Origin of the sequence: Thermus sp. NEB1569, assembly GCF_022385295.1 — a bacterium.
GTDB classification, from domain to species: Bacteria; Deinococcota; Deinococci; order Deinococcales; family Thermaceae; genus Thermus; species Thermus scotoductus.
The window spans coordinates 275,025-326,372 of the sequence record NZ_CP092445.1; the positions used below are offsets into that span (position 1 = coordinate 275,025).

Here is a 51,348-nt window from a genome sequence, read left to right on the forward strand (position 1 = left end):
GGGACAAGGCGGGCATCCCCGCCAAGGTGGCGGCCATAGAGTACGACCCCAACCGCTCCGCCCGTATCGCCCTTCTGCACTACGCCGACGGGGAGAAGCGCTACATCATCGCTCCCGAGGGCCTGCAGGTGGGCCAGCAGGTGGTGGCGGGGCCGGATGCTCCCATCCAGGTGGGCAACGCCCTTCCCCTCCGCTTCATCCCCGTGGGCACCGTGGTCCATGCGGTGGAGCTGGAGCCCAAGAAGGGGGCCAAGCTGGCCCGCTCCGCCGGCACCAGCACCCAGATCCAGGGCCGGGAAGGGGATTACGTGATCCTGCGCCTGCCCTCGGGGGAGCTTAGGAAGGTGCACGGGGAGTGCTACGCCACCATCGGGACCGTGGGCAACGCCGATCACAAGAACATCGTCCTGGGCAAGGCGGGGCGCACCCGCTGGCTGGGCCGCAAGCCCCATGTGCGCGGCGCCGCCATGAACCCGGTGGACCACCCCCACGGCGGTGGTGAGGGCCGGGCACCCAGGGGCCGTCCCCCGGCCTCCCCTTGGGGCTGGCAGACCAAGGGGCTTAAGACCAGGAAGCGGCGGAAGCCCTCGAGCCGCTTCATCATCGCCCGCCGCAAGAAGTGAGGTGAGCCATGCCGCGTAGCTTGAAGAAGGGCGTTTTCGTAGATGACCACCTCTTGGAGAAGGTGCTGGAGCTGAACGCCAAGGGGGAAAAGCGGCTCATCAAGACCTGGAGCCGCCGCTCCACCATCGTTCCCGAGATGGTGGGCCATACCATTGCGGTCTACAACGGCAAGCAGCATGTGCCCGTCTACATCACCGAGAACATGGTGGGGCACAAGCTGGGAGAGTTTGCCCCCACCCGCACCTACCGGGGGCACGGGAAAGAGGCTAAGGCCACCAAGAAGAAGTAGCCATGGAAGCGAAAGCCATTGCCCGTTACGTGCGCATCTCCCCCAGGAAGGTCCGCCTTGTAGTGGACCTGATCCGGGGGAAGAGCCTCGAGGAGGCCCGCGCCATCCTGCGCTACACCCCTAAGCGGGGGGCCTATTACGTGGCCAAGGTGCTGGAGTCCGCCGCCGCCAATGCGGTCAACAACAACGACATGCTGGAGGACCGGCTTTTCGTGAAGGCGGCCTTTGTGGACGAGGGGCCCGCTTTGAAAAGGGTGCTTCCCCGGGCCCGGGGCCGGGCGGACATCATCAAGAAGAGGACCAGCCACATCACGGTGATCTTGGGAGAGAAACATGGGAAATAAGATCCACCCCATTGGGTTCAGGCTCGGTATCACCCGGGACTGGGAGTCCCGCTGGTATGCGGGCAAGAAGCAGTACCGCCACCTCCTGGTGGAGGACCAGAGGATCCGCGAGGTCCTCACCAAGGAGCTCTACCCGGCTGGTTTGGCCCGCATCGACATCGAACGGGCCGCGGACAACGTGGCCGTGACCGTGCACGTGGCCAAGCCGGGTGTGGTCATCGGCCGGGGCGGGGAGAAGATCAAGGTCCTGAGGGACACCCTTTCCCAGCTCACCGGCAAGAACGTGGCCCTGAACGTTCAAGAGATCCACAACCCCAACCTCTCCGCTCCTTTGGTGGCCCAGCGGGTGGCGGAGCAGATCGAGCGCCGCTTTGCCGTGCGGCGGGCCATCAAGCAGGCGGTGCAGCGGGTCATGGAGGCGGGGGCCAAGGGAGCCAAGGTGATCGTCTCCGGCCGCATCGGCGGCGCCGAGCAGGCCCGCACGGAGTGGGCCGCCGAGGGCCGGGTGCCCCTTCACACCCTTCGTGCTAACATAGACTACGGCTTCGCTTTGGCCCGCACCACCTACGGGGTGCTGGGGGTCAAGGCCTACGTGTTCCTGGGCGAGGTGATCGGCGGACAGAAGCCCAAGGCCCGCCCCGAGGGGCCGAGGGCGGAGGAAAAGCCCCGCCGCCGCCGCCCAGCGGTGCGCGTGAAGAAGGAGGAGTAGGCCATGTTGATGCCCAGGCGCATGAAGTACCGCAAGCAGCACCGGGGTCGCATGAAGGGGGCGGCCAAGGGGGGTGATTACGTGGCCTTCGGGGACTTCGGCCTGGTGGCCATGGAGCCCGCCTGGATCACCTCCCAGCAGATTGAGGCGGCCCGTGTGGCCATGGTGCGCCACTTCCGCCGCGGGGGCAAGATCTTCATCCGCATCTTCCCCGACAAGCCCTACACCAAGAAGCCCCTCGAGGTGCGGATGGGTAAGGGTAAGGGCAACGTGGAAGGGTATGTGGCGGTGGTGAAGCCGGGCCGGGTGATGTTCGAGGTGGCGGGCGTCACCGAGGAGCAGGCCCTCGAGGCCTTGCGCATCGCCGGCCACAAGCTTCCCATCAAGACCAAGATCGTGAGGAGGGACGCCTACGATGAAGCCCAGTGAGATCCGCAAGCTCTCTCCCAGTGAGATCGAGAAGCTGGTTCGGGAGAAGAAGCGGGAGCTGATGGAGCTTCGCTTCCAGGCCTCCATCGGCCAGCTCTCCCAGAACCACAGGATCCGGGAGACCCGGCGCCTCATCGCCCGGCTCCTCACGATCCTGAACGAGAGGAGGAGGGCCAATGCCTAAGAAGGTGCTGACCGGGGTGGTGGTGAGCGACAAGATGCAGAAGACCGTTTCGGTACTGGTGGAGCGCCAGTTTCCCCACCCCCTCTACGGCAAGGTGATCAAGCGCTCCAAAAAGTACCTGGCCCACGACCCCGAGGGGAAGTACAAGGTGGGGGACGTGGTGGAGATCATCGAGTCCCGCCCCATCTCCAAGCGCAAACGCTTTAGGGTCTTGCGCCTGGTGGAGGGGGGCAGGCTGGACCTGGTGGAGAAGTACCTGGTGCGTAGGCAGAACTACGCCAGCCTTTCCAAGCGGGGAGGTAAGGCATGATCCAGCCCCAGACCTACCTGGAGGTGGCCGACAACACCGGGGCCCGCAAGATCATGTGCATCCGCGTGCTTAAGGGCTCCAACGCCAAGTACGCCACCGTGGGGGACATCATCGTGGCCAGCGTCAAGGAGGCCATCCCCCGGGGGGCGGTGAAGGAAGGCGACGTGGTGAAGGCGGTGGTGGTGCGCACCCAAAAGGAGGTCAAGCGCCCCGATGGCTCCGCCATCCGCTTTGACGACAACGCCGCCGTCATCATCAACAACCAGCTAGAGCCCCGGGGCACCCGCGTCTTCGGCCCCGTGGCACGGGAGCTCCGGGAAAAGGGCTTCATGAAGATCGTCTCCCTGGCTCCGGAGGTGCTCTGATGCAGGCCAAGCTACATGTGAAGAAGGGGGACATGGTTCTGGTGGCCTCCGGCAAGTACAAGGGCCAGGTGGGCAAGGTGAAGGCCGTGCTGCCCAAGAAGGGGGCGGTCATCGTGGAGGGGGTGAACATCGTTAAGAAGGCGGTGCGGGTGAGCCCCCAGCACCCCCAGGGTGGCTTTGTGGAGCAGGAAGCTCCCCTGCATGCCTCCAAGGTGCGCCCCATCTGCCCCGCGTGCGGCAAGCCCACCCGGGTGCGGAAGAAGCTCCTGGAAAACGGCCGCAAGATCCGGGTGTGCGCCAAGTGCGGCGGGGCTTTGGACGTGGAGGGATAAGATGCCGCTAGAGGTTGCGCTGAAGAAGAAGTACTACGAGGAGGTACGGCCCGAGCTCATCCGCCGCTTCGGCTACCAGAACATCTGGGAGGTTCCCCGGCTGGAGAAGGTGGTGATCAACCAGGGGCTGGGGGAGGCCAAGGAGGATGCCCGCATCCTGGAGAAGGCTTCCCAGGAGCTTGCCCTCATCACTGGCCAGAAGCCGGCCATAACCCGGGCCAAGAAGTCCATCTCCAACTTCAAGCTCCGCAAGGGGATGCCCATCGGCCTCAGGGTTACCCTGCGCGGCGATCGGATGTGGATCTTCCTGGAGAAGCTCCTTTCCGTGGCCCTTCCCCGCATCCGCGACTTCCGGGGGGTGAACCCAGGTAGCTTTGACGGCCGCGGCAACTACAACCTGGGATTGAGGGAGCAGCTCATCTTCCCGGAGATCACCTACGATATGGTGGACGCCCTTCGGGGAATGGACATCGCGGTGGTGACCACCGCCCGGACCGATGAGGAGGCCAGGGCCCTTTTGGAGCTTCTGGGCTTCCCCTTCCGCAAGTGAGGCGAGCATGGCGAGAAAAGCGTTGATCGAAAAGGCCAAGCGTACCCCCAAGTTCAAGGTGCGGGCCTACACCCGTTGCGTGCGCTGTGGGAGGGCCAGGAGCGTGTACCGCTACTTCGGGCTCTGCCGGATTTGCCTTAGGGAGCTGGCCCACAAGGGGCAGCTTCCCGGGGTGAAGAAGGCCAGCTGGTAGGCCGTGGCCGGTCGGGGGGGTTCCCTCGAGACCGCATGGTCCAGGAGTGAGGTAAAAGGAGAGAGGAAATGTTGACGGACCCCATTGCCGACATGCTGACCCGGATTCGGAACGCCACCCGGGTCTACAAGGAGAGCACCGAGGTACCCGCCTCCCGCTTCAAGGAGGAGATCCTCAAGATCCTGGCGCGGGAGGGCTTCATCAAGGGGTACGAGCGGGTGGAGGTGGACGGCAAGCCTGTTTTGCGCATCCACCTCAAGTATGGGCCCAGGCGCCAGGGACCTGATCCCCGGCCCGAACAGGTCATCAACCACATCCGTCGCATCAGCCGTCCTGGGCGACGGGTGTACGTGGGGGTCAAGGAGATTCCCCGGGTGCGCCGCGGCCTGGGGATTGCCATCCTGTCCACGCCCAAGGGCGTCCTTACCGACCGGGAGGCCCGGCGTCTGGGCGTGGGCGGGGAGCTTATCTGCGAGGTGTGGTGATGTCTAGGATTGGCCGGCTTCCCATTCCCTTGCCCAAGGGGGTCACTGTGGAGGTGACCCCGGGGCTCGTCAAGGTGAAAGGCCCCAAGGGCGAACTTTCCGTGCCCATCTCCCCGGAGATGCGGGTGGTGGTGGACGGAGGGGTGGTGCGGGTGGAGCGGCCCTCGGACGAGAGGCGCCACAAAAGCCTCCATGGCCTCACCCGGACCCTCATCGCCAACGCCATCAAGGGGGTTTCCGAGGGGTACGTGAAGGAGCTCCTCATCAAGGGCATCGGCTACCGGGCCCGGCTTGCGGGACGGGCGGTGGAGCTCACCGTGGGCTTTAGCCACCCCGTGGTGGTGGAGCCCCCGGAGGGCATCACCTTCGAGGTGCCCGAGCCCACCAAGATCCGCGTTCTGGGCATAGACAAGCAGAAGGTGGGCCAGGTGGCCGCCAACCTGCGCGCCATCAAGAAGCCCAGCGCCTACCACGAGAAGGGCATTTACTACGCGGGCGAGCCCGTCCGCCTTAAGCCCGGCAAGGCCGGGGCCAAGAAGTAGGGGGAACCATGGCACGGCTTACCGCATACGAACGCCGCAAGTTCCGGGTGCGTAACCGCATCAAGCGCACGGGCCGGCTCCGCCTGTCCGTCTTCCGGAGCCTTAACCACATCTACGCCCAGATCATCGATGACGAGAAGGGCCATACCCTGGTGGCCGAGTCCAGCCTGGCCCTGAAGCTGAAGGGCAACAAGACCGAGGTGGCCCGGCAGGTGGGGCGGGCCCTGGCGGAGAAGGCCAAGGCGTTGGGGATCACCAAGGTGGCTTTTGACCGTGGCCCCTACAGGTACCACGGCCGGGTAAAGGCTCTGGCGGAAGGGGCCAGAGAAGGGGGCCTGGAGTTCTAGGTCGCTTAGCGAGGAGGAAGCATGCCCGAGACCGACTTTGAAGAGAAGATGATCCTGGTGCGGCGCACCGCCAAGACCTACCAGGGTGGCCGCCGCTTCCGCTTCGGGGCCTTGGTGGTGGTGGGTGACCGGCAGGGCCGGGTGGGCTTGGGCCTGGGCAAGGCCAAAGAAGTTCCGCTGGCGGTGCAGAAGGCGGGGTACTATGCCCGCCGCAACATGGTGGAGGTACCCATCCAAAACGGCACCATTCCCCACGAGATCGAGGTGGAGTACGGAGCCTCCAAGATTCTCCTGAAGCCTGCTGCCCCGGGCACGGGGGTGATTGCGGGGGCAGTGCCCCGGGCCATCCTGGAGCTGGCGGGGATCACGGATATCCTCACCAAGGAGCTGGGGAGCCGCAACCCCATCAACATCGCCTACGCCACCATGGAGGCCCTCAGGCAGCTTAAGACCAAGCAGGATGTGGAGCGCCTGCGGAAGGGTGGGGAGGAGTGATGGCCAAGCTCAAGGTTAAGTTGGTGAAGAGCCCCATCGGCTATCCCAAGGACCAAAAGGCGGCCTTGAAAGCCCTGGGGCTGACCAAGCTCCACAGGGAAAAGGTCCTCGAGGACCATCCCGCCATACTGGGCAACATCAAGAAGGTGGCCCACCTTGTGCGGGTGGAGGTGCTGGAATGAAGCTTACCGATCTAAAACCCAATCCTGGGGCCAACAAGAGGCGGAAGCGGGTGGGGCGGGGCCCTGGCTCCGGCCACGGCAAGACGGCCACCCGGGGTCATAAGGGGCAGAAGTCCCGCTCCGGTGGCCTCAAGGATCCCCGCCGCTTTGAGGGGGGGCGCTCCACCACCCTGATGCGCCTGCCCAAGCGGGGCATGCAGGGACAGGTGCCCGGGGAGATCAAGAGGCCCAAGTACCAGGGGGTGAACCTGAGGGACCTGGCCCGCTTCGACGGGGAGGTGACCCCGGAGGTGCTGGTCCAGGCTGGAATCCTGAAGAAGGGCTACCGGCTTAAGGTGCTGGGGGAAGGGGAGGCCAAGCCCCTTAGGGTGGTGGCCCACGCCTTTTCCAAGACCGCCCTGGAGAAGCTAAAGGCTGCGGGCGGCGAGGCCGTCCTCCTGGCTCCCTCGCCCGAAGGGCAAGCACCCAAGGAGGCTTAGGATGCTTAAGGCCTTCCGGAGCGCCCTGGCCATTCCCGAACTGCGCCAGCGGATCCTCTTCACCCTGCTGGTGTTGGCCGCCTACCGCCTGGGGGCCTTTATCCCCACCCCGGGGGTGGACCTGGACAAGATCCAGGAGTTCCTGCGCACCACCCAGGGAGGGGTTTTCGGCATCATCAACCTCTTTTCGGGCGGTAACTTTGAGCGCTTCTCCATCTTCGCCCTGGGAATCATGCCCTACATCACCGCCGCCATCATCATGCAGCTTTTGGTCAATGTGATTCCCACCCTGGAGAAGCTTTCCAAGGAGGGTGAGGAGGGCCGCCGCATCATCAACCAGTACACCCGGATCGGCGGCATCGCTCTGGGGGCTTTCCAGGGTTTCTTTCTGGCCACCGCCTTCCTGGGGGCGGAGGGGGGGCGTTTCCTGCTGCCTGGCTGGGCACCCGGTCCCTTCTTCTGGCTGGTGGTGGTGGTCACCCAGGTGGCGGGCATCGCCCTCCTTCTCTGGATGGCGGAGCGCATCACCGAGTACGGCATCGGCAACGGCACCAGCATGATCATCTTCGCGGGGATCGTGGTGGAATGGTTGCCCCAGCTTGTGCGCACCGCAGGCCTCATCCGCACGGGAGAGGTGAACCTGGTGGCCTTCCTCTTTTTCCTGGCCTTTATCGTCTTGGCCTTCGCCGGGATGGCGGCGGTGCAGCAGGCGGAAAGGCGCATTCCCGTCCAGTACGCCAGGAAGGTGGTGGGCAGGAGGGTCTACGGGGGGCAGGCCACCTACATCCCCATCAAGCTGAACGCTGCCGGCGTCATCCCCATTGTCTTCGCTGCCGCCATTTTGCAGATTCCCATCTTCCTTACCGCCCCCTTCCAGGACAACCAGGTGCTCCAGGCCATCGCCAACTTCTTCAACCCCACCCGCTTTCCCGGCCTCCTTATAGAGGTGGTGCTCATCGTCTTCTTTACTTACGTGTACACGGCGGTACAGTTTGACCCCAAGCGCATCGCCGAGTCCTTGCGGGAGTACGGGGGTTTCATTCCCGGCATCCGCCCCGGGGAACCCACGGTGAAGTTCCTGGAGCACATCGTCTCCCGCCTCACCCTCTGGGGCGCCTTGTTCCTGGGCCTGGTGGCCCTGCTCCCTCAGATCATCCAGAACCTTACCGGGGTGAAGAGCATCGCCTTTTCCGGCATCGGCCTTCTCATCGTGGTGGGCGTGGCCCTGGATACCTTGCGGCAGATTGAGAGCCAGCTGATGCTGAGGAACTACGAGGGGTTCCTTTCCAAGGGCCGCATCCGTGGCCGCACGCGCTAGGAGGGAGGATGGGGGAAGCGGTGATCTTCTTGGGGCCGCCGGGGGCGGGAAAGGGCACCCAGGCGGCCAGGTTGGCGGAGGAGCTGGGCTTTAAGAAGCTCTCCACCGGGGACATCCTCCGGGACCATGTGGCCCGGGGCACGCCCCTGGGGCAGCAGGTGAAGCCCATCATGGACCGGGGGGATCTGGTTCCGGATGAGCTCATCCTGGCCCTTATCCGGGAGGAGCTTTCGGAGCGGGTGATCTTCGACGGCTTTCCCCGCACCATACCTCAAGCGGAGGCCCTGGATCGCCTTCTCCAGGAAACGGGCACCCGGCTCCTCGGGGTGGTCTTGGTGGAGGTGCCTGAGGAGGAGCTGGTGCGCCGCATGTTAAGGCGGGCGGAGCTCGAGGGGCGCTCGGACGACAACGAGGAGACCATCCGGCACCGGCTCCGGGTCTACCGGGAGAAAACCGAGCCCTTGGTGCAGTATTATGAAAAAACGGGTGCCTTGAGGCGGGTGGACGGCCTGGGTACCCCCGATGAGGTCTACGCCCGCATCCGGGCAGCCCTGGGAATCTGATGGCCATCAAGCTGAAGAGTCCATGGGAGATTGAGCGCATGCGGGAGGCGGGTGCCCTCCTCACCGAGGTGGTGGAGGAGGTGGGCCGGCATGTGGAGCCCGGCATCACCACCAAGGAGCTGGACCGGATCGCCTACGAGGCCATAAAAAAGCGCAAGGCCAAGCCGGCCTTCCTGGGCCTTTACGGGTTTCCCGCCACCCTCTGCACCTCGGTGAACGAGGTGGTGGTCCACGGCATCCCCTCGGAGGAGCCCCTGAAGGAAGGGGATATCCTTTCCGTGGACGTGGGCCTCATCTACGGGGGCTTTGCCGCGGATATGGCCCGCACCTTCCCGGTGGGCAGGGTTTCCCCGGAGGCGGAAAGGCTCATCCGGGACACGGAGGCGGCCTTCTTTGAGGGGTTGAAGTATCTTAGGCCTGGTTTCCGCATTGGGGACGTGGCCCATGCGGTGCAGACCTTTCTGGAGAGCCGGGGCTACGGGGTGGTGCGGGAGTTCGTGGGGCACGGGGTGGGGCGGGAGATCCACGAGGACCCTCAGGTGCCCAACTTCGGCAAGCCGGGAACGGGCCCCAAGATCCGGCCGGGCATGACCCTGGCCCTCGAGCCCATGGTCACCCTACGCCCGGCTTCTGTGGTAATATTGGAAGATGGCTGGACGGCGAGCGCCGGACCTGGCAACCTCGCCGCCCACTACGAGAACACCGTCTTGGTGACGGAGGAGGGCCCGGAGCTTCTCACCGGGGTTTCCCTGGTGCGGGCGCGGTAGGAGGGGTATGGCGAAGGAGAAGGACACCATTCGGGCGGAAGGCGTGGTTACCGAGGCTTTGCCCAACACCACGTTTCGGGTGAAGCTGGACTCGGGACCGGAGATCCTGGCCTACATCTCGGGCAAGATGCGCATGCACTACATCCGCATCCTGCCCGGGGACCGGGTGGTGGTGGAGATTACCCCCTACGACCCCACGCGGGGCCGCATCGTGTACAGGAAGTAGGAGGCGAGATGAAGGTACGGGCATCGGTTAAGAAGATGTGCGAGAAGTGCAAGGTGGTGCGCCGGCACGGCCGGGTGTACGTGATCTGCGAGAACCCCAAGCACAAGCAGCGTCAAGGCTAAGGAGGGAACGTGGCGAGGATTGCAGGTGTGGAGATTCCTAGGAACAAGCGGGTGGACGTGGCCCTCACCTACATCTACGGGGTGGGGCCGGCCCGGGCCAAGGAGGCTCTGGAGAAGACGGGCATCAACCCGGCGACCCGGGTGAAGGACCTCACCGAGGCGGAGGTGGTGCGCCTTCGGGAGTACGTGGAGAACACCTGGAAGCTGGAGGGTGAGCTCCGGGCCGAGGTGGCCGCCAACATCAAGCGCCTCATGGATATCGGCTGCTACCGGGGCCTCCGCCACCGCCGTGGATTGCCGGTGAGGGGGCAGCGCACCCGCACCAATGCCCGTACCCGCAAGGGTCCCCGCAAGACCGTGGCGGGCAAGAAGAAGGCTCCTAGGAAGTAGTTCTAGGGCCAGTGGATACTCCTAAAGCTGAGGGAGAGTATGGCCAGAAAAGCGACCAAGAAGAAAGTCAAACGACAGGTGGCCAGTGGGAAGGCGTACATCCACGCCTCCTACAACAACACCATCGTCACCATCACCGACCCGGACGGCAACCCCATCACCTGGTCCTCGGGCGGGGTCATCGGCTACAAGGGGAGCCGCAAGGGCACCCCTTATGCTGCCCAGCTTGCGGCCATGGATGCGGCCAAGAAGGCCATGGCCTACGGCATGCAGAGCGTGGACGTGATCGTGCGCGGCACCGGGGCGGGCCGGGAGCAGGCCATCAGGGCCCTTCAGGCCTCGGGCTTGCAGGTGAAGTCCATCGTGGACGACACCCCTGTGCCCCACAACGGCTGCCGGCCTAAGAAGAAGTTCCGCAAGGCTTCGTAAGGAGTAGGAGAAGATGGGTCGTTACATTGGTCCAGTTTGCCGTCTTTGCCGCCGGGAAGGAGTCAAGCTCTACCTGAAGGGGGAGCGTTGCTACAGCCCCAAGTGCGCCATGGAGCGCCGCCCCTATCCTCCGGGGCAGCACGGGCAGAAGCGTACCCGCCGCCCTTCCGACTACGCGGTGCGCCTGAGGGAGAAGCAGAAGCTCCGCCGCATCTACGGGATCTCCGAAACCCAGTTCCGCAACCTCTTTGAGGAGGCCAGCCGCAAGAAGGGGGTTACGGGTACCGTCTTCCTGGGGCTTTTGGAGTCCCGCCTGGACAACGTGGTCTACCGGCTGGGCTTCGCGATGAGCCGCCGCCAGGCGCGGCAGATGGTGCGCCACGGCCACATCACCGTGAACGGCCGCCGGGTGGACCTTCCCGCCTACCGGGTGAAGCCTGGGGACGAGATCGCCATCGCCGAGGGTAGCCGGAACCTGGCCTTCATCCGGGAGAACCTCGAGGCCATGAAGGGGCGCAAGGTGGGCCCCTGGCTCTCCCTGGACGTGGAAGGGATGAAGGGCAAGTTCCTGCGCCTGCCCGATCGGGAGGACCTGGCCCTTCCCGTGAACGAGCAGCTGGTGGTGGAGTTCTACTCCAGGTAGCCCTAAAGGGGCCCGGCTGGACCGGGCCCATGTGTTGCCGGCAAGGAGGTCTATGTTAGAGAGCAAGCTGAAAGCCCCGGTCTTCACGGTGCGCACCCAGGGGCGGGAGTACGGGGAGTTTGTCCTGGAGCCCCTGGAGCGGGGGTTTGGTGTTACCCTGGGCAACCCCTTGAGGCGGATTCTCCTCTCCTCCATCCCCGGGACCGCGGTCACCAGCGTCTACATTGAGGATGTCCTTCACGAGTTCTCCACCATTCCTGGGGTCAAGGAGGACGTGGTGGAGATCATCCTGAACCTCAAGGAGCTGGTGGTGCGTTTCCTGGACCCCAAGATGCAGACCACCACCCTGGTCCTGAAGGCGGAAGGGCCCAGGGTGGTCAAGGCGAGGGATTTCGTGGTGCCCCCCGATGCGGAGATCCTGAACCCGGACCTCACCATCGCCACCTTGGACAAAGGGGGCAAGCTTTACATGGAGGTGCGGGTGGATCGGGGTGTGGGGTACGTGCCCGCCGAGCGCCACGGCATCAAGGACCGCATCAACTCCATCCCCGTGGACGCCATCTTCTCCCCCGTGCGCCGGGTGGCCTTCCAGGTGGAGGATACCCGGCTTGGCCAGCGCACCGACCTGGACAAGCTCACCTTAAGGATCTGGACGGATGGCTCCGTCACCCCCTTGGAGGCCTTGAACCAGGCGGTGGAGATCCTCAAGGAGCACCTTTCCTATTTCGCCAACCCCCAGGCCACCGCCCTCCCTGCCCCGGAACCCGCTTCTGTGGAGCGTGCGGAAGGGGAGGAGGACCTGGACCTGCCCCTGGAGGAGCTTGGCCTTTCCACCCGCGTTCTCCACAGCCTCAAGGAGGAGGGGATCGAGTCGGTGCGGGCGCTTTTGGCCTTGAACCTCAAGGACCTTAAGAACATCCCCGGCATCGGGGAAAGGAGCCTCGAGGAGATCCGCGAGGCTTTGGCCAAAAAGGGATTCGCCCTAAAGGAGTGAGACCATGCGCCACCTGAAGTCTGGAAGAAAGCTGAACCGTCACTCTTCCCACCGCCTGGCTCTTTACCGCAACCAGGCCAAAAGCCTTCTCACCCACGGCCGCATCACCACCACCGTGCCCAAGGCCAAGGAGCTCACCGGCTTCGTGGACCACCTCATCCATCTGGCCAAGCGGGGGGACCTGCACGCCCGCCGCCTGGTGCTGAGGGACCTGCAGGACGTGAAGCTGGTGCGGAAGCTCTTCGACGAGATCGCCCCCAAGTACCAGAACCGGGCCGGAGGGTACACCCGGGTGCTCAAGCTGGCGGAACGCCGGCGGGGGGATGGGGCGCCCTTGGCCCTGGTGGAGCTGGTGGAGTAGGAGCGCCGAAAAAAAGGGAAGGAGGCCCCTAAGCGTCGGGCCCCGGGATGGGGTGCCGGCGCTTACGTGTTCTCTCCTCCCCGCCCCTGAAGGAGCCTTAGGAGCTGGTCTTCCAGCTCGCCGATGTAGGCGGCCAGGGTGTTCCCGTGCTTTTCCAGGGTTTCCGCCAGGCGGGCCTCGAGGGCCCGGATCTCCTCCTTCTCCGCCTCCGCCAGGCGCTTGAACTCCGCCTCCAGATAGCCTCTAAGCTCGGTGTATCGGCTCTGCTCTGCCTCCTCGGCCAGCTTCTTGTAGTGGAGAAGCTCCCGGGCGTAGCGCCGCACCTCCAAAAGGGCGGCGGTTTCCAGGCCGATGGTGAAGATGAGGTAGAGGAGGGAAACCACCCCCAGGGCCACCACCAGAACCAGGCCCAAGGGGGCTTCCACCCGGCTGAGGCCCAGGGATAGGGAGGTGGGCTTGGTGATCTCCCCCCAGTTGAGCCAGGAGAAGAGGACCAAAAGAAGGAGGACAAGGAGGGCAAAAAGGGTACGCGCGCTCATAGGTCAGCCTCCATAGGGCACTGGGGGGATTATACACTCTTCCCCATGGGCTACCTGTACCTGCTCCTGGCTGCCTTCCTTTGGGGTCTCATCGGCCCCGTAAGCCGCCTGGCCTTTGAGGAGGGGCTTACCCCCCTGGCCGTGGCCTTCTTCCGGGCAGGCATCGCCTGGGTCTTCTTCGGCCTGCACGCCCTGCTCCTGCGCCAGGTTAGGGTGGAAAGGCGGGATGCCTTGCCCCTCCTTCTTTTCGGCCTGGTGGGGGTTTCCCTCTTCTACGGTTCCTATCAGCTGGCGGTGGTCTACGGGGGAGCGGCCTTGGCCTCCGTTCTCCTGTACACGGCTCCGGCCTGGGTGGCCCTCCTTTCCCTGGTGGTCCTGAAGGAGCCCCTGGACCGCACCGGCCTTTTGGCGGTGGCCCTGACCCTGCTGGGGGTGGGGCTTATGGGCGTGGGAGGGGGAAGCGGGGTAAGGGTCCTGTCCCTCGCCCTTTTCTTTGGGCTCCTTTCCGGCTTCACCTATGCGCTTTACTACATCTTTGGCAAGCTCTACCTTCCCCGCTACGCCACCCCCACCCTCTTCCTCTACGCCCTGCCCGTGGGGGCCTTGGGGCTTCTGCCCTGGGTGGAGTTTGCTCCCTTGAGCCTAAGGGCCATGGAAGCCTTGCTCTTTTTAGGGGTATTTTCCACATACGGGGCCTATCTGGCCTACTACGCAGGGTTGAAGCGCCTTCCCGCCACCCGGGCCAGCGTGGTGGCTACCCTCGAGCCCGTGGTGGCCAACCTGTTCGCCTTCCTCCTCTTTAGGGAGGTGCTTTCCCTCTGGGCCTACCTGGGGGCAGGCTTGGTGCTTTTGGCCGTGGTCCTCACGGTGCGGCGCTAGGGGTTAGGACAACCAGGCTTGAAGGTAGGGCTGCCAGTCCTCGGGGACCTCCTTCAGGTCGGAAAGAAAAAGGGGCGCCTTGGGCGCCCGGGGAGGCTTTAGTAGGCGCATCCCCGCCTCCTCGGGGGTGCGGTCCCCCTTCTTCAGGTTGCAGGAGCGGCAGGCGGCCACCAGGTTCTCCCAGGTGCTCCTGCCTCCCCGGCTTCTGGGAAGCACGTGGTCCACGGTGAGCTCCCCTCCCTGGCGGCCGCAGTACTGGCAGGTGTAGCGGTCCCGCCTCAGGATGTTGCGGCGGTTTAGGGGGATGCGGCTTGGCCCCCGCCGCACCAGGCGCTTCAAGCGGATGACGCTGGGGACTGGGATCCGGGTGGAGGGAGTGTGCAGGTAGCGCCCGCTTTCCGAAAGCATCTCTGCTCCGCCGGAAAGCACCAGGAGGACGCTTCGCTTGATGCTGGCGAGCCCCAGGACCTCGTAGGCGGCATTCAGCACCAGCACCCTTGGGGCATCCAGGTCCAAGGGTTTAGCAGGGACCCCACCCACGTCCTTAGGATAGCAAAAGGCCTTTCGCCTGGAGCTATGCTATGCTAAGGGCAACGACGGGTTTGGAGGCCCTTATGATGAGACCTTTTCCCAAAGCCCTTTCCCTTCTCCTCGGGCTGGGTTTGGCTTTGGCGCAAACCTCCTTGGAGCGGGCAGAATCCCTTTTCAAAGCCGGGGAGTACGTCCAGGCCGCCCTGGCTTACGAAGAGGTTCTAGCGCAGGACTATGGCCGCTTTGAGGCCCATCTGGGCCTTGGGGTGAGCCTCTTCCGCCTGGGCCGCCTCGAGGAGGCCCGCTTCGCCTTTGACCAGATGGTCCGGCTCTTCCCGGACCGCTACGAGGGGCATTTCAACCTGGGCCAGGTCTACCTGCGCCTGGGAAAGCCTAAGGAGGCAGCGGAAGCCTTTGCCAAGGCGGCGGAGCTTTCCCCCACCGAGGAGGCCTTTTTGGGCTGGGCCAGCGCCCTCACCCAGGCGGGACAGGCCAAGGAGGCGGCGGAGGTTTTAAGGAAGGGGCTTACCCCAGAGCGTAGCCCCGCCTACCACTTGGCCCTGGCCCAGGCCCTTTATGCCGCCCAGGCCGGGCCCGAGGCGGTTCCGGTCCTCTATCGTCTGCTTAACCACACCCCTCAGCTGGCCGAGGCCTGGGACCTTCTGGCCCGCATCCTGGCGGAGGAAGGGCTTAAGGAAAGGGCCTTGAGGGAGCTGGACCGGGGGCTTAAGGCGGTGGAGGGGAAGGCCAGGGCCAGGCTCCTTCTGCGCAAGGCGCTTCTCTCCTCCCGTCCCGAGCCCTTGCTGAAGGAGGCTTATGCCTTGGATCCATCCCTTTGGGAAGCCGCCTACCTTCTGGGGCAGGCGCGCCTTCAGGCGGGGGATGCCAAGGGAGCCATGGGTTATCTGCTTTCCGCCTATCGGGTAAGCCCGGAGCCCCAGGTGGCCTTGAGCTTGTCGGTGGCCTCCTTGCGCCTGAAGGATTACCAAAACGCTTACCGCTATGCCGACGAGGCTGGGCCTTTGGGAACCTTCCTCAAGGCCCAGGCCGCTTATGCCTTAGGCCGGAAGGAGGAGGCCCTTAAGCTTCTTGAGGGAGTGGGTTCCCCGGAGGCCCAGGCCCTACGGGGCACGTTGCTCCTGGAGATGGGCCGCCTCGAGGAGGCCCTGGCCCTCCTCCGCCCCCTTTATGAGTCCAGCCGGAGTCCGGAGGTGGGGGTGAACCTGGCGGCGGCCCTGGTGGGCCTCGGCCGCTTTGGGGAAGGGGAGGTGGTGCTGAGGGAGGTGTTGGCCAAGGCGCCCAAGCAGGCGGCAGCCTGGTATAACCTGGGCCTGGCCCTGAGGGGCTTGGGCCGGGAGGCGGAGGCAGAGCGGGCCTTGGCCCAAGCGGCGGCCTTGGGCTCCAAGGAGGCCCAGGCGCTCCTTCGGAGGTAGGATGCGTTGGCTACGTGAGAACTGGTTGGACTTCCTCATCTTTCTCCTCATCGCCCTGGTGGCGGCGGGCATTGTCCTTTACCTAACCGGCATCAATCCCTTTGCCCGGCCAAGGGAGAGTGCCTCGCCCATGCCCGGGCCTTCGGTCACCTCCTCGCCCCCTCCTTCCCCGGACCAGCCTCCCAAGGTGGAGCCTGCCCCCCAGGTGCCCTCCCCTGAGGCCAAACCGGCCCCTGAACCCGTGGTTACCGTGCTCCCCCTACCCCAGGCTCCAGCGGAGTCCAAGCCAGCACCCCAGGAAAAACCCACAGCTTCGCCTGGAGGATCCCCTCCAAGCGCACCTGCTCCTTCGGCACCCGCGTCGGGGGGAACCTACCGGGTGGCGGTGGGGGCCTTCGCCGACCCGGGGAATGCGGCCAGGCTCCGCCAGGAGCTGGTAGAGAAGGGTTACCCAGCCCGGCTGGAGCCCGCGGGGAACCTGACCCGGGTGGTGGTGGGTCCCTATACCAGCGAGGCCGAGGCCCGCAGGGTGGCGGAGGTCCTGGCCTCCTATGGGGCCCAGGTGTACCGGGGCCAGGGGGCACCCCCGCCCGCCTCCAGCACCCTCTACCTGCAGGTGGGAGCCTTCCAAAAAGAGGAAAACGCCTTAGCCCTGGCAAGCAAGCTTAGGGAGATGGACCTGCCGGTGGTGTTGGTCAAGGATGGGGTTTACCGGGTCCGCATTGGCCCGGTGGCCGAGGAGGAAAAAGAGGAGCTAAAAGCGAAAGTGCAGGCCTTGGGCCTCGAGGCCCTGGAGGTGCGATGAAGGTACCCAGCGCCGCCATCAGCCGGTTGGTGACCTACCTGCGTATCCTGGAGGAACTGGAGGCTAAGGGCATCCACCGCACCAGCTCCGAGCAGCTGGCAGAAGAGGCCCAGGTAACGGCTTTCCAGGTGCGGAAGGACCTCTCCTACTTCGGTTCCTACGGCACCCGAGGGGTGGGTTACACGGTCCCCGTGCTTAAGCGGGAGCTCCGCCACATCCTGGGGTTGAACCGCAAATGGGGTCTTTGCATCGTGGGCATGGGCCGCCTGGGTAGCGCTTTGGCCGATTATCCGGGGTTTGGCGAGAGCTTTGAGCTTAGGGGCTTTTTTGACATAGACCCGGAGAAGATCGGCCGCAAGGTGGGAAGCGGGGTGGTGGAGCATTTGGACCTCCTCCCCGTGAGGGTTCCGGGCCGCATTGAGATCGCCCTTCTCACCGTGCCCCGGGAGGCCGCCCAAGAGGCCGCCGACCGCTTGGTGGCCGCAGGGATCAAGGGCATCCTCAACTTCGCTCCCACGGTGCTGGAGGTGCCTAAAGAGGTGGCGGTGGAGAACGTGGACTTCCTGGCGGGCCTTACCCGGCTGAGTTTCGCTATACTGAATCCCAAGTGGCGCGAGGAGATGATGGGGTGAGATTATGAAGGGACTAAACTGGGTGGCGCTTGACACGCAGACGGGCAGGATGGCTGGGTCCTAGCTTAGGATTGCCCTGGGGCCTAAGGCTATACTGGGGGGCGTGGTGGTCCTTCCCGACCTCGAGGCCTCCCTTCGTCGCTTTGAGGAGGCCCTCTCCGAGCTGGTCCAGTCCGATGTCCTCTTCGTGCGCCTCATCCACCAAGACCTGGTGACGGCGGGGGGCAAGCGCATCCGCCCCCGGTTGGTGTTGTTGGCCTCGAGGGCCCTGGGAGGTGCTCCCTTTGAGATGGAGCTGGCTTTGGCGGTGGAGCTTTTGCACTCCGCCACCCTGCTTCACGATGACCTCATTGACGACGCCGAAACCCGAAGGGGCAAGGAGGCGGCCTTTCGTAAATACGGCAATGCGGTATCGGTACTCTCCGGGGATTTTCTCCTTTCGCGGCTCCTTCATGTGATCGCCAAGACGGGAAGCCTGGAGCTGGTGGAGCGCTTTGCCCAGGTGGCCAAAACCCTAAGCGAGGGGGAGGTTTTACAGTTCCAGGTGGCGGCCCTTGAGGACTACTCCCTGGAAAACTACGAGCGCATCATCACCGCCAAGACGGCGGTGCTTATGGAACTCAGCACGGAAGGCCCCGCCCTCCTCAAGGGGGTGGATGGGGAGGTGCGGGAGGCCTTGGCCCGCTTTGGCCTCCTCTACGGCCAGGCCTTCCAGATGCGGGACGATTACCTGGACCTCATGGGCACCCCTGAGGCCTTGGGCAAGCCCGTGGGGGGGGATCTGCGGGAGGGCAAGGCCACCTTGATCACCCTGCTCCTCATGGAGCGTTACCCGGAGGTGCGGGAGCTCCTTAGGCGCAAGGGGCGAGGGGAAGGGGACCTCGAGCGCCTCCGCACCCTGGCCCGGGAAAGCGGGGTGGCCAAGGAGGTGGAGGAGCGCATCCGGGAGAGGGCAGGCTCGGCGGCGGAGGCCCTGAGGCCCTTGCCGCCATCCCCTTACAAGGAGGCCCTTAGGGCCTTGGCCCTTAAGGAAGCGGAGAGGCTCTCCTGATCCCGCCCCGGGCCGAGGCTGGTCGATTTGAGGGCCCCATGGGGTTTGGGCTTTGGAGCGGGGTATAATCCCCTCCGGTGAGGCTATGGCTATTCCCGCATACAGGTCCCCGGAGGACCCTGGCCTCTGGGAGGCCTTCCTGGAGCGATTGGAAAAGACCTTAAGGGTGGCGGCGATCCACCCCACCACGGTGGAGTACCTGGCTCACCCCAAGCGCCTGGTCACGGTTTCCCTGCCCGTGGTCATGGACGACGGGAAGGTGCGGGTTTTCCAGGGCTATCGGGTGGTGCACGATATCGCCCGGGGGCCCGCTAAGGGGGGGGTGAGGATTCATCCCAAGGTAACCCTGGGCCAGACGGCGGGCCTGGCCGCCTGGATGACCTTGAAGGCGGCCGTTTACGATCTGCCCTTTGGCGGGGCGGCGGGGGGGATTGCCGCCGACCCCAGGCTTCTTTCCCGGAGGGAGCTCGAGCGGCTGGTGCGCCGTTACACCGCCGAGCTGGTCAACCTGATCGGGCCCGACATCGACATCTTGGGCCCCGACCTGGGGACCGACCAGCAGGTGATGGCCTGGATCATGGACACCTACTCCATGACCGTGGGCTCCACGGTGCCCGGGGTGGTGACGGGCAAGCCCCATGCCCTTGGGGGGAGCGAGGGCCGGGACGATGCCGCTGGGCTTGGGGTGGCCCTGGTGCTCAAGGAGCTTGCCGGGCGCCGGGGGCTTCCCCTGGAAGGGGCCAGGGTGGCGGTGCAGGGCTTCGGCCAGGTGGGAGGCAGTTTCGCCTTGCATGCCGAAGGGATGGGCTTGAAGGTGGTGGCGGTATCCACGGCCCGGGGGGCCATGTACCAGGAAGAGGGCCTCGAGGTGGCCGAGGTCCTGCGCCACTACGAGGCCACGGGAGAGCTTCCCCGCTACGACCTTGCCCCGGAGGAGCTTTTCGCCTTGGATGTGGACTACCTGGTCCTGGCGGCCCTCGAGGGAGCCTTGAAGGGGGACACAGCCAAGGCGGTCCGGGCCCAGGTGGTGCTGGAGGCTGCCAACTTCGGCCTGACCCAGGAGGCCGAAGCCTACCTCCTGGGCAAGGGGATTTTGGTGGTGCCGGATCTCCTAACGGGGGGCGGGGGGCTTTTGGCCAGTTACCTGGAATGGGTACAGGATCTCAACATGTTCTTCTGGAGCGAGGAGGAGGTGCGGCAAAGCTTCGCTAAGAGCGTGGCCAAGGCGGTGGCTGAGGTGTGCGATAGGGCTGAGGTTCTTTCCACCGATTTGCGCACCGGGGCCATGGCCCTGGCCTTGGAACGGGTGAACGAGGCCACGCGGCTAAGAGGCGTCTACCCCTAAGAGGAGTGTCTATGAAGAGCGAACCCCTTTCCTACCTGGGCAAGGACGGCGGTCCTTGGGAGATCTTCGTGGAGCAGGTGGACCGGGTGGTCCCCTACCTGGGGCGGTATGCCCCCTTGGCGGAAAGCCTTAAAAGGCCCAAGCGGATTTTGATCGTGGACGTACCCATTCACCTGGACGACGGCACCGTGGCGTATTTTGAGGGCTACCGGGTCCACCACAACACCGCCCGGGGGCCGGCCAAGGGGGGAGTGCGCTACCACCCCGAGGTGACCCTTTCCGAGGTGATGGCCCTGGCCGCCTGGATGACCATTAAGAATGCCGCCGTGGGCCTGCCCTATGGGGGCGGCAAGGGGGGCATCCGGGTGGACCCCAAGAAGCTTTCCCCGGGGGAGCTGGAGCGCCTCACCCGCCGCTACACCTCGGAGATCGGGATCCTTTTGGGCCCGGATCGGGACATTCCTGCCCCCGATGTGAACACCGGAGAGCGGGAGATGGCCTGGATGATGGACACCTTTTCCATGAACGTGGGCCGCACGGTGCCCGGGGTGGTGACGGGAAAGCCCATTGCCCTGGGGGGTTCCTTGGGAAGGCGGGATGCCACGGGCCGCGGGGTCTTCGTCACCGCCAGGGCGGCGGCGGAGAAGATCGGCCTTCCCATAGAGGGAAGCCGGGTCATCCTCCAGGGCTTCGGCAACGTGGGGAACGCCGCTGCCCGCATCTTCCACGACCACGGGGCCCGGATCATCGCCATCCAGGACCACACGGGCACCATCTACAACGAGGCGGGGATAGATCCTTATGACCTTCTCCGGCACGTGGCGGAGTTCGGAGGGGTGCGGGGTTACCCCAAGGCCGAGCCCCTGCCCAATCCCGAGTTCTGGGCCGTGCCCGCAGAGTTTCTCATCCCTGCGGCTTTGGAAAAGCAGATCACCGAGCAGAATGCCTGGCGCATCCAGGCCAAGATCGTCGCCGAGGGAGCCAACGGCCCCACCACCCCGGCTGCCGACGATATCCTCCTGGAGAAGGGGGTTTTGGTGGTGCCCGACGTGATCGCCAACGCCGGGGGGGTGACGGTGAGCTACTTTGAGTGGGTGCAGGACTTCAACTCCTACTTCTGGACGGAGGAAGAGATCAACGCACGTTTGGAGCGGGTCCTTAGAAATGCCTTTGAGGCGGTGTGGCAGGTGAGCCAGGAGAAGAAGATTCCCTTGCGCACGGCGGCCTATGTGGTGGCCGCCACCCGGGTCCTCGAGGCCAGGGCCCTCAGGGGGCTTTACCCCTAGCCTCCGTTAGGCTATTCGTGTGGACTGGCCCCGCTATGGCCGCGTTACGCTGAAGCCCTTTAGCGCGGGGCTCACCGAGGAGGAGTGGAAGGGGCTTTACGAAACCTTCCGCGATCCTGAGGTGGCGGAGTGGAACGGCTCGAGCCCCTTGCGCTCGCCTTTCTGGCTTTTCAAGCGTTTCGTCCTGGCGGAGATGCGCCGCAAGGACCGCCTGGCCTTTGTCATTTTGGACGAGAAGGGGGAGTACCTGGGGACCCTGGAGCTTTACGATCTCACCCCGGAGGAGGCTACCTTGGGCATCCTCATCGGGCGGAAGGACCGCTGGGGGCAGGGCTACGGCACCGAGGCGGTGCGGGCGGCCTTGGCCTACGCCTTCGGCCCTTTGGGCCTTAAGCGGGTGAAGCTTCGCACCTTCGCCCATAACGTAAGGGCCAGGCGGGCTTTTGAGAAGGCGGGTTTCCGCCAGGTGGGCCTGGGCCCGGGGCCCAAGGGCAGGGAGGATGTGTACATGGAGGTGACCCGTGGTCAGCCGGAAGGCTAGCGTGCGCATCTTGAGCCCAAGGCTTAGGGAAGAGGTCTTTGCCCTTTTACCCCAAGAGGTGGAGGTATATTACCTGGAAGAGCCTTGGCCCAAGGCGGTGGACTTCTTCCTGCCTCCTTTCGGCCAGGAGGCGGTGGTGCGGCGGGTGCTGGAACAAGTGGAGGTCAAGGTGGTCCAGACCCTTTCCGCCGGGGTGGACTGGATCCTGCCCCTTGTGCCCGAGGGGGTGGTGCTTTGCGATGGCTCGGGCATCCACGACGTGCCCGTGGCGGAGTGGGTGATGATGAGCCTTTTGGCCCTCCTTAAGGACCTGCCTGCCTTTTTGCAGGCCCAGGGGGAAGGGCGCTGGGCTCCCAGGGTGCTGGCCGACCTCGAGGGCAAGAAGGTGCTTCTATTGGGCTACGGTTCCATCGGGAAAGCCGTGGAGGAGAGGCTTAGGGCCTTTGGGGTGGAGGTGCTTCCCGTGGCCAGGCACGCCCGCCCTGGGGTCTACACTCCCCAGGACCTCCCGCATCTTCTGCCCCAGGCGGATGCCGTGGTGGTTCTGCTTCCCCTTACCCCCGAAACCCGGGGGCTGGTGGACCGGGAGTTTCTTTCCTGGATGAAGCCGGGGGCCCTTCTGGTGAACGCCGGCCGGGGGCCAGTGGTGGACACAGAAGCCCTCCTCGAGGCGCTACGGGAGGGGAAGGTTCGGGCAGCCTTGGATGTCACTGACCCTGAGCCCCTACCTTCCGACCATCCTCTTTGGCAGGCTCCTGGAGTCCTCATCACCCCGCATGTGGCTGGGCTTTCCCAGGGTTTCCACCGCCGGGCGGCCCGGTTTTTGGCGGAGCAGGTGGGGCGATACCTCCGGGGGGAGCCTCTTAGGAACGTGGTGCAGGAGGGATACTAAAGCTGGGGTTGCCGGTGACGAGAATAGACACGGGGTTTTTGAGGATCATCCCATGAGGGTCATTCTCCACGGGGACCTTAGGCGGTTTGGGGAGGCTTTGGAGGTGGAGGCCAAGACGCCCAAGGAAGCCCTGGAGAAGCTGGGCATTCCCCTGGAGGAGGCCTGGCTTCTGGCGGTGGGTGGAAGGATGGTGGAGCCCCACGAGGAAGTGGAGGGCCCCCTCGAGGTCTACCCCCCCATCGCCGGGGGTGGTATACTGGAAGTCCTGCCCTAAAGGCAGGGGGCGCGAACAAGGGGGGAGCCGCCCGACGCCCACCCCGCGTAGAAAGGAGAAGGATGGAGAAGAAAGAACTCCTCTCTACGCCCGTGGTCCCCATAGACATCAAGGCCTTTGACGCTGGGCCCATCCTCGAGGCCATGGGAAAAACGGCCTTCCAGGCCCGGAACCTCCACCGGGCGGCGGAGATCTACCTCAAGATGCTGGAGGACGACGCCGGCGTCATCCTCACCCTGGCGGGGAGCCTGGTTTCCGCGGGCCAGGGCCTCATCATCCACGACCTCATCCGGAAGGGCCTGGTGGACGTTATCGTGGCCACCGGGGCCAACATTGTGGACCAGGACTTCTTTGAGGCCTTGGGCCACCGCCACTACCAGGGAGACCCCAAGGCTGACGATGAAGCCCTTAGGCAGCTTTGGATTGACCGCATCTACGACACCTACATCGACGAGGAGGAGCTCCGCCACACGGACTACACCATCGCCGAGATCGCCGATTCCCTGGAGCCTAGGCCCTACTCCAGTCGGGAGTTCATCTGGCACATGGGCCGCTACCTGGCGGAAAGGGGCCTGGGGGAGAAGAGCATCGTCCGGGCTGCTTACGAGGAGGGGGTGCCCATCTTCGTGCCTGCCTTCTCCGACTCCTCCGCAGGCTTCGGCCTGGTCTACCACCAGGTGAAAAACCCCAAGGCCCACGTGACCATTGACTCCGTGGCCGACTTCCGCGAGCTCACCCAGATCAAGCTCAAAGCCGGCACCACGGGCCTGGTGATGCTGGGGGGTGGGGTGCCCAAGAACTTCGCCCAGGACATCGTGGTGGCGGCCGAGGTGCTGGGCCACCAGGTGGAGATGCACAAGTACGCTATCCAGATCACCGTGGCCGACGAGCGGGATGGGGGGCTTTCCGGCTCCACCCTCTCCGAGGCCCAAAGCTGGGGCAAGGTGGACGCCGCCCTTTCCCAGATGGTCTTCGCCGAGGCCACCCTGGCCTTCCCCCTCCTGGCCTCCTACGTTTACCACCGGGCTCCCATGCGGGCCAAGCGGCGCTACGCCGACCTCTTCGCTAGGGAGGTTCCCGCCTAGCGGGCCGGGGTTCCCCCCGCTTGGGGTTATGCCCGGGCGGGGGGTTTCTGCTGGACCAACCCCCCCTCCCTTTGGTAGACTTCCGGCAAATGCCCGATGAGCTAAGGCTATACCTGAAGGAGCGGTTTGGCGTTTTGGGGCCGGTTTCCCCTGGGCGTTTTGAGGCCGAGTTGGCCAAGCGGGTGGGAAGCCCCGCCAAGCGGGAGCCTGTTCTCAAGGCCTGGCGGGCCTACCTTTCGGGGGGCGGCAGGGAGGCGGTGCGAAGTTTCTACCAGGAGATCCTCAAGGTGCCCAAGGGGGAGGCCCTGGTCTACGGCATGCACCTGCCCTTTTTGGAGTTCTACGCCCGGGAGGTGCCTTCCCGCTTGGAGGGGCGGGTTTTGGAGGTGGGGGCCTTCACCGGGGCCTTGGTGGGATATTTGCAAAGGAAGCGGCCCGAGCTTTCCTTCCACGCCCTGGACGGGGTGGAGAAGGCCGTGGAGCTTGGGAAAAAGCGGGTGCCCGAGGTGGTTTGGCATGCGGCCTGGGCGGAGGAGGCGGAGCTTCCTCCCTTTGACACCCTGCTTCTCCTTTCCGTGTTCCCCGAGGGCTTTGTAGACCAGGAGCTGGAAAGCCGCCTCGAGGCCCCTTCCTTCTGGAAGTGCTTCAGTTTCTTTGATCGCCTTCCCCTTCTGGCCCGGCTTTTGAGGCCCGGTGGGCTTTTGATCTACGGCCACGGACCCTTCCTGGGCAAAAGCCCGGAAGGGGTGGAGGAAGGCCTAAAGCACCTGGGGTTTGACCAGGTGGAGCGGGTGGGGGAAGGGGAGTACTTTCTGGTGCTGGCGAGAAGGCCCGAGGCACTGGAGGTTAAAGAGGAGGCCTGGTCCCTGGCGGTGGACGAGGAAGCTTCCCTGGACCTCGAGGAGGCACCCCTGCAGGTTCCCGTTCTGGTTCAGGGGGATCTTTCCGAGGTGCGGGAGCTTCTGGCCGCAGGGCGGTATGCGGAGGTGCTGGCCCATCTGCCCGAGGGAGTGGAAGGGGAGGCGGCCTGCCTGAGGGGGCGGGCCCTTTTCGCCCTTTCCCGCTATGCCGAGGCGGAGGAGGTCTTAAGGCGGGCTCTTTCCGAGGAGGCGGAGGACCTGAGGGCCATGGTGCTGGTGGAGCTCGGGGAGTACGAGCGGGCCAGGCCCCGCCTCGAGGCCCTGGCCGGGAGGGGTGGGAGGTACCGCATTTACCTGGGCCGGGTCTACCTGAGCCTGGGGCGGTATGCGGACGCCCTCAGGCAGTTTGTGGAATCGGGCCTGCCCGAGGCGGAAGGGTACGTGCGGGAGGCCCTGGAGCGGATCACCGAGCGCATGCGCCGCTTCGCCCGGGAAGGGGAGTGGGCGGAGGTAAGCCGCCGGGCGGAGTTTGTGGAGGACCTTTCCCCAACCCTCCTGACCCGGGAGATGCTCCGGCTTGGCTTAAAGGCCGCCCTGATCCAGGGGCTTTTTGCCCGGGCGGAGCGGTATGCCAGGAGGCTTGCGGATCTGGACGAGGCCGAGGGCTTCTTAGGGCTCGCCTTGGTGGCCCTAAGGGTGCGCTCCCCTCTGGAGGTGCGGCCTCTAGAGGATTTAAAGCCGGTGGAGCCCTACCTCACCGAGGCCTTGGCCCGGGCGGAGATCCCCGAGGCCTTGCTGCTTCTTGGGATGCTCCGGGAACGGGAGGGGCGCCACCTAGAGGCCCTGCGCCTTTTGGAGCGGGCGGCGGAGCGGGGAACAGGGGAGGTGGCGGGCCTGGCCTACCACCACCTGGCCCAGGTGAAGAGGGCCCTCAGGCGGCCCCTTAAAGAGATCCTGGGGGACCACAAGCGGGCCCACGCCTTGAGGGCCTACCCTGCCCCCTACCTGTTCCAGCTGGCCCAGGAGGCCCTGAAGGGGGGAGAGGAGGTCCTGGCCAGGGAGCTTCTCTCCCGGGCCCGGGATGCCGGGCTTTCCGAGGTGGCCGAGGAGGACCTCATGGGGCTCCTTGCCCTTCTGGAGAGGTTGGAGGGTCCCTGGGCTGCTTTCAGCCTTCTCTACCAGGCCCTTTCCCGCACGCCCAAGCCCCCCCTGGAGCTTCTGGCCCTGGCCTACCGGCTTTCCCGTGGTTTCCGGGAAAGCCCCGAGGCCTCGGAGGTGCGGGGGCAGTATCTGGCAGCCCTGTATGCCGAGGGGCGGGGGGAGGAGGTGGAAAGGCTCTTGCTGGAGGAACTGAAGGCTGACCCCCAGGCCCTGGAGGTGCTCTTTGACCTGGCGGAGCACCACGAGGCCCAGGGCAACTGGCGGAAGGCGGCGGAGTACTGGCAGAAGGCCTTGGAGGTAGCCCTCTACCGGGAAAAGGACCTGGACCTTTCCCGGGAGGTCCTGAGAAACCTCCTGTTCCTCAGGCCTCACGACGAGAGCCTTACCCTTTACCTGGAGGAGCTTAAGGCGGTGAGCCGGGGCCTGGAGGCCTTGGAGGAAAGCCCAAAGGCCCTGCCCGAGACCAAGGAGGAGCTCCTTCAGGAAGGCATTCCCCAGTTCCACGGGGAACACCTTTTGGTGGTGGGTGGGCACACCCAGCTTAGAAGCCGGCTTGTTCCTTTCCTCGAGGCCCGGGGCCTCAAGGTGGACTGGTTTGACGCGGATACCGCCGGGGTGGGCAAGGAGGCCCTGAGGCGTATCCTGAACCGCCTGGAGAAGGCCCATGGCCTGATGATCGTTTCCAGCTACGTGGGGCATGACTTCTCCGAGCCCGTGCGCCTCGAGGCGGAGCGCCTGGGGGTTCCGGTCTACGTGATCCCGGGGCGGGCCCGGGGGGCCACGGGGTTTTTAAGAGCCCTCAAGGCCTTCGCCCCCGAGCTCTTCAAACGAGCCCTCAAGGGGGTACAGTAGGGTTCATGGAGGCGCCGGTTCTGAAGCTGGGCTACTCCCCCTGCCCCAACGACACCTTCATCTTCTACGCCCTCACCCATGGCCTTGTGGAAAGCCCCCTTCCGGTGGAGGCGGTTTTGGAGGACGTGGAAACCCTGAACCGCTGGGCTTTGGAGGGGAGGCTACCCCTGACCAAGCTCTCCTATGCCGCCTATGGGAGGGTGCGGGACCGGTATGTGGCCCTGAGGAGCGGAGGAGCCTTGGGAAGAGGGGTGGGCCCTTTGGTGGTGGCCAAAAAGCCCTTGAGGAGCCTAAAGGGAGCCCGGGTGGCTATTCCCGGGCGGAACACCACGGCCTTTTTGCTCCTCTCCCTGTACGCGGAAGGGTTTGAGCCGGTGGAGGTGCGCTACGACCGGATCATGCCCCTGGTGGCCCAAGGGGAGGTGGAGGCAGGCCTCATCATCCACGAAAGCCGTTTCACCTACCCGGAGTACGGCCTGGTCAGGGTCCTGGACCTGGGGGAGTGGTGGGAGGGGGAAACGGGCCTGCCCCTTCCCTTGGGGGCCATCCTGGCCCGGCGGGATCTGGGGAAGGAGCTCATCCAGGCCCTGGACGAGGCGGTGCGGCGGAGCCTGGAATACGCCTTTGCCCATCCCGAGGAAACCCTTCCCTACCTGAAAGCCCATGCCCAGGAGCTTTCGGAGGAGGTGATCTGGGCCCATGTGCGCACCTATGTGAACGGGTTCAGCCAGGACGTGGGGGAGGAAGGGGAAAAGGCGGTGAAACGGCTCTTCGCTGAGGCCGAGGCCCGGGGGCTTATCCCTTCCTCCGAAGCCCCCCTCTTTTTGTAAACTCGGGGCATGTTCCAGGAGCTTTCCCTCGAGGCCCGGCGGGAGATGGCCAGGGTGTTCCAGCCCAAGAGGGTCTTGCGGGGTACCCCCCTCTACGCCCTGGGGGACCGGGCGGACGGGGTGTACCTGGTGCGGGAAGGGCTTGTCTGGCTGGAGGGACCCCGCTCGGCGGAAGGGGAGCCCGCCACCTTGGGGGTGGTGGGGCCTGGGGGGCTTTTTGGGGAGGAGGCCCTGGTGGGGGGAGGAAGGCGCACTTCGGGGGCCACCGCCCTGACCTACGCCGAGTTCCTCTTCGCCCCCCAGGAAGCCCTGGCCCCCGTGCGGGCGCGTTTTCCCGAGGTGGAGCGCTTCCTCCTGGAGGCCCTCTACGCCCGGCTGAAGGAGGCGGAGGAGCGGCTTTGGGAACTGCGCCACCTCTCCGTGAGCCAGCGCTTGGCCCGGCTTCTCCTCAGGCTAAGCCAGGCGGGGGAGGTGGCCTTTTCCCACCAGGACCTGGCCCGTATGGTGGGGGCCACCCGGGAGACCGTGACCAAGCTCCTGGGGGAGTGGGCCCTTTCGGGGGTGGTGGACCTGGGCTACCGGAGGGTGGAGGTCCGGGAACCCCAGGCCCTTGCCCGCCTGGCTGAGGCGCTTTAGGCTTTGAAGCATGGAAGCCCAGGTCCTGGCCCAGCTTTTGGGCCTACCCCAGGGGGAAGAGGTCCTCAAAGAGCGCTTGGGCCGGGAAGGACATCCCCAACTCTCTTCGGCGCTTACCGCTTACCTGAAGCGTCTGCAGGCTCCACGGGAGGTCCTGGCGGCCCTCGAGGGCCTGGGGCAGGGGGCGGTGGTCACGGGCCAGCAGGCGGGGCTTCTGGGAGGGCCGGCCCTGACCTTCTACAAGGCCCACACCGCCTTGGGCCTGGCGGAAAAGGTGGGGGCGGCTTCCCTCTTCTGGGTGGCTTCCCAGGACCACGATGTGGAAGAGGTGCGCCACCTTCACCTTCTCCTGGAGGAGGAGGTGCGTACCCTGTCCCTGCCCCTGCCGCCCCTTCCCGCAGGGCGGATTCCATTTGCCCCTTACCGAGAGGCGGTGAGGGAGTTTCTGGGCTTCTGGTCCCGGGATGCCCGGGTGGCCTACGCCCTCGAGGGGGAAACCCTGTCCGAGTTTTTCGCCCGCACCCTCTTGGCCTTTTTGGGGGAGCGGGGCCTCATTCCCTTTGACCCCATGGCCCCGGAGCTTGCCCCCCTTTTCCAAAAGGCCCTGGAAAGGGAGCTGGAGGACCCCAGCTCAAGCGCCCAGGCCATCAACCAGGAGGCGGAGCGCATCCGCGCTTTGGGGGGCAAGCCTCCTTTGAAGCGCAAGCCAGGAGCCACCAATCTTTTTTTAGAAACAGACCAGAGAAGACTGCTTTTTTACCAGGATGGTGCCTTTACCGACGGGGTGCGCCGCTACGGCAAAAAGGAGCTTCTGGAGATCCTCAGGACCGATCCCAGCCGCCTCACCCCCGCAGCGGGCTTGAGGCCGGTATTCCAGGACCTGGTTCTGCCCACGGCGGGCTTCGTGGTGGGTCCCAACGAGTTCCGGTATGTGGCCGAGCTTTCCGGGGTCTACGCCCTTTACGGCATCCCCATGCCTGCCCTCTTCCTTCGCCTGAGGGCGGTGGTTTTGGAGCCTCCCATCCGCCGCATTGTGGAGAGGTACCGCCTGGATCCCTGGGCGTTTGTGGATGGGGGGGAGGATGCCTTTCTTAAGGCTGTCAAGGAGGTGCTGGAAGGGTTCAGGGGCCTCGAGGCCGAGCTTTTGCGCCTCTTGGAGGAGGTGGAGGCCCTGGGCCAGAAGGCCCATGCCCTGGAGCCCACCTTGGAAAGGCCTTTCCGCCGCTTCCAGGCGAGGCTGAAGGGGGAGGGGGAAAGGCTTTTGAAGAAGCTCCTTCGCGCCCGCATGGGGCGGGATGCGGTCCTTCTGCATCACCTGGAGCGCCTCAAGCGGCACCTTTTGCCTCGAGGCCTGCCCCAGGAACGGGTCTACCCCTTCGCCATGTACGCCTTGCGCCACCCGGAGGCCCTCTTTAAGCTCCAGGAGGCACCCATCTCGGGAAAGGCCACCTTGGTTTTGGGCTAGGTGGTAGGATGGGGGCAGTATATGACGCATGGGTTAAAGGGTGCCCTTCTGGCATGCCTCCTTTTGCTGGTCTGGCTCCTGCCCTCCCGGGGCCAGAAGGAGGACCTCCTCCTCAGGGTGCTCCTTAAGGAGGTGCCGGAGGGCCAGGAGGTATCCCTTCTCCTGCCGGAGGGCCAGGGAACCGTGCGGGCCAGGGGGGAGGCCCAAGGGGTCTGGGTGGAGGGCAGGCTCCAGCCCTTTTGGGAGTTTCCCGGACCCTATTTCCGCCTTGATGGGCGCACCTATAGGGGTGGGGTGCGCCTTCTTGCCCAGGGGGGGAGGCTTTGGGTGGTGAACCAGGTCCTTTTGGAGGACTACCTCCTCGGCGTCCTCCCTGCCGAGATGCCCGAGGGCTTCCCCCAGGAGGCTTTAAAGGCCCAGGCGGTGGTGGCCCGCACCTTCGCCGTGAACCGCTTGAATCCCCGGGCTCCTTACGACCTCTGCGCCAGCGAGATCTGCCAGGTCTACCTGGGCTTGGCCGTGGAAACCCCCAGGCATACTGAGGCGGTGAGGGGTACCCGGGGGAAGGTCCTCAGCTACCAGGGAAGGGCCATTTCCGCTCTCTACCACGCCGACTCCGGGGGTATGACCGCAGGGAGCGAGGAGGTCTTTCAGAAGGCCCTGCCCTATTTGCGGCCGAGGCCGGACCCCTACGCCCGGGGTCCCAAAAGCCAGTGGCAGCTTTCCGTGAGCCCGGAGCGGGCGGCGGCGGCCTTGAGGGCCATGGGCCGTACGCCCCAGGCTGGCTCCCCTGGGGATTCCCCGGTGGTGCTGGAGCGAAGCGCCTCGGGAAGGGTGTGGCGCCTGCGGCTTTTGGGGGTGGAGGTGCAGGGCCCGGAGGCCCAGCGGCTGGTGCGGAACCTGGGCCTGCCTTCGGCCTTGGTGGAGTTTAGGGGCTGGCAGGCGGAGGGCCGGGGAGCAGGGCACGGGGTGGGGCTTTCCCAGTGGGGGGCCAAGGGCATGGCGGAGGCAGGGTACGGGTACCGGGAGATCCTCGGGCATTACTTCCCCGGCACCTTCCTCTCCGACCTTTTGCTGGGTGGGATTTCGGACCCCGAGGAGGCTTGGGCCACAAGATAGCCTCGGCCGACCCCGCTAAGGAGCCATGTTGATTCCCACGCCCATCGGTCCTTTGTGGCTCGAGGTGAGCCCTGGGGGAGTGCGGCGTTTGGAGCCCACCCTCTTCCCCCGGGGCCTCGAGGCCAGGGGCCCCTTGGCGGAAGCTGTGCGGGAGCGGGTGCTGGCCTACTTTGCCGGGGAAAAGCCCGATTTTTTGGACATCCCCCTGGACTACACGGGGTTTTCCCCCAAACGGGTGGCCCTTTACGAGAGGGTGCGCCTTATCCCCTACGGGCGCACGGAAAGTTATGGGAGCCTGGCGCGGGAGCTTGGCCTTTCCCCGAGGGCGGTGGGGGCGGGGATGCGGGCCTCGCCCTTTTTCCTCCTGGTGCCTGCCCACCGGGTGATCCACGCCGACGGGCGGCTTGGGGGGTTTGCCGGGCAGGAAGGGCTTAAGGCCTGGCTCCTGCGCTTTGAAGGAGCCTGGCCCTAGACCTCCACCCAGATGGCCACGGAAAAGGGGGGAAGCTCGGGCCCGCAAAGGCGTCCTCCTGCCGGGGTGCAGGTTTTCCCGGAGAGGAGGTCCACGGCCTGGGCCCCTCGAGGCAGGGCACCATGCAGGGGAAAATCCTGGCGGAAAGGCTCAGGAGAAGCGTTCACCACCACCAGGTAGGGCCCCCGGGTGAAGGCCAGGTGCCCGTCTGCGGCATAGACCCGCTGATAGGGGGCGGTGCGGAGCTCAGGGTGTTCCTGGCGCAGGCGGGCCATGCGCCGCACGGTTTGGCGGATTTCCTCCTGCCAACGGGCCTCGTCCCAGATCATCCCTCCCCGGTTTTCCGGGTCGTGGCCCCCTTCCATCCCCACCTCTTCCCCGTAGTACACCGTGGGGTTTCCAGGCAGGAGGAAAAGCAGGGAAAGGGCCAGCTTAGCCCGCTCCACGCTTCCCCTAAGGAGGGTGAGGAGGCGGGGGGTGTCGTGGGAGGTGAGGAGGTTCATCTGGGCCCGCACCACCTCCGGGCGGTAGCGGCTGAAGAGGCCTTCCAGGCGGTGGCTGAAGGCCAGGGCCTGCAGGGGTTCGATCCGCCCCAGGCCCGAGCGGGAGGATAGCTCCTGGTCCAGGACCTCTCCCCCCACGAAGCCCAGGATGGCCCGGCTCAAGGGGTAGTTCATGGTGGCGTCGAACATATCCCCCTGGAGCCAGAAGTCGGCTTCCTCCCAGATCTCCCCCACGATGTAGGCCTCAGGGTTGGCTCCCTTGACCCTCCTGCGGAAGGCCCGCCAGAACTCGGGGTCGGGGATCTCGTTGGGCACGTCCAGCCGCCAGCCGTCCGCGCCGAAGCGGATCCAGTGCTCCGCCACCTCCAGGAGGTACTCCCGCACCGCCGGGGTTTCCACCCGGAGCTTGGGAAGCTCAGGATTGCCCCACCAGGCCTCGTAGTTGGGGTGGCGGCTATAGGGGTTTAGGGGAAAACCCTTCACGTAGTACCAGTCCCGGTAGGGGCTTTGTTCTCCGTTTTCCAAAAGGTGCTGGAAGGCAAAAAAGCCCCTACCCGTGTGGTTGAAGACCCCGTCCAGGATGACCCGCATGCCGTGGGCGTGGGCGACTTCCAGGAGGTGCCTTAGGGCCATGTTCCCCCCCAGGAGGGGATCCACCTGGAAATAGTCCGTGGTGTGGTACCGGTGGTTGGCGGTGGAGGCGAAGACGGGGTTCAGGTAAAGGGCTTCCACCCCCAGGTCCTTGAGGTAGGGGATTTTCTCCGCTATGCCCCAGAGGGTTCCCCCCTTGAAGCCCCTGAGGGAGGGGGGTGCTTCCCAGGGTTCCAAAGGACCCGCCGGGGCAGGCTTTCCGAAAGGGCCAGCCCGGAAGTAGCGGTCGGGAAAGATCTGGTAGAAGAAAGCGCCCTCGTACCAGGCCACGGGGCCAAGTGTACCACGCGGGTAGTGTGTTATAGGTCACAAAAATCCTTGCCTCCTCCAGGTGGCTTTGGTATCCTCCCGGGGTGAGGGGTATGGGGGGCCGCCTTTTCGTCATGACCGGGGCCAGCGGGGTGGGGAAGGGCACGGTGCGGGCCAAGGTGCTGGAGCGCACCCGCCTCTTCTACTCCATCTCCATGACCACCCGTCCCCCGCGTCCCGGGGAACGGGATGGGGTGGACTACTACTTTGTGGACAGGGCCACCTTTGAGGCCCTGTTGCGGGAGGATGGGTTCTTGGAGCACGCCGAGTACGTGGGGCACCTGTACGGTACCCCCAAGGCTCCGGTGGAGCGGGCCTTGGCCCGGGGGGAGGATGTCCTCCTGGAGATCGAGGTCCAGGGAGCCCTGCAGGTGCGCAAGAAGGTACCGGAGGCGGTCCTCATCTTCCTCCTGCCCCCTTCCCTTTCCGAGTTGAGGCGGCGTCTGGTCTACCGGGGCAAGGATAGTCCCGAGAAGATTGAGAAGCGCCTAAAGCAGGCGGAATGGGAGATTCAAAACGCCCACCTCTTTGATTACGTGGTGGTGAACGAGGTGCTGGAGGAGGCGGTGGCCGACTTCCTGGCCATCCTTACCGCCGAGAGGCGGCGCACCCCCAGGATGGGCCCCGCCTTGGAGAGGGCCTTGAAGCGGGATAAGGACCTGGAAGCTGAGCTGGACGAGATTCTACGGAGGAGTTATGGCGGAACCCGGGATTGACAAGCTTTTTGACATGGTGGATTCCAAGTACCGGCTCACCGTGGTGGTGGCCAAGCGGGCGGAGCAGCTTCTCCGCCACCGCTTTAAGAACACCGTGTTGGAACCGGAGGAAAGGCCCAAGATGCGGACCCTCGAGGGGATCCTGGACGACCCCAACCCCGTCACCTGGGCCATGAAGGAGATGCTCACGGGAAGGCTGGTCTTCGGGGAGAACCTGGTGCCCGAGGACCGCCTGCAGAGGGAGATGGAGCGGCTTTACCCGGTGGAAGAGGAGGAGTAGGTGGCCCGGGTCCTGGTGGCGGTGACGGGGGGGGTGGCGGCCATCAAGGCCCCCCACCTCCTCCGTCTTCTCAGGGGCCAGGGCCACGAGGTACGGGTCCTGGCCACCCCCAGGGCCCTGGAGTTCATCACCCCCCTTTCCCTGGCGGTGGCCGCTGGAGGGGAGGTGGCCACGGAGGAGGCCTGGTTCAGGCCGGATGGCCGGGCCTTACATATAGAACTCGCCCGCTGGGCCGATGTGGTTTTGGTGGCTCCCGCCACCGCCGACGCCATGGCCAAGGCGGCCCTGGGCCTGGCCGACGACCTCCTTTCCGCCACGCTTCTCGCAGGGGCTAAGCGGGTGGCCTGGGCCCCGGCCATGAACGAGGCCATGTGGCTTTCCCCCAGGACCCAGGAGCATGCCCGGACCCTCGAGGGCATGGGCCATGCCCTCTTCGGCCCCGCCCACGGACCTCTGGCGGCGGTGGGGGAGGGGGAAGGATGGGGACGGATGCTGGAGCCCGAGGAGCTTTTGGAGAGGCTTCAGGCCTTCCTCACCCCCAAGGACCTTAAGGGCCTTAAGCTTCTGGTGTCTGCCGGCCCCACCCGGGAGTACCTGGACCCGGTGCGCTACCTTTCCAACCCTTCCTCGGGCCGCATGGGCTACGCCGTGGCCGAGGCTGCCCGGGACCGGGGGGCGGAGGTGGTGCTGGTTTCCGGGCCCACGGCCCTGCCCGCCCCCTGGGGGGTGGAGGTGGTGCGGGTGGAAAGCGCCTTGGAGATGCGCGAGGCCATTCTGGGGCGCTATTCCTGGGCCCAGGCGGTGGTGATGGCGGCGGCGGTGGCCGACTACCGCCCGGCGGAGGTGAGCCGGGAGAAGGAGCCCAAGGTGGCGGCGGAGAAGGTTCTCCGCCTCCTTCCCAACCCCGACATCCTCAAGGAGCTGGGGGAGAACAAGGGACCGAGGGTCCTGGTGGGCTTCGCCATGGAAACCGGGGAGGGCCTGGCGCGGGCCAAGGAGAAGCTTCTCCGCAAGAACCTGGACCTCATCGTCCTCAACTGGGTGAACCGGGAGGGAGTGGGCTTCGGCAGCCTCGAGAACGAGGTGGTCCTCCTCCTGCGGGATGGCCGGGTGCTGGAACTCCCCCGCATGCCCAAGCGGCAGGTGGCCGACCGTATACTGGACTTGGTTAAAGAGTTCTGGAAGGGTTAGAGGGGTGTCTATGCGAAGCAAAGCGGAGCGGCACCGCGCCATTCAGGAGATCGTGAGCCGGGAGGAGATCGGCACGCAGAAGGAGCTGGTGGAGCGCCTGAGGCAGCTGGGGTTTGAGGTGACCCAGGCCACGGTGAGCCGGGACATCGCCGAGCTGAGGCTGGCCCGGGTTTCCCTGGGCAAGGGGCGGCACAAGTACGCCCTGCCCTCCATGGAGCTTCCCGAGGACGTTTACGAGGAGCTGAAGCGGCAGTTTGGCCTCTTTGTCAAGGACGTGGACCGGGGGGGGAATATCCTGGTGGTGAAGACGGCGGAGGGCCACGCCTCCGGCATCGCCCTTTTGATGGACCGCCTCAAACGGGACGAGATCGTGGGCACCCTGGCGGGGGAGGATACCATCCTGGTGGTGGCCCGGACCGAGGAAGGGGCGAGGGCCCTGGAGGAGGAGTTCGGGGAACTCCTCGTGGCGGGGAAGATGCGCCTTTAGGCCTTCGTGCTGGAGCTTTTCCTCAAATCCTTCCTCACCCTCTTCGTGGTCATGGACCCGGTGGGGCTGGTGCCGGTCTTTCTGGCCCTGGCCGGGGACCGTCCTCAAAGGAAACAGGCCCAGATCGCCAGGAAGGCGGTGCTGGTGGCGGGGGGGCTTTTGGTCTCCTTTTTTTTCTTCGGGCGGGGGCTTTTGGGCTACCTGGGGATCAGCCTCGAGGCCCTGCGCATCGCCGGGGGCATCCTCCTCTTCCGCATCGCCACCGAGATGGTTTTCGCCCACCACGAGCGGGAAACGGAAGAGGAAAAGGATGAGGCCCGCCTCCGGGCGGATATCTCCGTCTTTCCCCTGGCCATTCCCTTGATCGCCGGCCCCGGGGCCTTGGCCAGCGTCCTTATCCTTGCCGCAGAGGCCCGGAAGGAACCCCTGGGCTTTGTGGTGGTCCTTTTCACGGTCTTTTTGGTCCTGGCCCTGGCCTATGTGTTCCTCCGGCTTGCGGCCCAGGTGCGCCGGGCCCTGGGCCGCACGGGGGTGAACGTGGTTACCCGGGTCTTGGGGATCCTCCTGGCGGCCTTGGCGGTGCAGTACGTGGCGGATGGGGTTAAAGCCCTTTTCTAGCCCTCTTGGCCCGGTACATGCGTTTGTCGGCCTCCTTGAGGAGGGCCTCCAGGTCCTCCCCCTCCACCAGAAGCCCTCCTGCGGCCACTTGGTAGGGCAGGTTCTCCTGAAGCCGAGCGATGAGGGCGGGGATCTCCTCCGCCTTCAGGCCCAGGTGGAGGCTCACGAACTCATCCCCGCCGATGCGGAAGGCCACGTCGCGGCGGCGGGAGAGGTTTCTTAGGGCCTGGGCCAGGCTCTTCAGGGCCTGGTCGCCCACTGCATGGCCCTCCCGGTCGTTCAAGGCCTTAAGGCCGTTGAGGTCCCAGTAGATCAGGGACAAAGGCTCCCCCAGGGTCCGGGCTTCCTGCAGGAGCAGGGGAAAGGCCTCCTCCAGGGCCCGGCGGTTGCCGAGGCCCGTGAGGGGGTCGGTGCGGGCGGCCTCCTGCAGGGCCTGGCGCTCCTTAAGGTCCTTGAGGAGGAGGGCGGCTTCCAGGGCGAAGGCCTGGGCCAGCTCCAGGGAAAGGGAGCCGAAGGCCTCGGGGTCCGAGAAGCTATCCAGGTTCATGGTCGCCAGCACCACCTCCAGGGTGTCCCCCTGGGGGAGGGGGAGGCCTTCGGCCAGGGAGTTGCGCACCACCTCCGTTTCCCGGACAAGATAGACGGGGTAGGGAGCCTCGAGGGGATTCATTCCTGGGCCTCCACCCAATCCTGTGCAAGGTGGCCGTTTCCTTCCAGAAGGAGGCGGGCGTGGGCCAGGGCGGCCTCGGTGTACTGGCCGGAGAGGAGGCGGGCGAGCTCCCGTATGCGCTTCTCCCCTTCCAGCACCTCGATGCGCACCTCTTCCCCCTCCTTCACCACCCTGAGGTGCCTCTTTGCGCGGGCGGCGATCTGGGGCAGGTGGGTGACCACCAGGACCTGCCGGGCCTGGCCCAGCTGGGCGAGCCTTTCCGCCACCTTCCAGGCGGTTTCCCCGCCCACCCCGGTGTCCACCTCGTCGAAGACCACCGTGGGGGCCTCGGCCCCGGTGAGGAGGGCTAAAGCTAGGGCGATGCGGGAGAGCTCCCCGCCGCTGGCCGCAGAAAGGGGAGCGGGGGGAAGGTGGGGGTTGGCGGAGAAGCGGAAGAGGACCTCCTCCAGGCCCTGGGGTCCGGGTTCGGGAAGAGGCTTGAGCTCCACCTGGAAGCGGGCTTTCGGGAAACCCAGGGCGGAAAGCTCCGTCTCCATTTCCTTCTCCAGCTTCCGTGCCGCCTCGAGGCGGGCTTCGGAAAGGCGCTCCCCCGCTTTATAGAGGGCCCCCGAGGCCACCCTTAAAGCCCTTTCCAGCTCCAAAAGCCGCTCTTCCCCTCCCTCCAGGGCCTTCAGCTCCTCCTCTGCCCTTTCCCGGTAGCGCAGGACCTCCTCCAGGGTGGGGCCGTACTTGCGCTTAAGCCTTTCCAGAAGGGAAAGGCGCTCCTCCAGCTGGGCCAGACGGCTGGGATCTCCTTCCAGGCTTTCCAGGTAGTCCTCCAGCTCCCGGGCCACGGCCCGGCCTCCCTCCAAAGTCGCCTCCAGGTCCTTAGCCAGGGCCTCGAGGGCCGGGTCAAAGCGGCTTCCCGCCCTTAGCTCCCGCAGGGCTGCCTGAAGAAGATCCAGGGCACCTCCTTCCGCCAGGAGGGCGTAGGCCTTTCCCGAGCGCTCCCTCAGGGCTTCCAAATGGCGAAGCCTTTGCGCCTCGGCTAAAAGCTCCTGGTCCTCGCCAGGCCTGGGGCTTGCCTCCAGGATCTCCTTGAGCTGGAAGCGCAAGAGGTCCTCCCGCTCGGTCTTGGCTCTCAGGGCTTCCTCCAGGGTGCGTTTTTCCGCAAGGAGGGCCTGATGCTTCCTGTAGGCCTCCCCGTACTCCTGGAGGAGGCCCGGGGGCAGCAGGGTATCCAGAAGCTCCCGTTGCCTTTTGGGGGAGAGGAGGGCGATGGCCGTGTGCTGGGCGTGGAGGGAAAGCCACCTTTCCGCCTCCTCTTGGAGTTCTTTGAGGCTCACCACCTCCCCATCGATCCGGGGGGTGGAGCGGCCCCCGACGCGGCGGGAAAGGATGCGCTCCTCGCCCTCACCTTGGAAGAAGGCGGTCACCAGGAGGCTATCGCCAAAAGGCCCCAAAAGCCCCTCGGACCTGGCCCCCAGGAGGAGGGCTAAAGCGTCCACCAGGAGGCTTTTCCCCGCCCCGGTTTCCCCGGTGAGGACGTTGAGCCCAGGCCCGAGCTCCAGGGTAGCCTCGCGGATGACGGCGAGGTTACGCACCTCGAGGCGCTTGAGCATCTTCTTCCATTGTGACGACTCCCCGGACTAAAGTCCAGGGCTTCTCGGGGTGTTTCCCTGCGGGAAAGCACGCAGGGTCTCCCCCGAAGGCCCCGTCCAGGCCTTTGCCAGGATGTTTTGAGCGGCGGCCACATCCCGGTGGAGAAGCGCCCCACACTGGGGACAGGTGTACGCCCGCACCCAGAGAGGCTTCTTCTCCCTATGGCCGCACACCGGGCAGTCCTGGCTGGTGTACTTGGGGTCTACCTTGATGACTCGCCTACCAGCTTCCGCCGCTTTGTAGGCGAGGATTGCGAGAAACTGGGCCCAGCCCGCATCCTGTACGCCCTTGGCTATATGGGAGCGGGAAAGGGCTTGAACGTTCAGGTCTTCGTGGACGATGGTTCCGTAGCGGTTTACGAGCCTCCTGGCGAGTTTGTGGTGGAAGTCTTTGCGCTGGTTGGCGATTTTGCGGTGCAGCTTGGCAACCCGCTTTCTGGCCTTCTCGCGACGACGGCTGCCCCGCTTCTTGCGGGCAAGGCTGCGCTGTGCGGCGGCGAGTTTGGCTTGCGCCTTGTGGAGGTACCGGGGGGCCTCGACCATCTCCCCTTCCGAGGTAACGAGGAAGTGGGGGTTGGTGCCCAGGTCTATGCCGATGGCCTCCTCGCTTGGAGGCAAAGGCTTGGGGTCCACCTCGGTGATGAAGATGATGTACCAATGCTCGCCTTCCCGCTTAACCGTCGCCGTCTTGATCTTCCCTTCCAAAGGGCGGTGGAGCTTGACCTTGACGGAACCAATCCCGTAGAGGAGTACACGCCTTCCCCCATCCTGGAGCTTGACCCCGGTTTTGTAGGCCTGGGGGAAGGTAAAGGAGTCGTAGCGCCCCTTCCCCTTGAAGCGGGGGTATCCCGCCTTACCCTTCTTGGCCTTGAGCCTCCGGAAGAAGCCCTGGAAGGCTTTGTCCACCCGATGAAGAACATCCTGGAGAACCTGGGAGTGGACCCTTGTGTACTGGGGCAGTTCCTCTCGTATCTGGGGCAGGTACCTCTTCTGTTGGTAGAGGCCGACACTTTTCCCGGCCTTCTTGTAAGCATCCCTACGCTCCTGCAAGGCGGCGTTGTACAGCTCACGGCAAAGCTCAAGGGTGCGCTCCAGGTCTTTCACCTGGGGCTTGGTGGGGTAAAGGCGGTATTTGAAGGCTTTACGCATGGCTGGCTTCTTCTACACTGTACCAAATCCGTGTCCACCTGTGGTGGACGTGGGGGAGTCCATGTATCCCCGGTTTAAAAACCGGGGGATTATAGCTCCCCCACACCCCCTCTTTTCTCTAAGGCTTCCCTAGGGCATGGGGTGGGCGAGGGCGAGCCGCCTAACCTCCTCCCGCAGGGCCTCCGAGGGCCCCTCCATGAGGGCCCGGTCGATGAGCTCCGCCACCAGGGGCATCTCCTCCGGGGTGAAGCCCCGGGTGGTGATGGCCGGGGTGCCGATGCGGATCCCAGAGGTGACCCTGGGGGGCTTGGGGTCAAAGGGGATGGCGTTCTTGTTCACGGTGATGCCCACGGCATCCAGCTTCTCCTCCGCCTCCTTGCCGGTCAGGCCCTTGGGGCGGAGGTCCAGGAGGAAGAGGTGGTTGTCGGTTCCCCCCGTGACCAGGCGGTAGCCCCTTTTGGCCAGCTCCTCGCCAAGGCGCTTGGCGTTTTCCACCACCAGCCGGCTATACTCCTTGAACTCGGGCTGCAGGGCCTCAAAGAAGGCCACCGCCTTGCCGGCGATCACGTGCTCCAGGGGCCCGCCCTGGATGCCCGGGAAGATGATCTTGTCGATCTTCTTGCCCAGGTCCGGGTCGTTGGAGAGGATGAGCCCACCCCTCGGGCCCCTTAGGGTCTTGTGGGTGGTGCTGGTGACCACGTGGGCGTGGGGGAGGGGGTTGGGGTGGAGCCCCGCCGCCACCAGGCCAGCGAAGTGGGCCATGTCCACCACCAGGTAGGCCCCCACCTCCTCGGCGATCTCCCGGAAGGCCTTAAAGTCCCAGAAGCGGGGGTAGGCGCTGGCGCCCGCCATGATCACCTTGGGCCGGTGCTCGAGGGCCAGGCGTCGCACCTCCTCCAGGTCGATGAGCTCGGTGTCGGGCCGGACCCCGTAGGAGACCACCTTGTAGAGCTTCCCGGAGAAGTTCACCTTGGAGCCGTGGGTGAGGTGGCCTCCCGCGGCCAGGTCCATGCCCATGAGGGTATCCCCCGGTTCCATGAGGGCCATGTACACCGCCATGTTGGCCTGGGAGCCGGAGTGGGGCTGGACGTTGGCCCAGGCGGCCCCGAAGAGCTCCTTGGCCCGCTCGATGGCCAGGCTTTCCACCTGGTCGATGATCTCGCATCCCCCGTAGTAGCGGGCACCCGGGTAGCCCTCCGCGTACTTGTTGGTGAGGACGCTTCCCACCGCCTCTCGCACCTGGGCGGAGACGAAGTTCTCGCTGGCGATGAGCTCCAGGCCTTCCCGCTGGCGCTTTTCCTCCAGGGCGATGAGCTGAAAAAGGGCCTCGTCCCGTAAGCTGGTCCTGACCATAGGCCGATTATAGGCCCTGCACCGGGGCGCTACCAGGTTACCTTTACCGGGAACCGGGGCCTTAGGAGGAGGCGGAAGTACCCCGGAAAGGGTCTTTCCTTTGGTAAGCTTGGGACATGAAAGGAAGTGTTTTCCCGATTTTGAAGTGGGGGCTTGCCCTGACCCTGGCTATCCTGCTTGTGGCCATTATTCTCATCAACTTCACCAGTAGCCGCGACCTGCCGGAGCTGGTCCGGGTGCAGGTGGAGCGGTATGCGGTGTGCAGCTACTGGTTCTTCGGCTGGCACCTGGCTTCCACCGGGGCTTTCGCCTTTATCTTCCTGCTGGTGGGGTTTCTCCTGGGCCTTGGGGCGGGGTTTTTCCTGAAGCGGGGGCTGGCCTCGAGGGGCTAGTACCCTCCAGGCTTGGCTAGGGTGGGGATTAGGAATAGGGCCTAGAGGATTTCCAAGGCCAGTTTTTCCCCTTCCACGGGCACCCCGGCCGGGTAGCGCCCGTTGAAGCAGGCCAGGCACACGGGCCCCCCGATGGCCCGCCTGACCCCTTCCTCCGAGAGGAAGGCCAGGGTATCCGCCCCGATGAAGGCCCGGATCTCCTCCACGCTCTTCTCGGCGGCGATGAGCTCCTTACGGGCGGCGGTGTCGATGCCGTAGTAGCAGGGGAAGCGGATGGGGGGGCTGGAAACCCGGAAGTGGACTTCCCGGGCCCCTGCTTCCTTCAGCATGGCCACGATGTGGCGGCTGGTGGTGCCTCGCACGATGGAGTCGTCGATGAGCACCACCCGCTTGCCCCGCACCGCCGAGGTGGGGGAGAGCTTCAAGCGGGTCTTCAGGTCCCTCAGCGCCTGGGTGGGCTGAATGAAGGTCCGGCCCGCATAGGGGTTCTTGTAGAGGCCGTACTCCAGGGGGAGGCCGCTTGAGCGGGCGTAGCCCACCGCCGCCCCGATGCCGGAGTCGGGCACCGGCACCACCATGTCCGCTTCGGCCGGGGCTTCCCGGAAGAGCTCCATGCCCATGCGCACCCGGGCCTCGTAGGCCTCCACCCCGTCCAGGAGGCTATCGGGCCTGGCAAAGTAGATCCACTCAAAGGCGCAAGGGGCGGGGCTTGGGGGAAGGGCCTGGAGGCTTTTAAGCTCCCCCTCCTCCACCCAGACCACCTCCCCGGGGCGCACGTCCCGGATATACCGGGCCCCCATGAGCTCGAGGGCCGGGGGCTCGGAGGCAAAGGCGTAGCCTTTAGGAAGCCTGCCGATGGCCAGGGGCCGCACCCCGTGGGGATCCCGGAGGGCCACCACGGTCCTGCGGTCCATGAGGAGGATGGAATACCCTCCTTCCAGGGCCTTCATGGCCTCGGCGGCCGCCTCGGGGAGGGAGAGGTGGCCCAAGCGGGCGAGGAGGAGGAGCATCACCTCGGTGTCCGAGGTGCTCTGGAAGGTGGCTCCTTCCCTTAGAAGCCGGTCGCGAAGGGGTTTGGCGTTGGTGAAGTTGCCGTTATGGGCGATGGCCAGAACCCCGTGGGCGGTGCGGGCGGTGAGGGGCTGGGCGTTGAAGCGCAGGTTGGAGCCCGTGGTGGAGTAGCGGGTGTGGGCCAGGCCCAGCCGCGCCTCGGGAAGCCTCAGGCGGGAAAGCCGTTCCTCGGTGAAGACCTGGTTCACCAGTCCCAGGTCCTTTTCCACCAAGAACTCTTTTCCGTCGGACACGGCCATGCCCGCCGCCTCCTGCCCCCGGTGTTGGAGGGCCAGGAGGCCCAGGTGCAAAAGCCCAGGTATATCCAGGGGCTCTTGGCTATAGATTCCCAGGACCCCGCATTCCTCCTGAGGCTTATCCATCCAAAACCTCCCTAAGGGGCTTCTGCCAGGCCGCCCTAAGCTCCTCTACCCCCCACTCTAGCACCCCCTCGGGCGTCAAGACCGTGAGGCTGTTCCCCCCGGTCTCCCCCAGCACCCGGTAGGGGAGGCCCATCTCTTCCAGGCGGAAGGTTGCCTCCTTGAGGTTTTCCTTGACCACGGTGAAGAGGATGCGGCTAGGGGCTTCCCCAAAGAGGGCCTTTAGGCCTGGGGTACGCACCTCCACCGTGGCCCCCAGGCCGTAGGGGAAGGTCATCTCCGCCAGGGCCACCAAAAGCCCTCCCTCCGCCAGGTCGTGGGCGGTTTGGGTGAGGCCCAAGCCGATGAGCTCCCGGATGGCCTCCTGCACCCGCCTCTCCCGTTCCAGGTCCAACCTGGGCGGGTGGCCCGCCTCGAGGCCCGTGAGGAGGTAGAGGACCTCGCTTCCCCCAAGCTCCCCTTTCTCCTCTCCCAAAAGGAGGATCACCTCTCCCGGGCGGCGGAAGCCCATCTCCGCCCGCCTCCTGATGTCCAAGACCCCCACCACCCCCACCATAGCCGTGGGGGGGATGCGCCGGCCCCCGCTTTCGTTGTAAAGGGATACATTTCCGGAGACCACCGGCACTCCCAGGACCTCGCTGGCCTCCCTGAGACCGGCGATGGTTTCCTGGAGCTCAAAGTAGCCTTCCGGGGTTTCCGGGCTTCCCAGGTTGAGGCCGTCGGTGTAGGCCAGGGGCTTGGCCCCCACCACGGAGACGTTCCGGCAGGCTTCGGCCAGGGCGTGCATGGCTCCAAGCCGGGGGTGGAGGCGGCTATACCTGGGGTTCTGGTCCACCTTGGTGGCGATGCCCAGGTGGGTTCCCTTTACCCAGAGCACCGCGGCATCCCCTTTGCCTGGCAGGAGGGCAGTCCGGGTTCCCACCTGGTGGTCGTAGCGCTCGTAGACCGCTTCCCGGCTTGCCAGGTTGGGGGAGGCGAGAAGCCTGGGGAGGACTTCTTTGGGGTCGGCGGCCAGGGGTGGTAAGGGTGTTTCCCGGAGTTTTCGGATCTCGGGGTCCTCCCTTCCCAGGCGCACGTAGGTGGGGGCTTCCGCCAGGGCTTCGGTGGGGACCTCGGCCACCACCTCGCCCCGGAAGAGGACGCGGAAGACCCGTTCGGGGATGGTCCTGGCCACGGGCACGCAGTCCAGGCCCCACTTCTTAAAGACCTCCTCCAGCTCCCTTTCCCTGCCCTCCCTGGGCACCAGGACCATGCGCTCCTGGCTTTCGGAGAGGAGAAGCTCTATGGGCCCCATGTCCCTTTCCCGGGTGGGGACGCGGTCTAGGTCCAGCTCCACCCCGAGGCCCGACTTATGGGCCAGCTCCGAGAGGCTACTGGTGAGCCCTGCCGCCCCCATGTCCTGGACGCCTTCCACCAGGTCCTTTTCGATGGCCTCGAGGGTGGCCTCCATGAGGAGCTTCCCCAAAAAGGGGTCCCCCACCTGGACCGCTGGCCGGTCCTCCTCCTTGTCCTCGGAAAGCTCCCGGCTGGCGAAGGCGGCACCCCCAATCCCATCCCTTCCCGTCTTGGCCCCGGCATAGTAGATGGGCCGGCCTAAGGAAGCCTGGCTACGCCTTAAGTGCTCCTCCCTAAGAAGCCCCAGGCACATGGCGTTCACCAGGGGGTTTTCCCGGTAGCCCTCGTGGAAGTAGAGGTCCCCGCCCACCGTGGGGACCCCGATGGCGTTGCCGTAGTGGGCGATGCCAGAGACCACCCCCTTGAGGAGGTAGCGGCTTCGGGCATCCTCCAGGGGACCAAAGCGCAAGGAATCCAGCAGGGCGATGGGCCGGGCCCCCATGCTCATGATGTCCCGGATGATCCCCCCCACCCCGGTGGCAGCACCCTGGAAGGGCTCCACCGCCGAGGGGTGGTTGTGGCTTTCGATCTTAAAGGCTACCGCCCAGCCCTCACCGATGCGCACCACGCCGGCGTTCTCCCCCGGGCCCTGCAGGACGGCCTCCCCCTCCTTGGGAAGCTGCTTCAGAAGGGGCCGGGAGTTCTTGTAGGCGCAGTGCTCGCTCCACATCACCTTGAAGAGGAAAAGCTCCACCCGGTTGGGCTCCCGGCCAAGCCGCTTGCTGATCTCCCGATACTCCTCTTCCGGGATGCCGATTTCTTGGGCTAGGGTTTCCATCATTGGAGAAGGGGAAGAAGCTCCCGGTGGTCCTTGATCTTGGCCGTGGGCTTGATCTCCCCGTTCACCTCCCTCAGGCCCACGTACTGCACCGCCCAGGGGTAGCCGGTGGCGAAGGCTCCCTTGATGTCCGTCTGGGGCAGGTCGCCCACGTGCAGGGCTTCCTCCGGGGCTACGCCCAGGGCCTCGAGGGCCACCCGGAAGGCCTCGGGCTTGGGCTTCACGTAGCCGGTTTCGTCGGAGAAGCTAAAGGCCTGGAAGACATCCAGCCCCTGCCGCTTCAGGTGTTCCCGGATGAGACGGCCCGGGGTGAGGCCGGTGTCGGAAACCAGGGCCAGGGGGTATTTCTTGGCCAGCTCCTTCAGCACCCCCACTCCAGGGAGGGCCTCGAGGTCCACCAGCAGGGAGCTTTCCTCCAGCTTCCTGGCAGTGAGGGCGATGAGCCCAGGGTCATGGGGAGCCCCAAGAAGGGCGAAGATGCGGGCCACCCGGTCGTATACCGACATGTGTTCCCCGGCCTTCCAGGCCTCCTCAAAGGCGATGGCCGCCTGGCGGTAGGCTTCCCGCACCTCGTGCTCCTCCGCCGGGTGCCCGGCCTCGGATAGGGCGTCCAGAAGGATCTCGTACCGGGCGGGCATGACCTTTTCCAAAAACGCCTTTCCCTCCGTGAAGAGGGTGCCCCAGAAGTCAAAGGTGATGGCCTTGGGTTTCATCCCGTTACCTCCTCTAAGAGCCCCAGGAACAAGGGGAGCCCATCTGTGCCGCCCAAAACCTCGTCCGCCGCCCGCTCGGGGTGGGGCATCATGCCGAGAACGTTGCCCCTTTCGTTGGTGATCCCGGCGATGTCGTTAAGGCTCCCGTTGGGGTTGTAATCCTTCTCCCCGCCCAAAGGGGCATAGCGGAAGACCACCAACCCTTCCCCCTCCAGCCGGGCCAGGGTTTCCCCATCGGCGTAGTAGCGGCCCTCCGCATGGGCGATGGGCAGGCGGAGGACCTGCCCCTTCTGGTAAAGCCGGGTGAAGGGAAGGTCGGTGCGCTCCACCCTTACCCCCACCTCCTTGCAGGTGAAGTGCAGGTTCAGGTTGGCGAGGAGGGCCCCGGGGAGGATCTCGGCCTCGGTGAGCACCTGGAAGCCGTTGCACACCCCAATCACGGGCCGCCCTTCACGGGCGAAGCGCCTTACCTCCTCCATCACCGGGCTTTTGGCCGCCAGGGCCCCGGCCCGCAGGTAGTCCCCGTAGCTGAAGCCCCCGGGCAGGAAGACCCCGTCAAAGCCCCTTAGGCTCCTTTCCGTGTGCCAGACGTACGCTGCCCTTATCCCCGCCTTTTCCAGGGCAAAGCGGGCATCCTCATCGCAGTTGGAGCCAGGGAAGCGGACGATGGCCCACTTCATGGGAGTTCCTTTAAGGCCTCGAGGGTGAAGACCTCCATCACCGGGTTGGCGAGGAGGTTCCCCATGGCCTTGGCCTTCTCCTCCGCCTCGAGGAGGGTTTCGGCAGGGAAGACCACCTCGAGGACCTTTCCCACCCGCACCGCCTCCACCGGGTGGCCAAGGCTTCGTAGAACGCCCTCTACCGCCCGGCCCTGGGGGTCCAGGATGCCCTCTTTGAGCTCAATGAGCAAGGTGGCCTGGTACTTGGGCATGGCTACCCCCTTAGAACCCGCCTAAGGACCTCCTGGTAGGCTTCCTCCACGCCTCCCAGATCTTTGCGGAAGCGGTCCTTGTCCATGGGCTCTCCCGTCTTTTGGTCCCAAAGGCGCATGGTGTCGGGGGAGATCTCGTCGGCCAAAAGGATCTCCCCCTGGCGCTTGCCGAATTCCAGCTTGAAGTCAATGAGGTCCAGGCCCCGTTGGGCGAAGAAATCCCTTAAGAGTTCCCCCACCTTAAGGGTGGTGGTCCTCACCTGGGAAAGCTCTTCTTCCACGGCCAGTCCCAGGGCCAATATGGCCTCGGGGCAGATCAAGGGGTCGCCCAGGGGGTCGCTCTTTAAGGAGAACTCCACCAGGGGGGTCTTTAGAGGGGTGCCCTCCTTTACCCCGTAGCGCTTGGCGAAGCTCCCCGCTGCTTTGAAGCGGAGGATAACCTCCAGGGGGAGGATCTCCACCCGTAGGACCCGCATTTCCCGGTCGGAAACCTCTTCCAGAAAGTGGGTCTTCACCCCGTGGGCCTCGAGGTAGCGGAAGAGGGTTGCCGAGACCTTGTTGTTGACCACTCCCTTGCCGGGGATGAGGCCCCGCTTCTGCGCGTTGAAGGCCGTGGCCTCGTCCTTGAAGTAGACCCTAAGGGTATCCGGCCCTTCGGGAAAAAGAACCTTCGCCTTGCCCTCGTAAAGCTTTTCCATGTGCCTCCACGTGGGGACCTCCATCCCGTCTAGTCTTCATTTTAAGCCGAGAAGGTGCCTGAGTGAGGAAGGCAAGGGGCCCCACCTTGCCGCAAGGCAGGGTGGGGGGGCATCACAGCCCAAAGCGGGCGTAGATGGCGTCCACGTGCTTTAGGAAGGGCGCAGGGTCAAAGAGGGCCTTAAGCCTTTCCCCCTTGAGGGGGTTTTCCGAGTCCTCTTCCAAAAGCTGGGCGAAGCTAAGGCCCTCCTCCCAGCTTCTTAGAGCGTTGCGTTGCACGATGGCGTAGGCCCTGTTCCGGGGAAGGCCCTCGGCGATGAGGGCGTTCAGCACCTGCTGGGAGTAGACCAGGCCCCGGGTGAGGTCCAGGTTCTTCTTTAGGTTCTCCTCAAAGACCACCAGGCCCCCCAGGATGCCCTTTAACCGCCTAAGGGCGTAGTGGCTGGCGGTGGTGGCGTCGGGGAGGATGACCCGTTCCACGGAGGAGTGGGAGATGTCCCTTTCGTGCCACAGGGCGATGTTTTCCAGGGAGGGGCCCAGGTATCCCCGAAGGAGCCTGGCCATCCCGGTGAGGTTTTCCAAACCCACGGGGTTTTTCTTGTGGGGCATGCTGGAACTTCCCGTCTGGCCTTCCCGGAAAGGCTCCTGGGCTTCTAGTACCTCTGTGCGCTGGAGGTGGCGAAGCTCCACCGCCACCCGCTCCAGGTTCCCCCCCAGGATGGCCAAGGCGGCCAGCACCTCCGCGTGCCGGTCCCGGGGCACCACTTGGGTGGAGAGGGGCTCTGGGCTCAGGCCAAGCCGCCGGGCCACGTGGGCCTCCACCTCCGGGGGGATGTGGGCGTAGTTTCCCACCGAGCCCGAGAGCATGGCCACCCCGATGGTCTTCTGGGCGCGCTCAAGCCGTTCCTTGTCCCGCTGAAAGGCGGCGTAAAAGCTCAGGAAGCGGAGGCCGAAGCTGGTGGGCTCGGCGTGGACCCCGTGGGTGCGGGCGATGGCCGGGGTGTGCTTGTAGCGGAGGGCCAGGCGCTTGAGCTCCTCCTGGACCCCGGATAGCTCCTCGAGGATCAGGTCCAAGGCCCTCACCAAAAGGGCGTTTTGCGCGGTGTCCACGATGTCCGAGCTGGTGAGGCCCAGGTGCAGGTAGCGCCCCACCTCCTCGTCCCCGGTCCACTCCACCAGGGCCCGGGTGAAGGCCACCAGGTCGTGGCGGGTGACCTCCTCCAGCTCCGCCACCCTTTGGGCGAAGCGGGCGTCCAGGGGATGCTCCTTTAGGTGCTCAAGAAGCCTTTGGGAAAGCCCTTTGGGCACCTGGCCCAGGGATTCCCAGGCCTCGAGGGCATAGGCCTCCACCAACGCCCACATGCGGTAGCGGTTTTCCTCCGACCATAGCTCGGCCATCTCCGGGGTCTGGTAACGGGGGACCATGCCTTAAGGGTACTAAAAGGGCAGGGTAAGGACGAAGCTTCCCCCATAACCCTCGGTATAAACTTAAGACCATGGTCCGGGCTGTTCTCTTTGATGTGGGCAACACCCTGATCCTGGCAAGTCCCCGGTTTTGGCTCCTGCCTTTTTTGGAGGAACGGGGCCTTAAGCCCAGGAGGGATCCCAAGGCGGCGGCCTTGGCGGCTTTTCGCTTCTATGAGGACCATCATCTAGAGGCCCGGGATCTGGAAACCGCCTTGGGGCTTTGGCGGGAGTTCCACCGGAGGCTCTTTACAGGGATGGGCCTCGAGGAGCACGCCGAGGCCTTGAGCCGGGAGCTGGTGGAGAACTGGAAGAACCCCCGCTTTTGGCCCGTAACCCCGGGGGCCAAGGAAACCCTGCAAAGGCTAAAGGAACAAGGTTATGCCCTGGCGGTGGTGTCCAACTGGGATGCCACCCTGCCGGAGATCCTCGAGGTGGTGGGCTTAAGGCCCTACTTCCAGCACCTTTCGGTGAGCGCCCTTTCCGGGGTGGCCAAGCCCGACCCCAGGCTCTTTCAGGAGGCGCTAGACGCCTTGGGCGTGCCGCCAGAGGAGGCGGTGCACGTGGGGGATTCGGAAGCGGATCTGGTGGGGGCCAAGGAAGCCGGGGTTAGGCCCCTTCTCTTTGACCCCCTGGGGGAGACCCCTGGGGCCCTCCACCGGCTGGAGGGGGTGCTAGACTACCTGCCATGAGCGTGCGGCAGGCCATCTGGGGGGAGAAGCAAGGGGCCATTGAGGCAAGCCTGAAGGAGGTGGACGAGGATCTTTTCCGCTACATCCGGGACTTCGCCTACGAGGAGGTCCTGGCCCGGCCAGGGTTGGACCTCAAAACCCGGGAACTCCTGGCCATCACCGCCCTGATCGCCCTGGGTAGCCCCAAGGAGCTGGCCACCCATCTGGAGGGGGCTTTGCGGGTAGGCGCCACCGAGGAGGAGGTGCGGGAAACCATCCTGCAGTCCGCCCTTTTCTTGGGGTTTCCCCAAGCCTTGGCGGCCATGAAGCTCTTCCATAAGGTGCTGAAAGGTCGTGATTCTGCTTACCCGCGGGAAGGATAAGGGGCTATTGGACCGGCTCCGCGCCTTGGGGATTGAGGCGGCGGAGGTGGCCCTTTTGGAGCAGGTGGACCTGCCGGGCCTCGAGGTCCTTCCCGGAAGACTCCTCCAGGCGGACTGGGTGGCGGTCACCTCCAAAGAAGGGGCTAAGAGGCTCCTTTGGGCCTGGGAAAAGGCGGGAAGGCCCCTTCTCAAGGTGGCGGCGGTGGGGGAAGGGACGGGGGAGGTGCTGCGCCAGGGGGGCCTATCCCCTGCCTTTGTCCCTCCCCGGGCCACGGCCAAGGACCTGGCGGCAACCTTTCCCCCAGCCCAAAGGGTGCTCTTCGTGGCGGGGGATCTGGCGGGGAAGGATTTGGAGGAAGGCCTCGAGGCCCGGGGGGTGGCGGTGGAGCGAGTGGAGGTGTACGCTACCCGGGAGAGGGAGCTTTCCCCTGAGGAGCTGGCTCTTTTGGAAAGGGCCCAGGTGGTGGCCTTCTTCAGCCCAAGCGCCGCCAGGGCCTACGCCTTAAAGACCCCTAGGAGGCCCAAGGCGGCCTGCATCGGCCCCAGCACGGCCGAGGAGGCGGGGAGGCTTGGTTTTCTCCCTTACGAGGCGGAACGCCCGGGCCTCGAGGGCCTCTATGGGGCCATCCTTCGGGCCTTGGGGGGGTAGGGGGGGGTAGGGCATATGCCCCTATCCCCATGGCGTATACTGTGGGGCAGCCTATGGCCCTGCCCCTCTACCTGGTGGGCCTTTCCCATAAGACCGCCCCGGTGGGGGTGCGGGAAAGGGTAGCCTTGGACCCCGTGGCGGGCCTACCCGCCGCCCTGGCGGTCCTGGGCAAGGCGGTGGTGCTCTCCACCTGCAACCGCACGGAAATCTACGGGGTGGGTAGCCCCAAGGAGGCCAAAGCCCTCCTGCTTTCCCGGGGGGTGGAAGCCCGCCACCTCTACCAGAAGGAGGGAATAGAGGCCCTGCGGCACCTCTTTCGGGTGGCGGCGGGCCTGGACTCCTTGGTGGTAGGGGAGGCCCAGATCCTGGGGCAGGTGCGGGAGGCCCTCTTCCTGGCCCGGAAATATGGGGCCACGGAAAGCCTATTGGAGAAGGCCTTCCAGTCCGCCATCGCCCTCGGCAAGCGGGCTCGGAGCGAAACCGGCATCGGGGCGGGAGCAGTGAGCGTGGCCTACGCGGCCTTGGAGATGGCCCTGGCGGTGTACGGGGACCTTACCGGCCTTGCGGTGGCCGTGTTGGGGGCAGGGGAGATGGCGGAGCTTTTCCTTACCCACCTGAAAGCCCAGGGGGTGGGGAGGGTCTTGGTGGTGAACCGCACCGTGGACAGGGCCAAGGCCCTGGCGGAGCGGTTTGGAGGGGAGGCCTATGGCCTTTTGGCCCTTCCCCAGGTCCTGCGCCAGGCGGACCTGGTGGTGGCCTCGGCTGCTGCCCCCCACTACCTGGTGCGCCCGGAGGACCTGCCGAGGCGGTCCAAGCCCCTTTTCCTCATCGACATCGCCCTGCCCCGGAACATCGACCCCCGGGTGGGCCGCCTGCCCCAGGCCTACCTGTACAACCTGGACGACCTCAAGCGGGTGGT

General features: G+C 65.4%; 68 protein-coding genes (2 of these 68 running past the window's edge). 54 read left to right on the forward strand and 14 right to left on the reverse strand.

The genetic code is table 11. The features are described from left to right. From rplB to rplQ, 27 genes are all read left to right on the forward strand, one after another. Positions 1-623, forward strand: partial view of a 50S ribosomal protein L2 gene (gene rplB / locus MI302_RS01945; protein ID WP_015718105.1) — the 3' portion only. Its footprint begins 208 nt before the window's first position; the window shows 623 of its 831 coding nt (coding positions 209-831); the start codon falls outside the window, past its left edge; its stop codon occupies positions 621-623. 8 nt (positions 624-631) lie between these two features. After that, positions 632-913 (forward strand): 30S ribosomal protein S19, encoded by a 282-nt coding sequence (rpsS, locus tag MI302_RS01950; protein WP_011173711.1) that lies wholly within the window; start codon positions 632-634, stop codon positions 911-913. A 2-nt stretch (positions 914-915) separates the two neighbouring features. Then, the gene (gene rplV / locus MI302_RS01955) at positions 916-1,257 is read left to right on the forward strand and encodes a 50S ribosomal protein L22 (RefSeq protein WP_239726059.1); all 342 of its coding nucleotides are present in this window, start codon (positions 916-918) and stop codon (positions 1,255-1,257) included. Next, on the forward strand, positions 1,247-1,966 hold the full coding sequence (gene rpsC / locus MI302_RS01960; protein WP_015718103.1) for a 30S ribosomal protein S3: 720 nt from the start codon (positions 1,247-1,249) through the stop codon (positions 1,964-1,966). Before rplV ends, rpsC begins: the two co-directional genes overlap by 11 nt. 3 nt (positions 1,967-1,969) lie before the next feature. Further along, positions 1,970-2,395, forward strand: a complete 426-nt coding sequence (gene rplP / locus MI302_RS01965; RefSeq protein WP_015718102.1) for a 50S ribosomal protein L16 — start codon at positions 1,970-1,972, stop codon at positions 2,393-2,395. After that, positions 2,382-2,579, forward strand: coding sequence for a 50S ribosomal protein L29 (gene rpmC / locus MI302_RS01970; protein ID WP_015718101.1), 198 nt, complete (start codon positions 2,382-2,384; stop codon positions 2,577-2,579). Before rplP ends, rpmC begins: the two co-directional genes overlap by 14 nt. After that, on the forward strand, positions 2,572-2,889 hold the full coding sequence (gene rpsQ / locus MI302_RS01975; RefSeq protein WP_015718100.1) for a 30S ribosomal protein S17: 318 nt from the start codon (positions 2,572-2,574) through the stop codon (positions 2,887-2,889). Before rpmC ends, rpsQ begins: the two co-directional genes overlap by 8 nt. Continuing rightward, positions 2,886-3,254, forward strand: a complete 369-nt coding sequence (rplN, locus tag MI302_RS01980; protein ID WP_239726060.1) for a 50S ribosomal protein L14 — start codon at positions 2,886-2,888, stop codon at positions 3,252-3,254. Before rpsQ ends, rplN begins: the two co-directional genes overlap by 4 nt. Continuing rightward, positions 3,254-3,586 (forward strand): 50S ribosomal protein L24, encoded by a 333-nt coding sequence (rplX, locus tag MI302_RS01985; RefSeq protein WP_019550490.1) that lies wholly within the window; start codon positions 3,254-3,256, stop codon positions 3,584-3,586. Before rplN ends, rplX begins: the two co-directional genes overlap by 1 nt. A gap of 1 nt (position 3,587) precedes the next feature. After that, a complete protein-coding gene (gene rplE / locus MI302_RS01990) occupies positions 3,588-4,136 on the forward strand; it encodes a 50S ribosomal protein L5 (RefSeq protein WP_019550489.1) in 549 nt (182 codons plus the stop codon). 7 nt (positions 4,137-4,143) lie between these two features. Further along, the gene (locus MI302_RS01995; RefSeq protein WP_003043922.1) at positions 4,144-4,329 is read left to right on the forward strand and encodes a type Z 30S ribosomal protein S14; all 186 of its coding nucleotides are present in this window, start codon (positions 4,144-4,146) and stop codon (positions 4,327-4,329) included. 68 nt (positions 4,330-4,397) lie between these two features. Next, entirely contained in the window at positions 4,398-4,814 is a 417-nt protein-coding gene (gene rpsH / locus MI302_RS02000; protein WP_015718096.1) for a 30S ribosomal protein S8, read from the forward strand. Further along, entirely contained in the window at positions 4,814-5,356 is a 543-nt protein-coding gene (rplF, locus tag MI302_RS02005) for a 50S ribosomal protein L6 (RefSeq protein ID WP_038030051.1), read from the forward strand. Before rpsH ends, rplF begins: the two co-directional genes overlap by 1 nt. An 8-nt stretch (positions 5,357-5,364) precedes the next feature. Continuing rightward, positions 5,365-5,703, forward strand: coding sequence for a 50S ribosomal protein L18 (gene rplR / locus MI302_RS02010; protein WP_126165309.1), 339 nt, complete (start codon positions 5,365-5,367; stop codon positions 5,701-5,703). A gap of 21 nt (positions 5,704-5,724) precedes the next feature. After that, complete coding sequence (gene rpsE, locus MI302_RS02015; RefSeq protein WP_015718093.1) at positions 5,725-6,198, forward strand: 30S ribosomal protein S5; 474 nt, start codon at positions 5,725-5,727, stop codon at positions 6,196-6,198. Next, positions 6,198-6,380: a 50S ribosomal protein L30 gene (gene rpmD / locus MI302_RS02020; protein ID WP_015718092.1), complete on the forward strand. Its 183-nt coding sequence runs from the start codon at positions 6,198-6,200 to the stop codon at positions 6,378-6,380. Before rpsE ends, rpmD begins: the two co-directional genes overlap by 1 nt. Continuing rightward, positions 6,377-6,859 carry a 50S ribosomal protein L15 gene (rplO, locus tag MI302_RS02025; protein WP_015718091.1) on the forward strand — a complete coding sequence of 161 codons (483 nt, stop codon included), beginning with the start codon at positions 6,377-6,379 and terminating at the stop codon, positions 6,857-6,859. The genes rpmD and rplO overlap by 4 nt, the downstream gene beginning before the upstream one ends. A gap of 1 nt (position 6,860) precedes the next feature. Then, positions 6,861-8,177 carry a preprotein translocase subunit SecY gene (secY, locus tag MI302_RS02030; protein WP_126165308.1) on the forward strand — a complete coding sequence of 439 codons (1,317 nt, stop codon included), beginning with the start codon at positions 6,861-6,863 and terminating at the stop codon, positions 8,175-8,177. Positions 8,178-8,185: 8 nt separating this feature from the next. Beyond that, positions 8,186-8,740 (forward strand): adenylate kinase, encoded by a 555-nt coding sequence (locus tag MI302_RS02035; RefSeq protein ID WP_239726061.1) that lies wholly within the window; start codon positions 8,186-8,188, stop codon positions 8,738-8,740. Then, the gene (gene map, locus MI302_RS02040) at positions 8,740-9,507 is read left to right on the forward strand and encodes a type I methionyl aminopeptidase (protein WP_239726062.1); all 768 of its coding nucleotides are present in this window, start codon (positions 8,740-8,742) and stop codon (positions 9,505-9,507) included. The genes MI302_RS02035 and map overlap by 1 nt, the downstream gene beginning before the upstream one ends. A 7-nt stretch (positions 9,508-9,514) precedes the next feature. Continuing rightward, positions 9,515-9,733, forward strand: coding sequence for a translation initiation factor IF-1 (gene infA / locus MI302_RS02045; protein WP_003043942.1), 219 nt, complete (start codon positions 9,515-9,517; stop codon positions 9,731-9,733). Positions 9,734-9,741: 8 nt separating this feature from the next. Beyond that, positions 9,742-9,855, forward strand: a complete 114-nt coding sequence (gene rpmJ, locus MI302_RS02050) for a 50S ribosomal protein L36 (protein WP_014514895.1) — start codon at positions 9,742-9,744, stop codon at positions 9,853-9,855. A 9-nt stretch (positions 9,856-9,864) separates the two neighbouring features. Further along, the gene (gene rpsM, locus MI302_RS02055; protein ID WP_015718087.1) at positions 9,865-10,245 is read left to right on the forward strand and encodes a 30S ribosomal protein S13; all 381 of its coding nucleotides are present in this window, start codon (positions 9,865-9,867) and stop codon (positions 10,243-10,245) included. A 39-nt stretch (positions 10,246-10,284) separates the two neighbouring features. Further along, positions 10,285-10,674 (forward strand): 30S ribosomal protein S11, encoded by a 390-nt coding sequence (gene rpsK, locus MI302_RS02060; RefSeq protein WP_015718086.1) that lies wholly within the window; start codon positions 10,285-10,287, stop codon positions 10,672-10,674. Positions 10,675-10,687: 13 nt separating this feature from the next. Next, entirely contained in the window at positions 10,688-11,317 is a 630-nt protein-coding gene (rpsD, locus tag MI302_RS02065) for a 30S ribosomal protein S4 (RefSeq protein ID WP_019550485.1), read from the forward strand. Positions 11,318-11,369: 52 nt separating this feature from the next. Continuing rightward, the gene (locus MI302_RS02070; RefSeq protein ID WP_126164603.1) at positions 11,370-12,311 is read left to right on the forward strand and encodes a DNA-directed RNA polymerase subunit alpha; all 942 of its coding nucleotides are present in this window, start codon (positions 11,370-11,372) and stop codon (positions 12,309-12,311) included. 4 nt (positions 12,312-12,315) lie between these two features. Further along, positions 12,316-12,672 (forward strand): 50S ribosomal protein L17, encoded by a 357-nt coding sequence (gene rplQ, locus MI302_RS02075; RefSeq protein ID WP_019550483.1) that lies wholly within the window; start codon positions 12,316-12,318, stop codon positions 12,670-12,672. A gap of 62 nt (positions 12,673-12,734) precedes the next feature. Here rplQ and MI302_RS02080 read toward each other — a convergent pair whose 3' ends face one another. After that, positions 12,735-13,211, reverse strand: a complete 477-nt coding sequence (locus MI302_RS02080) for a hypothetical protein (protein WP_038030040.1) — start codon at positions 13,209-13,211, stop codon at positions 12,735-12,737. Between the two features lie 45 nt (positions 13,212-13,256). Here MI302_RS02080 and MI302_RS02085 point away from each other — a divergent pair, with 45 nt between their 5' ends. Continuing rightward, positions 13,257-14,090, forward strand: a complete 834-nt coding sequence (locus MI302_RS02085) for a DMT family transporter (protein ID WP_239726063.1) — start codon at positions 13,257-13,259, stop codon at positions 14,088-14,090. Positions 14,091-14,093: 3 nt separating this feature from the next. On the opposite strand, the gene MI302_RS12160 is transcribed toward MI302_RS02085, so the two are convergent. After that, the gene (locus MI302_RS12160) at positions 14,094-14,606 is read right to left on the reverse strand and encodes an HNH endonuclease (protein ID WP_026329021.1); all 513 of its coding nucleotides are present in this window, start codon (positions 14,604-14,606) and stop codon (positions 14,094-14,096) included. Between the two features lie 98 nt (positions 14,607-14,704). Between MI302_RS12160 and MI302_RS02100 the strand changes: the two genes are divergently transcribed. From MI302_RS02100 to MI302_RS02175, 16 genes are all read left to right on the forward strand, one after another. Next, positions 14,705-16,054 carry a tetratricopeptide repeat protein gene (locus MI302_RS02100; protein WP_239726064.1) on the forward strand — a complete coding sequence of 450 codons (1,350 nt, stop codon included), beginning with the start codon at positions 14,705-14,707 and terminating at the stop codon, positions 16,052-16,054. Position 16,055: 1 nt separating this feature from the next. Further along, entirely contained in the window at positions 16,056-16,859 is an 804-nt protein-coding gene (locus MI302_RS02105; RefSeq protein WP_126203437.1) for an SPOR domain-containing protein, read from the forward strand. Next, positions 16,856-17,491, forward strand: a complete 636-nt coding sequence (locus MI302_RS02110) for a redox-sensing transcriptional repressor Rex (RefSeq protein ID WP_126178527.1) — start codon at positions 16,856-16,858, stop codon at positions 17,489-17,491. The genes MI302_RS02105 and MI302_RS02110 overlap by 4 nt, the downstream gene beginning before the upstream one ends. 106 nt (positions 17,492-17,597) lie before the next feature. Beyond that, the gene (locus MI302_RS02115) at positions 17,598-18,542 is read left to right on the forward strand and encodes a polyprenyl synthetase family protein (RefSeq protein ID WP_239726490.1); all 945 of its coding nucleotides are present in this window, start codon (positions 17,598-17,600) and stop codon (positions 18,540-18,542) included. A gap of 85 nt (positions 18,543-18,627) precedes the next feature. After that, a complete protein-coding gene (locus MI302_RS02120) occupies positions 18,628-19,887 on the forward strand; it encodes a Glu/Leu/Phe/Val dehydrogenase (protein WP_239726065.1) in 1,260 nt (419 codons plus the stop codon). A gap of 11 nt (positions 19,888-19,898) precedes the next feature. After that, on the forward strand, positions 19,899-21,173 hold the full coding sequence (locus MI302_RS02125; RefSeq protein ID WP_239726066.1) for a Glu/Leu/Phe/Val dehydrogenase: 1,275 nt from the start codon (positions 19,899-19,901) through the stop codon (positions 21,171-21,173). A 19-nt stretch (positions 21,174-21,192) separates the two neighbouring features. Then, positions 21,193-21,714, forward strand: a complete 522-nt coding sequence (locus tag MI302_RS02130; protein WP_126187554.1) for a GNAT family N-acetyltransferase — start codon at positions 21,193-21,195, stop codon at positions 21,712-21,714. Between the two features lies 1 nt (position 21,715). Further along, a complete protein-coding gene (locus MI302_RS02135; RefSeq protein ID WP_239726491.1) occupies positions 21,716-22,606 on the forward strand; it encodes a 2-hydroxyacid dehydrogenase in 891 nt (296 codons plus the stop codon). A 52-nt stretch (positions 22,607-22,658) separates the two neighbouring features. Next, a complete protein-coding gene (locus MI302_RS02140) occupies positions 22,659-22,880 on the forward strand; it encodes a hypothetical protein (RefSeq protein ID WP_126200444.1) in 222 nt (73 codons plus the stop codon). Positions 22,881-22,942: 62 nt separating this feature from the next. Beyond that, a complete protein-coding gene (locus tag MI302_RS02145; protein ID WP_239726067.1) occupies positions 22,943-23,965 on the forward strand; it encodes a deoxyhypusine synthase in 1,023 nt (340 codons plus the stop codon). A gap of 89 nt (positions 23,966-24,054) precedes the next feature. Continuing rightward, entirely contained in the window at positions 24,055-26,838 is a 2,784-nt protein-coding gene (locus MI302_RS02150; RefSeq protein WP_239726068.1) for a tetratricopeptide repeat protein, read from the forward strand. Between the two features lie 5 nt (positions 26,839-26,843). Continuing rightward, a complete protein-coding gene (locus MI302_RS02155; RefSeq protein ID WP_015718066.1) occupies positions 26,844-27,668 on the forward strand; it encodes a menaquinone biosynthesis family protein in 825 nt (274 codons plus the stop codon). A 9-nt stretch (positions 27,669-27,677) separates the two neighbouring features. Beyond that, positions 27,678-28,304, forward strand: a complete 627-nt coding sequence (locus MI302_RS02160; RefSeq protein ID WP_015718065.1) for a Crp/Fnr family transcriptional regulator — start codon at positions 27,678-27,680, stop codon at positions 28,302-28,304. Between the two features lie 10 nt (positions 28,305-28,314). After that, positions 28,315-29,769: a bacillithiol biosynthesis cysteine-adding enzyme BshC gene (gene bshC, locus MI302_RS02165; RefSeq protein WP_239726069.1), complete on the forward strand. Its 1,455-nt coding sequence runs from the start codon at positions 28,315-28,317 to the stop codon at positions 29,767-29,769. Positions 29,770-29,790: 21 nt separating this feature from the next. Next, positions 29,791-30,888, forward strand: coding sequence for a SpoIID/LytB domain-containing protein (locus tag MI302_RS02170; RefSeq protein ID WP_015718063.1), 1,098 nt, complete (start codon positions 29,791-29,793; stop codon positions 30,886-30,888). A 25-nt stretch (positions 30,889-30,913) separates the two neighbouring features. Continuing rightward, complete coding sequence (locus MI302_RS02175) at positions 30,914-31,360, forward strand: methylated-DNA--[protein]-cysteine S-methyltransferase (RefSeq protein ID WP_041438722.1); 447 nt, start codon at positions 30,914-30,916, stop codon at positions 31,358-31,360. On the opposite strand, the gene MI302_RS02180 is transcribed toward MI302_RS02175, so the two are convergent. Further along, positions 31,357-32,784: a glycoside hydrolase family 13 protein gene (locus MI302_RS02180; protein WP_239726070.1), complete on the reverse strand. Its 1,428-nt coding sequence runs from the start codon at positions 32,782-32,784 to the stop codon at positions 31,357-31,359. The two genes, MI302_RS02175 and MI302_RS02180, sit on opposite strands and share 4 nt — an antisense overlap. 92 nt (positions 32,785-32,876) lie before the next feature. Here MI302_RS02180 and gmk point away from each other — a divergent pair, with 92 nt between their 5' ends. The 5 genes from gmk to MI302_RS02205 are packed head-to-tail and all read left to right on the forward strand — an operon-like array spanning position 32,877 to position 36,115. Next, on the forward strand, positions 32,877-33,539 hold the full coding sequence (gmk, locus tag MI302_RS02185; protein WP_239726492.1) for a guanylate kinase: 663 nt from the start codon (positions 32,877-32,879) through the stop codon (positions 33,537-33,539). Then, the gene (rpoZ, locus tag MI302_RS02190) at positions 33,520-33,819 is read left to right on the forward strand and encodes a DNA-directed RNA polymerase subunit omega (protein WP_019550867.1); all 300 of its coding nucleotides are present in this window, start codon (positions 33,520-33,522) and stop codon (positions 33,817-33,819) included. Before gmk ends, rpoZ begins: the two co-directional genes overlap by 20 nt. Next, positions 33,820-35,010: a bifunctional phosphopantothenoylcysteine decarboxylase/phosphopantothenate--cysteine ligase CoaBC gene (gene coaBC / locus MI302_RS02195; RefSeq protein ID WP_239726071.1), complete on the forward strand. Its 1,191-nt coding sequence runs from the start codon at positions 33,820-33,822 to the stop codon at positions 35,008-35,010. Between the two features lie 10 nt (positions 35,011-35,020). Further along, positions 35,021-35,497, forward strand: a complete 477-nt coding sequence (gene argR, locus MI302_RS02200) for an arginine repressor (RefSeq protein ID WP_015718057.1) — start codon at positions 35,021-35,023, stop codon at positions 35,495-35,497. A 6-nt stretch (positions 35,498-35,503) separates the two neighbouring features. Further along, a complete protein-coding gene (locus tag MI302_RS02205) occupies positions 35,504-36,115 on the forward strand; it encodes a MarC family protein (RefSeq protein WP_015718056.1) in 612 nt (203 codons plus the stop codon). Here MI302_RS02205 and MI302_RS02210 read toward each other — a convergent pair. The 4 genes from MI302_RS02210 to glyA all read right to left on the reverse strand — a co-directional run bounded on the left by MI302_RS02210 (position 36,099) and on the right by glyA (position 40,927). Further along, on the reverse strand, positions 36,099-36,785 hold the full coding sequence (locus tag MI302_RS02210; RefSeq protein WP_239726072.1) for a GGDEF domain-containing protein: 687 nt from the start codon (positions 36,783-36,785) through the stop codon (positions 36,099-36,101). The two genes, MI302_RS02205 and MI302_RS02210, sit on opposite strands and share 17 nt — an antisense overlap. Next, a complete protein-coding gene (locus tag MI302_RS02215; RefSeq protein ID WP_126213210.1) occupies positions 36,782-38,386 on the reverse strand; it encodes a DNA repair protein RecN in 1,605 nt (534 codons plus the stop codon). Before MI302_RS02215 ends, MI302_RS02210 begins: the two co-directional genes overlap by 4 nt. A 27-nt stretch (positions 38,387-38,413) precedes the next feature. Further along, positions 38,414-39,574: a transposase gene (locus tag MI302_RS02220; protein ID WP_239726073.1), complete on the reverse strand. Its 1,161-nt coding sequence runs from the start codon at positions 39,572-39,574 to the stop codon at positions 38,414-38,416. A gap of 129 nt (positions 39,575-39,703) precedes the next feature. Continuing rightward, positions 39,704-40,927 (reverse strand): serine hydroxymethyltransferase, encoded by a 1,224-nt coding sequence (glyA, locus tag MI302_RS02225; RefSeq protein WP_015718053.1) that lies wholly within the window; start codon positions 40,925-40,927, stop codon positions 39,704-39,706. 116 nt (positions 40,928-41,043) lie between these two features. Here glyA and MI302_RS02230 point away from each other — a divergent pair, with 116 nt between their 5' ends. Continuing rightward, positions 41,044-41,319: a hypothetical protein gene (locus MI302_RS02230; RefSeq protein WP_038030014.1), complete on the forward strand. Its 276-nt coding sequence runs from the start codon at positions 41,044-41,046 to the stop codon at positions 41,317-41,319. 41 nt (positions 41,320-41,360) lie between these two features. Here the strand turns inward: MI302_RS02230 and purF are convergent, their stop codons facing one another. The 7 genes from purF to purB form a co-directional block, all read right to left on the reverse strand. After that, positions 41,361-42,752, reverse strand: coding sequence for an amidophosphoribosyltransferase (purF, locus tag MI302_RS02235; protein WP_126217399.1), 1,392 nt, complete (start codon positions 42,750-42,752; stop codon positions 41,361-41,363). Continuing rightward, positions 42,745-44,922: a phosphoribosylformylglycinamidine synthase subunit PurL gene (gene purL, locus MI302_RS02240; protein WP_239726493.1), complete on the reverse strand. Its 2,178-nt coding sequence runs from the start codon at positions 44,920-44,922 to the stop codon at positions 42,745-42,747. Before purL ends, purF begins: the two co-directional genes overlap by 8 nt. After that, a complete protein-coding gene (locus MI302_RS02245; RefSeq protein WP_239726074.1) occupies positions 44,922-45,635 on the reverse strand; it encodes an HAD family hydrolase in 714 nt (237 codons plus the stop codon). Before MI302_RS02245 ends, purL begins: the two co-directional genes overlap by 1 nt. Then, positions 45,632-46,315 (reverse strand): phosphoribosylformylglycinamidine synthase subunit PurQ, encoded by a 684-nt coding sequence (gene purQ, locus MI302_RS02250; protein WP_239726075.1) that lies wholly within the window; start codon positions 46,313-46,315, stop codon positions 45,632-45,634. The genes MI302_RS02245 and purQ overlap by 4 nt, the downstream gene beginning before the upstream one ends. Next, a complete protein-coding gene (gene purS, locus MI302_RS02255) occupies positions 46,312-46,566 on the reverse strand; it encodes a phosphoribosylformylglycinamidine synthase subunit PurS (RefSeq protein ID WP_239726076.1) in 255 nt (84 codons plus the stop codon). Before purS ends, purQ begins: the two co-directional genes overlap by 4 nt. Before the next feature lie 2 nt (positions 46,567-46,568). After that, on the reverse strand, positions 46,569-47,264 hold the full coding sequence (purC, locus tag MI302_RS02260; protein WP_239726077.1) for a phosphoribosylaminoimidazolesuccinocarboxamide synthase: 696 nt from the start codon (positions 47,262-47,264) through the stop codon (positions 46,569-46,571). 112 nt (positions 47,265-47,376) lie between these two features. Then, a complete protein-coding gene (gene purB, locus MI302_RS02265) occupies positions 47,377-48,687 on the reverse strand; it encodes an adenylosuccinate lyase (protein WP_239726078.1) in 1,311 nt (436 codons plus the stop codon). 71 nt (positions 48,688-48,758) lie between these two features. Here purB and MI302_RS02270 point away from each other — a divergent pair, with 71 nt between their 5' ends. The 4 genes in view from MI302_RS02270 to hemA are tightly spaced (at most 53 nt apart) and all read left to right on the forward strand, a layout consistent with a single transcriptional unit that may run on beyond the window. Further along, positions 48,759-49,418, forward strand: a complete 660-nt coding sequence (locus MI302_RS02270; protein WP_126170440.1) for an HAD family hydrolase — start codon at positions 48,759-48,761, stop codon at positions 49,416-49,418. Next, complete coding sequence (locus tag MI302_RS02275; protein ID WP_239726079.1) at positions 49,415-49,780, forward strand: carboxymuconolactone decarboxylase family protein; 366 nt, start codon at positions 49,415-49,417, stop codon at positions 49,778-49,780. Before MI302_RS02270 ends, MI302_RS02275 begins: the two co-directional genes overlap by 4 nt. Next, the gene (locus MI302_RS02280) at positions 49,752-50,429 is read left to right on the forward strand and encodes a uroporphyrinogen-III synthase (protein WP_239726080.1); all 678 of its coding nucleotides are present in this window, start codon (positions 49,752-49,754) and stop codon (positions 50,427-50,429) included. The genes MI302_RS02275 and MI302_RS02280 overlap by 29 nt, the downstream gene beginning before the upstream one ends. Positions 50,430-50,482: 53 nt before the next feature. Further along, positions 50,483-51,348, forward strand: partial view of a glutamyl-tRNA reductase gene (gene hemA / locus MI302_RS02285; RefSeq protein ID WP_239726081.1) — the 5' portion only. The gene runs 313 nt beyond the window's last position; only the first 866 of its 1,179 coding nucleotides appear in the window; its start codon is at positions 50,483-50,485; its stop codon lies off the right edge, out of view.

Coding starts and splice junctions, on each gene's coding strand:
- MI302_RS02120 (WP_239726065.1), top strand. CDS start 18,628: ATGGCTATTCCCGCATACAGGTCCCCGGAGGACCCTGGCCTCTGGGAG.
- rpsS (WP_011173711.1), top strand. CDS start 632: ATGCCGCGTAGCTTGAAGAAGGGCGTTTTCGTAGATGACCACCTCTTG.
- MI302_RS02085 (WP_239726063.1), top strand. CDS start 13,257: ATGGGCTACCTGTACCTGCTCCTGGCTGCCTTCCTTTGGGGTCTCATC.
- rplF (WP_038030051.1), top strand. CDS start 4,814: ATGTCTAGGATTGGCCGGCTTCCCATTCCCTTGCCCAAGGGGGTCACT.
- rplR (WP_126165309.1), top strand. CDS start 5,365: ATGGCACGGCTTACCGCATACGAACGCCGCAAGTTCCGGGTGCGTAAC.
- infA (WP_003043942.1), top strand. CDS start 9,515: ATGGCGAAGGAGAAGGACACCATTCGGGCGGAAGGCGTGGTTACCGAG.
- rplE (WP_019550489.1), top strand. CDS start 3,588: ATGCCGCTAGAGGTTGCGCTGAAGAAGAAGTACTACGAGGAGGTACGG.
- MI302_RS02035 (WP_239726061.1), top strand. CDS start 8,186: ATGGGGGAAGCGGTGATCTTCTTGGGGCCGCCGGGGGCGGGAAAGGGC.
- purB (WP_239726078.1), bottom strand. CDS start 48,687: ATGGTCCCCCGTTACCAGACCCCGGAGATGGCCGAGCTATGGTCGGAG.
- rpsH (WP_015718096.1), top strand. CDS start 4,398: ATGTTGACGGACCCCATTGCCGACATGCTGACCCGGATTCGGAACGCC.
- MI302_RS02160 (WP_015718065.1), top strand. CDS start 27,678: ATGTTCCAGGAGCTTTCCCTCGAGGCCCGGCGGGAGATGGCCAGGGTG.
- MI302_RS02275 (WP_239726079.1), top strand. CDS start 49,415: ATGAGCGTGCGGCAGGCCATCTGGGGGGAGAAGCAAGGGGCCATTGAG.
- rpmJ (WP_014514895.1), top strand. CDS start 9,742: ATGAAGGTACGGGCATCGGTTAAGAAGATGTGCGAGAAGTGCAAGGTG.
- MI302_RS02145 (WP_239726067.1), top strand. CDS start 22,943: ATGGAGAAGAAAGAACTCCTCTCTACGCCCGTGGTCCCCATAGACATC.
- purF (WP_126217399.1), bottom strand. CDS start 42,752: ATGGATAAGCCTCAGGAGGAATGCGGGGTCCTGGGAATCTATAGCCAA.
- MI302_RS01995 (WP_003043922.1), top strand. CDS start 4,144: ATGGCGAGAAAAGCGTTGATCGAAAAGGCCAAGCGTACCCCCAAGTTC.
- MI302_RS02245 (WP_239726074.1), bottom strand. CDS start 45,635: ATGAAACCCAAGGCCATCACCTTTGACTTCTGGGGCACCCTCTTCACG.
- MI302_RS02110 (WP_126178527.1), top strand. CDS start 16,856: ATGAAGGTACCCAGCGCCGCCATCAGCCGGTTGGTGACCTACCTGCGT.
- MI302_RS02105 (WP_126203437.1), top strand. CDS start 16,056: ATGCGTTGGCTACGTGAGAACTGGTTGGACTTCCTCATCTTTCTCCTC.
- MI302_RS02230 (WP_038030014.1), top strand. CDS start 41,044: ATGAAAGGAAGTGTTTTCCCGATTTTGAAGTGGGGGCTTGCCCTGACC.
- argR (WP_015718057.1), top strand. CDS start 35,021: ATGCGAAGCAAAGCGGAGCGGCACCGCGCCATTCAGGAGATCGTGAGC.
- MI302_RS02150 (WP_239726068.1), top strand. CDS start 24,055: ATGCCCGATGAGCTAAGGCTATACCTGAAGGAGCGGTTTGGCGTTTTG.
- MI302_RS02170 (WP_015718063.1), top strand. CDS start 29,791: ATGACGCATGGGTTAAAGGGTGCCCTTCTGGCATGCCTCCTTTTGCTG.
- MI302_RS02125 (WP_239726066.1), top strand. CDS start 19,899: ATGAAGAGCGAACCCCTTTCCTACCTGGGCAAGGACGGCGGTCCTTGG.
- purQ (WP_239726075.1), bottom strand. CDS start 46,315: ATGAAGTGGGCCATCGTCCGCTTCCCTGGCTCCAACTGCGATGAGGAT.
- rplP (WP_015718102.1), top strand. CDS start 1,970: ATGTTGATGCCCAGGCGCATGAAGTACCGCAAGCAGCACCGGGGTCGC.
- rplX (WP_019550490.1), top strand. CDS start 3,254: ATGCAGGCCAAGCTACATGTGAAGAAGGGGGACATGGTTCTGGTGGCC.
- MI302_RS02155 (WP_015718066.1), top strand. CDS start 26,844: ATGGAGGCGCCGGTTCTGAAGCTGGGCTACTCCCCCTGCCCCAACGAC.
- rplO (WP_015718091.1), top strand. CDS start 6,377: ATGAAGCTTACCGATCTAAAACCCAATCCTGGGGCCAACAAGAGGCGG.
- rpmC (WP_015718101.1), top strand. CDS start 2,382: ATGAAGCCCAGTGAGATCCGCAAGCTCTCTCCCAGTGAGATCGAGAAG.
- rplQ (WP_019550483.1), top strand. CDS start 12,316: ATGCGCCACCTGAAGTCTGGAAGAAAGCTGAACCGTCACTCTTCCCAC.
- MI302_RS02220 (WP_239726073.1), bottom strand. CDS start 39,574: ATGCGTAAAGCCTTCAAATACCGCCTTTACCCCACCAAGCCCCAGGTG.
- rplN (WP_239726060.1), top strand. CDS start 2,886: ATGATCCAGCCCCAGACCTACCTGGAGGTGGCCGACAACACCGGGGCC.
- rpoZ (WP_019550867.1), top strand. CDS start 33,520: ATGGCGGAACCCGGGATTGACAAGCTTTTTGACATGGTGGATTCCAAG.
- rpsE (WP_015718093.1), top strand. CDS start 5,725: ATGCCCGAGACCGACTTTGAAGAGAAGATGATCCTGGTGCGGCGCACC.
- MI302_RS02210 (WP_239726072.1), bottom strand. CDS start 36,785: ATGAATCCCCTCGAGGCTCCCTACCCCGTCTATCTTGTCCGGGAAACG.
- rpmD (WP_015718092.1), top strand. CDS start 6,198: ATGGCCAAGCTCAAGGTTAAGTTGGTGAAGAGCCCCATCGGCTATCCC.
- MI302_RS02080 (WP_038030040.1), bottom strand. CDS start 13,211: ATGAGCGCGCGTACCCTTTTTGCCCTCCTTGTCCTCCTTCTTTTGGTC.
- bshC (WP_239726069.1), top strand. CDS start 28,315: ATGGAAGCCCAGGTCCTGGCCCAGCTTTTGGGCCTACCCCAGGGGGAA.
- rpsQ (WP_015718100.1), top strand. CDS start 2,572: ATGCCTAAGAAGGTGCTGACCGGGGTGGTGGTGAGCGACAAGATGCAG.
- purS (WP_239726076.1), bottom strand. CDS start 46,566: ATGCCCAAGTACCAGGCCACCTTGCTCATTGAGCTCAAAGAGGGCATC.
- rplV (WP_239726059.1), top strand. CDS start 916: ATGGAAGCGAAAGCCATTGCCCGTTACGTGCGCATCTCCCCCAGGAAG.
- purC (WP_239726077.1), bottom strand. CDS start 47,264: ATGGAAAAGCTTTACGAGGGCAAGGCGAAGGTTCTTTTTCCCGAAGGG.
- purL (WP_239726493.1), bottom strand. CDS start 44,922: ATGGAAACCCTAGCCCAAGAAATCGGCATCCCGGAAGAGGAGTATCGG.
- MI302_RS02070 (WP_126164603.1), top strand. CDS start 11,370: ATGTTAGAGAGCAAGCTGAAAGCCCCGGTCTTCACGGTGCGCACCCAG.
- gmk (WP_239726492.1), top strand. CDS start 32,877: ATGGGGGGCCGCCTTTTCGTCATGACCGGGGCCAGCGGGGTGGGGAAG.
- MI302_RS02140 (WP_126200444.1), top strand. CDS start 22,659: ATGAGGGTCATTCTCCACGGGGACCTTAGGCGGTTTGGGGAGGCTTTG.
- secY (WP_126165308.1), top strand. CDS start 6,861: ATGCTTAAGGCCTTCCGGAGCGCCCTGGCCATTCCCGAACTGCGCCAG.
- map (WP_239726062.1), top strand. CDS start 8,740: ATGGCCATCAAGCTGAAGAGTCCATGGGAGATTGAGCGCATGCGGGAG.
- MI302_RS02215 (WP_126213210.1), bottom strand. CDS start 38,386: ATGCTCAAGCGCCTCGAGGTGCGTAACCTCGCCGTCATCCGCGAGGCT.
- MI302_RS02175 (WP_041438722.1), top strand. CDS start 30,914: ATGTTGATTCCCACGCCCATCGGTCCTTTGTGGCTCGAGGTGAGCCCT.
- MI302_RS02270 (WP_126170440.1), top strand. CDS start 48,759: ATGGTCCGGGCTGTTCTCTTTGATGTGGGCAACACCCTGATCCTGGCA.
- rpsD (WP_019550485.1), top strand. CDS start 10,688: ATGGGTCGTTACATTGGTCCAGTTTGCCGTCTTTGCCGCCGGGAAGGA.
- rpsC (WP_015718103.1), top strand. CDS start 1,247: ATGGGAAATAAGATCCACCCCATTGGGTTCAGGCTCGGTATCACCCGG.
- rpsK (WP_015718086.1), top strand. CDS start 10,285: ATGGCCAGAAAAGCGACCAAGAAGAAAGTCAAACGACAGGTGGCCAGT.
- glyA (WP_015718053.1), bottom strand. CDS start 40,927: ATGGTCAGGACCAGCTTACGGGACGAGGCCCTTTTTCAGCTCATCGCC.
- MI302_RS02100 (WP_239726064.1), top strand. CDS start 14,705: ATGATGAGACCTTTTCCCAAAGCCCTTTCCCTTCTCCTCGGGCTGGGT.